The organism is Shimia abyssi (genome assembly GCF_003014475.1).
Classification (GTDB): domain Bacteria; phylum Pseudomonadota; class Alphaproteobacteria; order Rhodobacterales; family Rhodobacteraceae; genus Shimia; species Shimia abyssi.
Genome location: NZ_PYGJ01000002.1, coordinates 461,374 through 517,428 on the forward strand (window position 1 = coordinate 461,374; position 56,055 = coordinate 517,428).

The window sequence follows — 56,055 nt, forward strand, 5'->3', positions numbered from 1 at the left end:
CGATAAGGAACACCGCAATCTCCTGCACTCGCAGCTCTACTCGGTAACTGTTCGGGTCAAGCAACAGCGCCATATCCGGCTGATCCGGAAAGGCACCGATCATGCCCTCGCTCAAACCCGGCAATGGCTCGACCAACCAAAGCGACAGCATTAACGCCCCAAGCCACAGCCCCGCCGTCCATGTACCAATGGCAATCACCGTGCGCCATGAATAGGCCAACGTGCCCCCCGCCAGCAGAACAAAGAAATAGATGAAGTTCTCAAATCGGTACTGCATTGCGTGTGGCCAAGTCTGCTCACTAAGCGGATTTGGCCCGACCATGCCCAACGTCATCAGGAACAGATCGAAAAAGATCAAACCAAGCTCAAGCTTGGACTGCCCCACCTTGCCCACCCGGCGCATCAACCAACCATTTAGGCACAACAGTCCCAGAATGGCCTCGTAATACAGGACCTCGGGAAACGGCACCAGAAACAGCAGCAGCACCGCAATGACACCCATCGCAAACCACCGCACCCGCACCGCGAGCTCCAGCCCCTCGGCCTTGTGCCGTGCCAGAACAGCTTCGGTATATTGATACTCCGGGCTGTCTGTCTGCGGAAAATCTTCCTGTCGGCGTTGCTGAAACAAAGACCTGATCGGATGCGCACGCGCCATCGCTGAAAACCTTATGAGTAAACTCTTCGGTTTAGATAGTGCCACAAGGCTAATTTAAAAGGCAAAAAAACCCCGCCGATGGTCGGCGGGGCAAGTCGTGGTGCCTGTATTACAAGTCAGGCCACAGGCACCGGCGGTATTCTTATCTATTCCAAGCGTCGTATCAGTTAGGTCGCTCTGCCATTTCGGCCCGAATCTGCTGGCGCAACACGTCGATTGGCACTTTCTTGCCATCCTGCTTGTAGCTCCAATAGGTCCAGCCATTGCAGCTTGGTGCGCCTTCGAGATGTGCGCCGACCTGGTGGATCGATCCCTTGACGTCATCGCCGATCAGCGTGCCATCAGCGCGCACCTTGACCTTGTGACGTCCGTTGATGGAATAGAGGTTCTCTCCGGGGCGCAACATGCCGCGCTCGACCAGTTGGCCAAAGGGCACGCGTGGCTCCGCGCGTTTGCTGGCAGATACTTGCAGGGCTTCGCGGTCAAATTTGCGGGTATTTGCCAAACGTTTTTCAGCAACTTTGCGATAGGCGGCCTCTCGCTCGATCCCAATGAAATCGCGCCCCAGCATCTTGGCCACAGCTCCCGTCGTGCCCGTGCCAAAGAATGGATCAAGCACAACATCACCCGGATTGGTCGATCCGACCAATACACGATGCAACAGGCTCTCTGGTTTCTGCGTAGGATGCGCCTTGTCGCCGTTCTCGTCCTTCAGACGCTCGTGGCCTGTACAAATCGGCAGGACCCAATCGCTGCGCATCTGCACACCTTCGTTCAACGCCTTTAGAGCCTCGTAATTAAAGGTGTATTTTGCGCCTTCGGATTTGGAGGCCCAAATCATGGTTTCATGCGCGTTGGTAAACCGTTTGCCGCGGAAATTTGGCATCGGATTGGACTTGCGCCATACCACATCATTCAGGATCCAGTACCCTTGGTTCTGTAGCTCCGCGCCCATGCGGAACACGTTATGGTAGCTGCCGATCACCCAGATCGCACCGTTTGGCTTCAACAGACGCCGCGCCGCCGTCAGCCATTCGCGCGTGAATTTGTCATAGGCGGCGAAGCTGGAGAATTGGTCCCACTCATCGTCGACCGCATCCACTTTAGAATTGTCGGGGCGATGCAAATCGCCCTTCAACTGAAGGTTATATGGCGGATCTGCAAAGATCAGATCTATCGAATTCTCAGGCAGACTGTTCATCGCATCGATGCAGTCCCCGCTTAGAATCGTGTTTAATGGGAGCGCAGTTGCGCCCTTGCTTTTGGTCATCGTTTTCATTCTCTGCCTCATTAACGGCGCTGTTTTTTGTGCGCTCGCTTATTGAGACTAAGGATGAGTCAAACACGATTCGGCGTCAATTTCTTTTTTGAATCAACAGGTTAGTTTTTAGCCTTGATACAAGATATTGTGTACCGGTTTGAACGAACGCCTATGATGTGGTGTTACCCCCAGATTTTGGAGCGCCGCTTTGTGGCTTTTTGACGGATAACCGGCATTCGTCTCCCAACCATAGCCCGGATATTGATTTGCAAGGTCCCTCATTATGCGATCCCGTGTGATTTTTGCCACAATCGACGCCGCCGCAATCGAAACGGATCGCGCATCACCTTTCACAATCGCCGCTGACGGGATCTCCAAACCACGCGGGATCATGTTGCCATCGATCAGCAAATAATCCGGAACAGATTGCAGCCCCTGCACCGCCCGCTCGATCGCCAGATGGCTGGCCCGCAGGATATTGATCTCGTCTATCTCCTCGACACTGGCATGCGCTACTGACACATCCGCCTGCGCCACAATCAGCTCGTACAAAACATCCCGCCGCTTGGCCGACAACTTTTTTGAATCATTCAGACCGTCTGGTATCTTATCAGGATCCAGCACCACCGCCGCCGCTGTCACCGGCCCCGCCAGCGGGCCACGGCCCACCTCGTCCACACCGGCAACACGGCTCGCGCCATGTCCGTATGCGCTCAGTTCAAGGGAAAAATCAGGATAGTCCATAGTCTCTCCCAACCATGCCAGATCACACCATGCAACAAAAAATCGGACGACCAAAACGGCCGCCCGATCTTTGCCGCTCTAACGTCGGCACTCTGCTCGGCGATTTACCGCCCGCCTACATTGTATCCGCTGCGGCGCAAGCAACCTACTTTGTAGACCGTACCAACACCGCGGCGCGTGTTCACCTTGCGGCGGCAATCCTGCGGTAGGTGACGGATCGAATAGCGTTCACGCTCAAGACAGCGCGTTCCAAAGCCCCGAATTTGCTTGCCGCGTGCGGTCACAAAGTCTCTCTTACAGTTGCGCGGCAAAACTTGCTGGCGGCGATGCGGGTTGGGCTTTTTCACTGGAATGGTCGGGCGGGCAACATAATCGTCCTTATTATTGTGATCATCGATGGCCTTGCCCACGATAAACAACGCCGTCGCTCCGATCAGGATTTTGGCGATGTCGTCCTCGCTCAGCGCATGCGCACTTGAGGCCGAAAAACCGGTGATCGCCATCGCGGTGGACAGAATTGCGGCAATAAAGGTACGTGTCTGCATGGGAATAACCTCTTGAACTGAGTTGTAGTGTTGGTCCGGGCCGACTTGACCCGTCTGGATGCACCCACCATCATCCAACTCAAAAAAGTTTCACAATATCAGCCTCTTGTTATCTAATATCAGCAACCCAAACGTGCTTCGTTATTGAATAACACGCGCATTCACGGCACAGTTTCCCCATGAAACATGCCCTTCAACATATCTCCCTCCTTACTGCTCTCCTTGTGGCGCTGACCTTGCCAGTCACTGCAAACGCTGCCGATTGTTTTGCCGACTACAAGGCAAAAAAGGACAATCCCCTGCGCCTGCACTATGGTGTTGTTCAACTTCAAAATGGTTGCTCTGCGGCCTCTGCAAAATCCGAAGTCGCTGAGCGGATCAAGCGCGACGGCTGGACGTTGCTGAACGTTCTGTCCATCTTTGACGCCTCCGAACTATCGGGAAAGGACTCCAGTGCAGGACAATTCTACCTCCGTTACTGACGTGCGCCGCCATGGCGGGCGCGTCGTTGCAATCGGAATAAGTGCTATCGTCGCAATCCTCATGATCGCGACGATTGTGTTGTTGCTGACCCTGCCCGATGCCAACGCGTTCAACGAGCGGGTTGAACAGCTCTTTCTGGAAAACGATACGCTGACTGGACAGGCTGAAATCAAGCTGCTCGAAATTCTCGCGCAATCCGGCACGGCTTTTGCCGACACATTGGCCAGCTATCGCATGGTCATTCTGGTGTTGCTTGTATTTGCCACAGGTATGATGATCGCCGCCCTGGTATTTCTGATCATGCTGGTGGCTCTCAACCGGCGAATGGCTCAAATTGAACGGTCAGGTATTCAGGTCAACTCTCTCCTGATCAGCCGCGACGAAAAAACCGTCTACCTCAATAATATGGGGTTCAAGCTGACCGACGCAGCCATGGAAACCCTCTCGGTGCTGGCCGAGGCGCGCCTTGACGACGAGATGCTGTCAGGTGTCGAAATCGAATCCGTTATCTCCGGAAAATCCGCCATCGATTGCGAAGAAGCCGCAGGCGCCACTCGGATCAAACGCCTCAGAGATTCGCTTGGCAACCAGATGGTCAGTGAGCTTTTGGTTAAGAATATCGCACGCAAGGGATATATGCTGGCAATCGATAAGGATGTAATCAAGGTGCTTTGATCACGGCACCCACCCGTCATAAAAAAGTTACTAAGGTTTCAGCAAAACGGTTGGAATATACGGTGGCGACGCCATATGCTGGTCTACCTCTTGGATAGATCAGAAAGGCCACCCACGATGGAAGGCAGCCGTTTCGGCCCAAATGCAGGCTACGGACTCCGCATCGAACCTCTAGACACCACCGTGCGTATATTACGCGACGGTCTGGTGCTGGCCGAAAGCAATCGCGCCAAGGTGATGTACGAGACCCGGCTTGACCCGCAGATCTATGTCCCACTGGAGGACGTAAAGGTGCGCCTGTCTGATCCGGTCGATCTACAGACATTTTGCCCCTTCAAGGGCACAGCAGAGTATCGTGACATTCATATCGACGAAACCGTGCTGGAAAATGCCGTCTGGTCCTACAATGACGCCCTTCCTGAGAGCCGCCAGATCAATGGCTTTGTCGGATTCATGCGTGGAACCTACACAGACATCGATCTTGGCGAGGCAGAGCTGCTTCCTGACGAGTCTGGCAATATCACCGGGCCCCTCGTTGACTGGCTGATGCGCGGCGCCGCATTTATTGAGACACCAGAGAAATTCACACAGGCGCTCGCTAACAAGATGCTAGAATGCGGCATAGCCGTCTCTCGGATGAGCCTGATGATTTGGTCGCTGCATCCTATGATCGCCGGCAAACACTATATCTGGCAAAAGGGCGAGGAAGAGATCACAACTTACACGCCCAACTATGATGTGTATGACCACCCGGCCTACATCAACAGCCCGCTTAGCCACGTTGCAGCGGGCCAGGGCGGCATTCGCCAACGCCTGAACCTACCGGTCGACTCGATGAAGTTCCCGATTATGAAAGATCTCAAAGAAGAGGGTCACACCGACTATGTCGCCATGCCGCTGATCTTCTCAAACGGGCAAATCAACGTACTAACATTGACAAGCGACCATCCTAATGGTTTCACAACGGCCAATCTCGGCTTGATTTTCGAGATCTCGTCTGTAATCAGCCGGTTTTACGAGGTTTTCACTCAGAAAGAGAACGCTCAGTCTTTATTGGAAACGTATGTCGGACGTCGCACAGGTGCACGTGTTTTGGGTGGCGATATCCGACGCGGTGAAGGTGACGAGATCGACGCCGCCATCATGTTCTGTGACCTGCGCGGCTCCACCCGTCTCGAAGAAGAAATGCCACGCGACGACTATATCGCACTGCTCAACCAATTCTTCGACACGGTCTCTGACGTGGTTAACGACCATGGTGGTGAAGTGCTGAAATTCATCGGCGATGCTGTGCTTGCAGTCTTTCCCAAGGGGCAGGTCGAAGGCGAAGCGCGCACCAGTTCGCTTGCAGCCTCAAAAGAAATCGTGCTCAACCTCGCAGAAGTGGCAGAAGAAAAGCAGCTCGACTGCCAATGCTCCATTGGTATCGCTTATGGCAGTGTGACCTACGGCAATGTTGGTTCCAAAGAACGGCTCGACTTTACTGTAATTGGCCAACCCGCGAATATCGCCGCCCGCCTTGGCGACTATGGCAAGACCATAGGCCACCGGATTGTCGTTACTGAAGATGTCGCGCGCCACGGTACTGGTACTAGATCACTGGGCTCAGTTGAATTGCGCAATGTATCAGTGCCGGTCGAGGCATTTACAGTATCGGCCAAGGACTAGGTGCAAAGCGTTAGATCTTGGCTTCAAACGCCGCCACAACCTGTTCATAAACGGCACGTTTGAACGGCACGATATTATCGACCAGCTCCTTCACTGGTAACCAGCGCCATTCCGAAAACTCGGGGTGGTCGCCATCAATGCGAACCTGCGTATCGTCGCCGTGAAACCGCAGCAAAAACCACTTCTGCTCCTGCCCTTTGTATCGGCCCTTCCAGATGCGCGGCACGATGTCGTGAGGCAAATCATAGGCAATCCAACCTTCGCTCTCACCTTCCACCGTCACCAATTCGCGCGATACTCCGGTTTCTTCTTCCAGCTCACGCAGCGCTGCTTCTCGGGCACTTTCACCTTTGTCAATTCCGCCCTGAGGCATCTGCCAAGCGGCGACTTCGCTGTCCAGCCGTTGCCCAACAAAAGCATGCCCATCGCCATTGACCAGCATCACGCCCACATTGCGACGATAGGGTAGCTTCGTGATCTCTTCCGGTGTCATGTCAGTACTCCTCTGCACGCTATCTGTTCCTACCGACGCCCCTTGCTGCACGCAACACTTCGCTGCCGTCAATGTTTCAGACCTGCTCGGAGGGGCTAAGGGGGTGACCTCGGCGTTCGCAAAAAAACGCCCACCGGGCGCAACCCATTGAAATGAATGATGCAGGTAAAAACCGTTAAAGCTCGAAGCGCAATGGCCGCTTTGAGCCCAAAGGGACAAGCGAGGTGATAGGCACGAACAGGAGGACAGGGCGAAAAGCGGGACACATGATCTGTGACAACGCACAAGACTTGCATGGTAGTAAAATGCAGATGTGACGCCACAGCAACGTCACCGTCCTAAGTGGACATTTTAGTGACCTGTGCACATATCTTTCTTTGAAAGTACAAAGGAACAATCCGATGCCTAAAAAACTTTCCCAGTCCGCGCGGGGTGTTACAGCTTTTTGCGTCGCTGCCTTGGTCTCAGGTGGCGCGATGGCAGAATCTACAAGCGCCACGCTTGACGCCCTTGTCGACAGCCAGGAAATCCCGGTTACGGTCGATAACTTTACCCGTGCCGCGACGGATGCAGAGCTGGACAAATACGTCTCATTGGCTGGTGGGGTGAACAAATTCTTCCATTTCCGCACACCGACCCCGGTAGAAAACCAGCCGACGATCCGCATGAACCGAGACACGCTCTACAGCACAGCTGTTGTCGACATCAGCAAAGGTGCGACCCTGACGCTGCCCGAGGTGGGCGAGCGCTATATGACCGCGATGATTGTGAACCAGGATCACTATATCAACGAAGTCATTTTCGGCGGCGGCACCTATACGCTGGACACGAAGACATTCGACACCCCTTATGTCATCGTGTTCATGCGCATTCTGGTGGACGCGTCTGATCCGGACGACGTCGCCGCCGTGAATGCAATTCAGGATGCGATGTCGATCGAGGCGGCGTCGTCCAACCCCTTCATCGCTCCGGATTACAATGAAAGGGATCTGGAGGACTTGATCTCAGAGACCCTGAGATTGGGTCGATTTGCACCTGATGCAACACGCGCCTTTGGTGCCAAGTCTGCGGTTGATCCCGTGCGCCATTTCATCGGCACGGCGGCCGGCTGGGGTGGCTTGCCGGAAACCGAGGCCTTCTATGTAAGTGTCGAACCAAACCTGCCCGTCGGATCCTTCAAGATCGACGTCCCGGCAGACGTGCCGGTTGGGGCATTCTGGTCTGTCAGTCTCTATAATGCGGCTGGTTTCTTTGAGGAGAACGCGAGCGATGCTTACAGCGTCAACTCGATCACCGGAACACCCAACGATGACGGCAGCATGACGGTACATCTGGGCGGGTGCGACACGGGTGCGGTCAACTGTCTGCCGATCATGGACGGGTGGAACTATACCGTGCGGCTTTATCGTCCGGGCCCCGAAGTCCTGGATGGCAGCTGGACGTTTCCTGCTGCCCAACAAGTGAATTAACCAAAAAGGGAACATGCAATGAAAACACTGCTGGCGGTCGCCTTGTGTGCGCCGACGTTGATTTTGGCCGAAAACGTCACTGTCGATAACTTTGTACGCGCCGAGTCGAATTTCAATATCCTGAGCAACATGAAGACCTTTGGCTTTAGCGTGGGCGAGCTTCATCACCTGCGCGAACCAACGACCACCGAAGACCAGCCAACCATCCGGATGAACCAGGATACCCTGTATTCCGGGCTTGTGGCGGACCTGTCAAAGCCTGTGGAGATCACGCTGCCTGACCTCGGTGGGCGGTATCAGTCCCTGCATTTGGTCAATCAGGATCACTATATGTTCGCTGAGGCCCAACCTGGAACCTACAGGCTGACCGAAGAGGAGGTCGGCACCCGCTTTGCTCTCGTGGCCTTCCGCACATTCGTTGACGTCACCAACCCTGACGACATCGCAAAGGCCCATGCTGCACAGGACGCCATCATGACACGCGGCGGCGGCACAGGACCATACGAGTCGCCGGATTGGAATCTGGATAACCTAGGTGTGGCGCGCAAGGCGCTGAGTGATGTCGCGGTACTTGGCTTTGATTCAAGATATGCGTTTGGCACCAAAGACGAGACACGGCCCATTGACCACCTTGTCGGCGCTGCTGCGGGTTGGGGCGGTCTGCCGTTCACTGCAGCGTCTTATGTCATTGACAGCGTTTCCGATAATGATGGCGAAACCCCGCATTCTGTGACCGTCAAGGAAGTGCCGGTGGAAGCGTTCTGGTCCATCACCATCTACAATGCCGACGGCTATCTGGAACCCAATGATATGGGTGTGAACAGTTACAACAACTTCACTGCGACACCAGACGATGATGGGGCTTACCCGATCCATTTTGGTGGCTGTGACGTTGGCCGCGTCAACTGCATCCCGGTCTCGCCCGGCTGGAACTACACAGTCCGCCTGTACGAACCCCGTGCCGAAATTCTGGATGGGAGTTGGACCTTCCCAGTTTTTGAGGCCGTGAATTGACTTAAGCTGATTTGCAAATTGTCTCCCAAAGCCGGTTTTCGCGTGGCTCTTTACCAAGGTCGGCTCTGGGCCGTGACCGCCAGCCAGACTGGAAGGAATGACGGTCCGTTCCGTCGGCATAGCCGCCAATCTTCACAGACAATGCGATCGGCCCGGTGCTGCATCATTTATCGCAAATGGCAGGCCACCGGGCACCCCTAATTCTTTCATGCGATCCTCATTGGATCACTCATTAGGACCCAACGCCGAAAGGCCTTTCAGAATATCAATGGCATAGGCCAGTTGATAATCCTCTTCCCGTAGCTTCGCAGCTTCCTCTGCCTTGGCACGATCTTCCTCTATCTGACGTACCTCGTCTTCGCTCAGGCTATCATTGTTCAGGCTACCACGCAGGTCTGCTTCACCCCGAATGTGGCGGTTGGCATCTTCCTCCTCCTCATTCGCTGGTGTCCGGCGTGGTTGCTCCACCACGATGTCCGGGCTCACACCCAGCGCCTGGATCGAACGGCCTGATGGTGTATAGTACCGCGCCGTGGTCAGGCGCATCGCACCATCCCCGCGCAGCGGCATAACCGTTTGAACTGACCCTTTACCAAAGCTCTTTGTACCAACAACAATTGCACGCCGGTGATCTTGCAAAGCCCCCGCCACAATTTCCGAGGCCGAGGCCGACCCGCCGTTGATCAACACAACCACGGGTTTGCCCATGGCAAGATCACCCGGCGTCGCGTTGTAACGCTCGCCATCCTGTGGATTGCGCCCACGGGTCGAGACAATCTCGCCTTTTTCAAGGAAGCTGTCAGAAACCGAAATCGCTTGGGTCAAAAGACCACCGGGATTATTGCGCAAATCCAACACAATCCCGTTCACGTTCTCCATACCACCCAGTTCTTCAACCTGCTTCAGGAACCCAGCCTCAAGATTCGGTGTCGTCTGATTGTTGAAAGTGGTCACACGCAAAACAACCGTATCTCCAACATTGCGTGTCCGAACGGCTGTCAATTTGATCGTGTCCCGAATGATGGTAACATCAAACGGCTCCGGCTCACCTTCGCGTACCACCGTAATGATAATCTCGGACCCAACCGGTCCGCGCATCATTTCAACCGCCTCGTCCAGATTGAGACCCAGAACACTCTCGTCATTCACATGAGTGATAAAGTCTCCGGCTTCAATTCCAGCTTCATCCGCAGGGGTACCGTCGATCGGCGATACTACCTTCACAAACCCTTCTTCCTGCGTCACCTCGATGCCCAAACCACCAAACTCACCGCGAGTTTGCACGCGCATATCTTCGGCATCCTGTGGCGAAAGATAGCTTGAATGCGGATCAAGCGATGTCAGCATCCCGTTGATGGCCGCTTCGATCAGGTCAGCTTCGTCGACCTCCTCCACGTATTGTGCCCGGATGCGCTCAAAGATGTCTCCGAACAGGTCCAACTGTTCGTAGACATTACTTTTGCGTGACGTCTCTTGGGCAAGCAGTGGGCCGGCCACCTGTGTCGTGACCAGCAACCCGGCCAACACACCTCCCGCGGCGGCAGCAAAGAATTTCTTCATAGGTTATCCATCCTTGTTCGTTCGGAACCACGTTTCCGGGTCCACGGGCGACTTGCCCTCTCTGACTTCTATATAGAGCGTTTCTGTGCGGTCATGACCAGAGCCATCACTCGACTGTGAGAGAATGGCACCGATTTCAGGGTCATTTCCTCCCATCAATCCAATAGGCGACCCCTCTGGTACCACCTGGCCTGCGTCGCCATAGACTCTTTCCATGCCTGCAAAAACAAATAGTAGCCCGGGCTGCGGCTCTAAGATCATGACGTTGCCGTAATCCAGCAACGGCCCCCGATACCGGATCGTTGCTGCCACGGGTGAAACAACCAGCGCATTTGGCCTAGTGGCTAGCACCAATCCCGGCCTGCGAATACCCGCCGCATCGGCCTCTCCCGACCGGCGCAACACTTCGGCCTCAACTGGCATAACCAATATGCCCTTGAATGCCGTGGCATCCGGCAGGTCAATCTCTTCCAGCCCATCAACTTGCAAATCCACCAACGCGCTTGCAAACCCCTCGAGCGTTTCCGTCGAAGCAATCAACAACGCCGTCTGAACCGGGTCTTCCGAATAGCGGCGTGGCAAATCCGTGCGATCCGCAATCGCCTTGCTCAGTTCTGTGCGCGCCGCCTGCACGCCCGCCAACCCATCCTGCAAGGTCTCTGCAGCCCCTTCCTGAAGACTGCGCAGGATCACAACTTCTTCGAGATCGGCGCGCAGCTTGGCAACCTCGCCTTCCAACCCCGGCGTTACGTCGGCCAGAATCATCCCGGCCCTTGCGGTACCTTCTGGCCCCTCCGGATGCAGCAACATCACCGGCGGTGGCCCCGATCCAATGGATTGCAGCGCACCCAGTAACCGCGCAATCTCACCTTCCTGAGCCTTCAACTGCCGCCCCAACTGAGCCTCTCGGATAGAGGCCCGGCGCAATCCTGCGCGCAACGCCGTCAGCCCCGCCTCATATGCATGCACAACTTCGGTCAACGCCTTAACGCGATCGCGCGCACTATTTGCCTGCGCCAACGCAACCGATGCCGCCTCCAGTTCGTCCGATGCAATCCGCGCCGCATCTGCCGGATCGGTTTCAGCGCGCGCCAATCCCGCGATCAGTACCAATGGCAGGAGCAGCGCGAAACATCTCATCGGATTATCAGGCTCTCTCCGGTCATTTCCTCGGGCTGGTCTAGCCCCATCAGATCCAGCAGCGAAGGTGCAAGATCCGCTAAACGTCCTGACTTAATCGTTGCGCCTTCTGGCCCATTGACCAAAATCACCGGCACCGGGTTTGTCGTATGTGCCGTATGCGGCCCACCGGTGGCAGGATCATACATCATCTCGCAATTGCCGTGGTCAGCGGCCACAATCATAGCGCCGCCCGCCTCCTGCAACGCCGCGTGCACTGCCGTCAGCCCCTCATCTACCGCCACACATGCTTTCATCGCTGCTTCAAGGCTTCCTGTATGACCTACCATGTCCGGGTTGGCATAATTCGTCACGATCAGGTCATAGCCTTCGCGGATCGCCCCCACAAAATGCTCCGTCACCTCGGCTGCTGACATCTCAGGTTGCAAATCATAGGTCGCCACTTTGGGCGACGCCGCCATATAGCGGTCCTCTCCCGCCTCGGGCGCTTCCTTGCCGCCATTCAGAAAAAAGGTCACATGCGGGTATTTTTCGGTCTCGGCCAGATGGAATTGACGCAAACCCTTCTTGGCCACCCACTCGCCCAATGTATTGACGATCTCCTGCTTGGGATAGGCAGTGGTCATATAGGCGTTATGCGCATCCGAATAATTCACCATCCCCAACAAGCCCGCAAGTTTGGGTCGGGCACCTACGTCAAAGGCATCAAAATCTGGTTGGCCAATGGCTGCCAAAATCTCTCTCGCCCTGTCCGCCCTGAAATTTAGACAGAAAAAACCATCGCCGTCTTTGGCTCCCGCATAGTCACCGATCACGCTGGCCGCGACAAATTCGTCGGTTTCAGATCGTGCATAGGCCTTGGACACCGCCTCATGCGCATCGCTCGCGGCAAGTCCCTCGCCGAACACCCACGCCTGATAGGCTTCTGCGACCCGTTCCCAGCGGTTGTCCCGGTCCATGGCGAAATACCGCCCCGTCACGGTTGCGACACGCACACCCTCCGGCAATTCCGCCTTCAGCGTTTCCAAATAGCTCAGTGCTGATTTCGGCGCCACATCGCGCCCATCCGTGATGGCGTGCAGCACTACTGGCACCCCAGCATTGGCCACCGCATTAGCCGCAGCCAGAACATGGTTCAAATGCCCATGCACACCGCCGTCCGAAATCACGCCCATCAAATGCGCCGTTCCACCAGTTGACTTCAGAGTAGCAATAAAATCAATCAATGCGCCATTCTCAAAGAATGAACCGTCCTCAATCGCCAGATCAATCTGCCCCAGATCCATCGCCACCACACGGCCGGCGCCAATATTGGTGTGACCCACCTCTGAGTTTCCCATCTGCCCGCTTGGCAAACCCACATCCGGCCCATGCGTAACCAGCGTCGCATTTGGGCTCCCTGCAATCATCGCGTCGTAGGTCGGAGTGTTGGCAAGGAAAGGCGCGTTATCGTCGGTGCGGTCCGAAAGACCCCATCCATCGAGAATACACAGAACGACAGGCTTGGGCGCGGTCATGGAAATCTCCCGTGTGAAATCACGCGCGTTCTACCCCGCCCCGCCACAGGTGGGAACCGGTTTTTGTCTCCGTCGGAAAAGAATGCCCGCGAAGGCTTGAAGGGTTGCCCCTGAAACGTGCACTCACCGCCGCCCCTCACGCAGCCATCCTGTCACGATCATCAAACCAGTCAGCAACAATACCGCCCAGGCCGGTAACAATGGCGTACGCGCGATATCCAGCGTTTCATATGCCTCTCTTGGTGTCAGACCGATCCACCCGCGTCCCGCTGCCGGTCGCCCTTCGCGCACGTTGCGTACACTCGGCAATCCATCTTCCAACGCAAAAGACCCACCATCTCGTGCCTCAATCAACCCAGCTAAAACCGCGTCACTCGCAATCGTCTCGACAAATTCCCTCGGTGCCGCAGGCCCAAGCCCAATCACCGCCTCTTCCTCACCATTTCGCAACCGATAAAGCCCGATTTCCGGCCCGTCATAAAACGCCTCAAACCGACCCGGCGAAACTTCGGCCATCGGCACTTCGGCAATGTCTCCCGATGGTGTCGTGATCGTCACCGCACCCACATCTTCACTCAACGAGCGGCGAATGATGCGCATCGATTGCCCCGTCGCTTCCGCCCACAGCGCCTCTTCTTCAAGCTCTGGCTCACCCATCAACCAATGCGCCAACCGTCGCAGCAATTCTAGCTGCGGCCCACCGCCCTGATAACCGCGCGCCCACAGCCATGCATGATCCGACGCCAAAAGCGCCACGCGCCCCTGATCCACACGGTTCAGCACCAACAACGGGCGCTCTTCGAAACCGGTCATCAAAACTGTGCCCGCATCCGGGTTCACATCGACCTGCCGCAACCAAGGCCCCCAGTGGTCCTGATCCGGCAATCCCGCCGTGACCGGATGTCGCTGTCCGGCCTCCGATACCTTCGGCACATAGGTTTCATCCAAAACCCGCGCCGTTGGGCTGGCGGGTAACACCATCGACAATGGTGAGCGATAGAGGCTATCTGCCGTCGCATAATCCGGTCCCGCCGCAACCAAAACCGCACCGCCGTCTCGCACATAGCGCGCTACGTTTTCGAGATAGATCGACGGCAAGATCCCGCGCCGCTGATACCGGTCGAATACGATCAGATCAAAGTCCTCGATCTTCTCCAGAAACAGCTCCCGCGTTGGGAATGCGATCAGCGACAGCTCCGAAACGGGCACACCATCCTGTTTTTCTGGCGGTCGCAAAATTGTGAAATGCACCAGATCAACCGACGCGTCTGATTTCAGCAAGTTGCGCCATGTCCGCCCCCCCGGATGCGGCTCTCCCGACACCAACAACACTCGCAATCGATCCCGCACGCCATTGATCTGCACCAACGCCGCATTGTTGCGGTCAGTCAGTTCGCCCGACGCTTCTGGCACCACAAACTGGATCACATTGCGCCCGCCGTGAGGTAGCGTCACAGGCAATTCTATATCGCGCCCAACCGGCACCATATAGCTGTCTGGCTCCCCGCCATCGACGGAAATCTCCAACGGCGCACGCCCGTCTTCAGCTACGGGTGCAGAGCCGGTATCGTCGATCCGCAAGGTCAGCGTTACCGGCTCACCCAAAATGGCAAAGGCAGGCGCGTTGGTCACGCTCAACCGCCGATCCCAGTCACTCTCTTTACCTGTATGCAATAAATGAAAGGGCGCGGGCACGTCCGGCACGCGTTCCATATCATGCGCAATCCCGTCGCTCAGCGCGATCACACCGGCAATCCGCCCACGGGGTTCCTGTGCCATCGCCTCCGCCAGTGCCGCCATCATTTCGGTGCCCGTATCTCCCGGCCCGTCCGGCACATTGATCCGACGCAGCTCAGTATTCTCGCGCCCTGCAATACTCGCCGCCAACGTCTCCGCTGCCGCTTCCGTGCGCTCGGCACGATCTGCCAATTTCTGGCTCGCGCTCTGATCCACCAGCATCAGCACAATGTCACTCAACGCCGCGCGGTCCTCGCTCTGCAATACCGGCCCGGCCAATGCCGCCAAAATCACCAGCCCCGCAAGACCGCGATACGCCCAGCCCGACAGCCCCCGCCACAACGCCACTGACACACCCAGCGCGCACAAAACCGCCAGCGCAATCAGCACCCAAACCGGCACCAGCGGGTCAAACATGATCTGTCCGGTCATTGGCCCAACCTGTCCAGCAACGCAGGCACATGCACCTGATCGCTTTTGTAATTCCCGGTCAGCACATGCATCACGATATTAACCCCAAATCGATAGGCCAACTCGCGCTGCCGCTCTCCGGCGCGTCCGCGCCCAACAGGCAACAACGTGTTGCCCCGTGCATCCACCGCCCAGGCCGCCGCCCAGTCGTTGCCGCCTATTATCACTGGCGTCACCCCATCATTCAGGTTGCGAAACGGCATACCTTCGATCAACTCCGCATCCGGTGGAGCGGCCTCAACCCAAACGTCATGGCTGTCATAACGCCCAGGAAAATCTTGTAAGAGATAAAAGGTGCGCGTCAGTACATGATCCGCAGGCAGTGGATCCAGCGGTGGAATATCCAGCCCAGCGGCAAGGCTCTGCAACTTGCGCCCGTTCGGGCTCGATGCCCCAAACCGGGCCACATCCGCATCGCGCGTATCAAACACGATCATCCCGCCCGAGCGTAAGTAATCATTCAATTTGCCATAAGCCTCCCGGCTCGGCGTCGGCTGCTCCTGCGTGATCGGCCAATAAAGGATCGGGTAAAACGCCAACTCATCGCGCTCCAGATCAACTGACGCAGGCTCTCCCGGCTCTACCGAGGTGCGAAAAAACAGAGTCTCGCTTAATCCCCGCATCCCCGCCAATGCCGTATCATCAATTGTCCGGTTGCCCGTCAGCACATGCGCCAACGCCACATCGCGCGCATGGGCATCTGCTCCTTGCGCGCGCGCCTCATGCACCGGGGCAACCAGCACCAGTGCCATCAAAGCACCCGCAACACGCGCACCCCAAAGCCGCCCCGATACTGCCAACGACGCCAGCACATCCGCTGCCAGCAATATCAATGCTGCCGCCAACAGATAGCCTGACAAATCCCTGCTCACCGCCCCGCGCAGCCCTTCTACCGGCACATCCGCAGGCCATCGCATTGCCACCAGCTCAGCGTCGTTTTGCACCACGTTCAGCGCCATCAATCGATCCCCTTCGCGGTACAAACCGGGCCGCACATCCGCGTTCAACGCGCCTTCCAGCAACGCTTCGCCCGGCACTCCGGGCAAGGTCTGGCCATCTTCCAGCCGTCCGAACCCGTCCAAAACCTTGAGCGGCTGCCAACTGGTTCCCGCCATCTGCTCGGCCATATCCGCACTGTTGCTGCTCACCACGGCCAACCGATCCAGCATCTGCACGAACAACCCAGACAGCGGTAATCCCGACCACTCGGCATTTGCAGTCACATGCACAAGCACGACCTGCCCCTGCCCGATCTCCTTGCGCGTCACCAGCGGTGTACCATCGCTCAGGCTTGCGATCACCCGTTCCGCCAAAGTTGGGTCGGGTTGTGCCATCACCTGCGCCGTCACCGTCACTTCTTCGGGAACAGACAGTCCAAAAAACGGGCTGTCCTCGCTGAACGGCGCCAGCGATTTTGGCTCGCCCCAGCTCATCGCGCCGCCAACACTGCGCCCTCCGGCGCGCAATCGTACCGGCAACAACGGATCCTCATCGGTCCGGCTAATCTCGCTTGCGGCCAATCGCGGTCCGGCAAAGCGCAACAGCAACCCACCCTGATCCAGCCACTCCAGCAACGCCGCCTCTTCACCCGCAGACAATACCGCCACATCCGCCAGCACGACGACATCAGGGTTGGCCGGCAAAACATCGCCCAGCGCACCCTCCAGAATGTCCGCCGTCGGTACGAGAGCCTGACGCAAGAAATGCAGCGGCGACAACAGTTGCAGCCCCTCACGATCCTCGCGCCCTGCAATCAAAGCAACCTCGCGGCGGCGCAAACTATCATCCGTCAAGCTGATCGCACCGGCCGAGCGTAGCCCCTGAACCTCGAACCGAGTCACACGCGCCCGTAGCTCCGCTGGCAACACCAATGCATTCTCCGCCACATCCTCGCCAGCTTCAAAATCCATTGGCAAAGTCGCCAAAATCCGCTCTGACCCACCCGGATCAGTGCCCACTGCCTGCACGCTCACCCCGCGCTCCAACGCGCTTTCTGACCGGCGTGCCGTTAACAAAACCTTGCCATCCTCAAACGCAGGCGTTTGAAGCCCGATCACGCCGCGTCCGGTTTCCACAACGCGCACGGACCCGGCCTCCTGCAACGCCTTCAAAACATCATCCCGGCCGTCGCGCGCCAATCCATCGGACAACCAAACCGTATCAAAATCCTGCCCCGCCAGTTCCTCGGCCCACGCAGCAACCGCCGCGGCTTCGGGCTCCCACGGCATCGGCGTCACGCCCGCCAATCGTGACAACCACGCATCCGCTGGCTGAAACCGCACCTCTTGCGGCGCGGTCAACCGCTGCAAAGACGCTGATCGCCCTTCGCGCGCGGCCTCGTCCAGCAACGCCTCAACCATCGTGCGCCGTGCCTCCCAATCCGCCGCCGACGCCCAGCTTGCATCCATCACGATCAACAACGGGCCGTTGCCATCGCTTGGCTCGTCCGGGTTCAAAACCGGTCCGGCTAGCCCGACGATCACTGCCGCAAGAGCCAGCATCCGCAAGAGCAACAACCACCACGGCGTGCGATCCGTGACTGTGTCGTCATCCTTCAGGCCAAGCAGCAAGACGACCCCCGGGAACATCCGCCGCACCGGCGCCGGTGGGATCGCCCGCAGGATCAGCCACAAAACTGGCAGCACGACCAGCGCCGCCAGCACCCAAGGCGCAGCGAATCCAATGGGAAGGCCAAAAATCATGTGCGCCGCTCCAATGCCCGATGCAGCCACAACAATGCCGATTGTGCAGACTCCCCGGTGTGATGTGTTCCATAGTGCCAGCCGGTCAATCGGCACAAGCCGCGCAAGCGTTCCTTGCGCTCGGCCAGCCGCTCCAGATAGCGCGCTTTCAAATCATCCGCCTTTTTCGTCTCATGGCTCAGCGTCTGCCCCATACTCTCAAAGATCGCCCGCCCCTTGAAAGGAAAACTCTCCTCGGCCGGGTCAAGTACTTGCAGGCAAACCCCCAACACACCACGATCCGCCGCTTTCGTCAGCGCCGCCTCAAAACTGTCAAAATCCCCCATGAAATCAGACACGAACAGCGCACGTGCATGGGGTAGCATTGCGCGCGCCTCGGGCGAGCCGTAATCACCACCCTCGTCGCGCAGCATCATTTCGGTCAAGCGCAAGATCTGCCCCTCACCCCGACGTGGCGGCAACAGCGTACCAGTCAGCCCCACACGCTCGCCACCTCGGATCAACAGGATCGCCAGCGCCAGCGTCAACAGGCGCGCACGGTCTCCCTTGCTAGGCAGGGCTTTGTCGCTGGAAAAACCCATCGACGCCGCCTGATCTACCCACAACATCACGGATTGCGCCACCTGCCATTCTCGTTGCCGCACAAATTGCGATCCGGTCTTGGCTGAGCGCCGCCAGTCAATCATCCGCGTACTGTCGCCAGGCTGAACCGGGCGATATTGCCAGAAATCGTCGCCCATACCGGCGCGACGGCGGCCATGCTCTCCCAACAACACAGTGCCAGCCAAGTGTTCCGCCTGCGCCAAAAGTGGCGGCAACCGTGCCGCCTGCTCCTCCGCGCTGCCGCGCAGCTGGGCGAAAGAAATCACGCAGCGGCCCCCATCGGGTCAAGCGTGCGCACTGTTTCCTCGATCAACCCGGCCAAGGATTCGCCACGCGCCCGCGCCGCAAAGGTCAGCGCCATTCGATGGCTCAGAACCGGCTGCGCCATATCGATCACATCCTGCGCACTTGGTGCCAACCTTCCATGCAGCAACGCCTGTGCGCGCACTGTCAGCATCAGCGCCTGCGCCGCCCTTGGCCCCGGCCCCCACGAAACATGCTCCCTAATGGCTTCATTCGACGTTTCATCGTCCGGGCGGCACGCTCGCACCAGATCAAGGATCAGCTCCATCACGCTGTCCCCCACTGGCATCCGCCGCAGCAACATCTGGGCTGCGATCAATTCGTCAGCCGTGAACACCTGATGTGCTTCATCTTCTTCAACACCTGTTGTCGCCAGCAGAATTTCCCTCTCGGTATCCCGGTCGGGATATGGTACATTGATTTGCACCAGAAATCGGTCCAACTGCGCCTCTGGCAACGGATAGGTACCCTCTTGCTCAATCGGGTTCTGTGTCGCCAAAACATGGAAAGGCGCATCGAGCGGTCGATCCTCACCTGCGACGGTTACAGTTTTTTCCTGCATTGCCTGCAAAAGCGCCGATTGTGTCCTTGGACTGGCCCGGTTGATCTCATCCGCCATCAAAAGCTGACAGAAAATCGGCCCCGGCACGAATCGGAACGACCGCCCACCACCCTTTGCCTTCTCCAATACCTCTGATCCAAGGATATCCGCAGGCATCAAATCCGGCGTGAATTGCACCCGGTTCCCATGCAACCCCATTACCGTCGAAAGCGTATCCACAAGCCGTGTTTTGCCCAGCCCGGGCAACCCGATCAACAGCGCGTGACCCCCACAAAGCAAGGAGGAAAGCGTCAAATCGACCACACGCTCCTGTCCGATAAACCGCCGCGTGATCGCAGCTCTGGCTTGCGCCAGTTTTTCGCCCAGTGCTTCAATATCTGCAACCAAATCGACGTCTTCGGCCATGGCAAAACTCCCTGCTCTTCCTTATCTATACGAAACTTAACGTGCATGGATGAAATGGCAAAAGCTATGAGCGGACAAATTCCTGTGAAACCAGACGCAGAAGGGCTCGCGGCCTCGGCCCTTGCCGCACAAAAAGGCAAAGGACCAGCGCCTGTGCATCTATGGAATCCACCGTTCAACGGTGACATCGACATGCGCATCGCCCGCGATGGCACCTGGTTCTATCAAAACAGCCCCATTAATCGCGAAGCACTCGTACGCCTGTTTGCCTCCATTCTGCGCAAGGATGAAGACAGATATGTTCTCGTCACTCCGGTCGAAATGGTTGGCATCACCGTCGAAGACGCTCCTTTCGTGGCGATCAACTTTGAAATTAAAAACGCAGGTCTCAATCAGGAACTGGAATTTGAAACCAATGTTGGCGATTTTGCCACCGCCGGGCCTGAAAACCCCATCCGCGTCGCGCTCGATCCCCAAACCGGTGAACCTTCCCCCTACGTGATGATCCGCGCCGGTCTTGAAGCGCGCATTGACCGCAAAAGTTTCTACCGCTTGATTGAACTTGGTGAAACGCAACCCCTCGACGGAACCGATTGGTTCGGCATTCATTCGGGCGGAGTTTTCTTTCCCATAATCTCAAGTCAATCGCTCGAAATTTAAGCTCCTTAACAGCTTTGATAACCTGTTAAAAATTGTCTCTTTTTTGAAGAAAGCGGCTAGGTTATCGTCGCCTCAAAGGGACACTTAAATGCCAAAATTTGCCGCCAATCTCACAATGCTCTTTAACGAACTCCCGTTTGAAGAACGCTTTGATGCAGCGCGTGAGGCAGGATTTGATGCTGTAGAAATTTTGTTCCCTTACGACTGCCCAGCGCGCGAAACACTCGCCGCTCTAAGGCGGAATGGGCTTGACCTTGTCCTGATCAACACACCTCCGCCCAACTACACAGGCGGCCCGCGCGGCTTTGCTGCCATTCCCGGTGGCAGGGACCGTTTCCAACACGATTTTCGACGCTCTTTGCGATACGCAGACACTTTGGGCGCCGGGCTTTTGCATATAATGGCAGGCGCCGCGGCGGGTTCCGACGCCAAAGCGACCTTTATCGAAAACCTGAAATGGGCGACCGAATTTGCCCCCAAACAACGCCTAACAATCGAACCGATCAATTCAGATGATATGCCAGGCTATTTCCTGAGCTGTTTTGACTTGGCAGCCGAAGTGCTTGACGAGGTGTCCGCCCCCAACCTCGCCCTGCAATTTGACACCTACCATGCCTTCAAAATCACAGGCGATGTGTCCTCATGTTGGGAGACGCACAATCATCGCGTCGGCCACATCCAGATCGGCGGCATACCTGATCGACACGAACCATCGGGCGGCCCATTCGATTATCCCGCTTTCTTCAGGCAGCTGGATGCATCCGGATACGCAGGCCACGTCAGCGCCGAATATCACCCCGCCAGGAACACGATCAAAGGTCTAGGTTGGCTCAAACCTCAGCCGATTTAGGGTCGAACACGTTGGTCATATACAGCGCGTCGCTGTACTTTATCGCGAGCGAAAAATAGCATCGCTGACACAGACACTCTTTGATCGCGCGCTCAATATCCTCTCGCAATGCTTCCGAAAACGCCGCATCCCGATGTGGCTTTGTCAGCAATGACAACTCAACCAATATATGCGTGTGATGATAGACGTTGCTGGGATACGCGCGCCCCTTGCACTCACCCGCTGCTGGATCGTGCACATTTATCCGCTCTTCGATCAATTGCAGCACCTTTTCTGCATCAATCTCCAGATCAGCTGAATACTTTAGCTCCGCATGTGGCATTAGTGCGCCTCAGCCCAGTTTTGGCCGCGACCGGCATCCACGATCAACGGTACATCCAGCTTTACTGCTGGCTCCGCCGCTCCTTGCATGACGTCACGCGCCGCCCCAATCGCATCTTCAATAGCGTCATCTTCGACTTCGAAAATGAGTTCGTCATGCACCTGCAACAGCATCTTCATGGGCAAGCCCTTGATGGCAGCAGGCATTCGGATCATGGCTCGTCGGATGATATCCGCCGCAGTGCCCTGAATGGGTGCGTTGATCGCCGCGCGATAGGCAAAACTCGCACGTGGCCCCTTGGCATTGATCTCCGGTGTGTGGATCTTGCGCCCAAACAACGTCTGAACATACCCATGTTCCTTAGCAAACTCCTTGGTGCTATCCATATAGGTGCGAATACCCGGAAACCGCTCAAAATAGCGGTTGATAAAGTCCTGCGCCTCGCCTCGCGGAATGCGCAGGTTGCGCGCCAGACCAAATCCTGAAATGCCATAAATCACGCCAAAGTTGATCGCTTTTGCCCGTCGCCGGATTTCACCTGTCATCTCGTCCATCGGCACACCAAACACCTCAGAAGCCGTCATAGCGTGAATGTCCTGCCCATCCCGGAACGCTTCCTTCAGGGCATCAATCTCGGCAATATGTGCCAAGATGCGCAGCTCGATCTGGCTATAGTCCAGACTGATCAACGTCTTGCCCTGCTCACTCACAAACGCCTCGCGAATGCGCCGACCTTCCTCGGTGCGCACCGGAATGTTCTGCAGATTCGGATCGCTCGACGCCATGCGCCCTGTATTCGCGCCGGTCTGCACATAGGACGTGTGCACACGCCCGGTATCCTTGTTTATATGCTCCTGAAGTGCATCAGTGTATGTGCTTTTGAGCTTCTGCAACTGGCGGTAATCCAAAACCCGCGCGGCAAAATCATGGGTCGCGGCAAGGTCTTCCAGCACATCAGCCGGAGTCGACCATTGACCGGTCTTGGTCTTCTTGCCGCCCTCCAACGCCATTTCTTCAAACAAGATCGCGCCCACCTGCGCCGGGCTTTGAACGTTGAATTCGTGCCCGGCCAACTCATAAAGCTCCGCTTCCAAGCCCGCCATCTTCTGGGCAAAGGCGTTCGACATCCGGCTTAGAGTGTCGCGATCCACCTTGATGCCATGCATCTCCATTTCGGCCAAAACAGGCACCAACGGGCGCTCCAGCGTTTCATAGACAGTCGTAACCTTTTTACTGTGCAACCGCTGCTTAAAGATTTTCCACAGACGAAGCGTAACGTCCGCATCTTCTGCGGCGTATTTTACCGCATCCTCGATTGGTACCTTGTCAAAAGTAATGGCCGACTTACCTGTGCCCAGCAGCGTCTTGATCGGGATCGGCGTGTGTTCGAGATACCGCTCGCTCAACGCATCCATACCGTGGTTATGCTCGCCCGCGTGCATCGCATAGCTCAGCAGCATCGTGTCATCGATTGGCGCAACATCAATACCGTATCGCTTGAAAATCTTGCAATCATATTTGGCGTTCTGGAAAATCTTGAGCACGGATGGGTCTTCCAGCATCGGCTTCAACAGCGCCAGCGCATCGTTCAACCCCATCTGACCGGGCTGCAATTCCTCGCCGCCAAACAGGTCATCATTCGCGCCCTTTTTGTGCCCCACCGGCACATAACAGGCACTGCCTGTCTCAACGCTCAGACAAATTCCGGCCAGTTCAGCAACCATCTCGTTCAGCGAGTTGGTTTCCGTATCCACCGCCACATAGCCGCGCGCATAGGATTGCGCGATCCAACTCTCAAGCGCGGATGCATCCCGCACGCATTCATATGCGTCCGGATCAATCGGGGCCAACTCCTCAGAGGAACCGGCGCCCTCGGCGGCGGACGGCTCCGCAATCGCTGGTGCCTCGACCCCAAGCTGGTCCGCAACCCGCTTTAGCAAAGTGCGGAATTCCATCTCGCCCAGAAACCCCAGCAAAGTGTCCGCTTCGGGCTCTTGCACCTCAAGATCTTCAAGCGAGAAATCCAGCTCCATCTCGCAATCCAGTTGCGCCAGACGTTTGCTCAATTCGATCTGATCACGCTTTTCAATCAGCGTCTGGCGGCGCTTGGGTTGTTTGATTTCCTCAGCCCGATCCAGAAGGCTCTCCAGATCGCCGAACTCGTTGATCAACAATGCCGCCGTTTTGATACCAATACCCGGCGCACCAGGCACGTTGTCGACGCTATCCCCAGCCAACGCCTGAACATCGACGACCCGCTCTGGTCCAACACCGAACTTCTCGCGCACACCATCGACATCGATGCGCTTGTTCTTCATCGCGTCCAACATCTCGACGCCGCCACCGACCAGCTGCATCAAATCCTTGTCGGATGAGATAATCGTACACCGCCCGCCAGCATCGCGCGCCTGATGTGCAAGGGTTGCAATGATATCGTCCGCCTCAAAACCCTCGACCTCTTTGCACGCGATATTAAACGCTCGTGTCGCATCACGAGTGAGCGGAAACTGTGGCACCAGATCTTCGGGCGCCGGAGGGCGATTGGCCTTATAAAGATCGTACATCTCGTTGCGAAACGATTTGCCCGAATAGTCAAAAATCACGGCAACATGGGTTGGCGCATCCGGGCCGGTATTACCTTCGACATAGCGGTGCAACATGTTGCAAAACCCTGCCACGGCACCAATAGGCAGTCCGTCAGACTTACGTGTCAACGGTGGCAACGCGTGATACGCGCGGAAAATAAAGGCCGACCCGTCGATCAGGTGCAGGTGACACCCTTTGCCAAAACTCATCTCGCACGCTCCTATTCTGGTTCGGTCTCTGTTGTGCCATGCTGGGCAGGGCGGCGCCAGATGCAAAGGACGATAAAACCAGAGCCAGCCCAGTGCCACAGGCGACTTTCCGGAGTGTTTCGAAATCACTGAAAATGCCGGGAAATCACGGGGAATACCTAGTCAGGGACTTGACGAACAGCCCCAAGAGCGCTTGTGTCACCCGTCTAAAAAGGATTGAGCATGACACATCTCTGGGTCCGGGCCGAGCAACGGCCCAACGAGGAACGCGTTGGCCTGACACCTGACGGAGCCAAGGCCCTAATGGCAGCCGGCATTCGCGTCACTATTGAAGAAAGCTCAGTGCGCGCGATCCCAATTGACGGATATATCGCCGCAGGATGCGAGATTGCACCCGAAAACAGCTGGCCATCTGCCCCATCTGACGCCGTTATTTTTGGCCTCAAAGAATTGCCCGAAGATGGCACACCGCTGCCGCACCGCCACATCATGTTTGGCCACGCTTACAAGGGCCAACACTCGGGTAAGGCTTTGCTCAAACGATTCAAGGCCGGTGGCGGTACGCTTTACGATCTTGAGTACCTTGTTGACGATTCTGGCCGCCGTGTCGCGGCATTTGGCTATTGGGCCGGTTATGCCGGTGCTGCTGTCACTCTCAAATGCTGGGCGGCACAGCAACGTGGAGAAATTTGCGGCCCCGTTGGCGTTTACTCGAGCAAAGACGCATTGCTTACCGATCTCTTGGGCGAACTCGACGCGATTGGTTCAATCCGCCCTTCCGCAATCGTCATTGGCGCCATGGGCCGTGTGGGCACTGGCGCCGCCGACCTGCTGACCGCCATGGGCTGTTCCGTAACAAAATGGGACATGGCCGAAACAGCAGGAGGTGGCCCGTTCCCCGAAATCCTCGCGCACGACTTGTTCTTGAACTGCATTTTTGCTCGCCACGGAACACCTGTATTTGTTCCACAATCCGCCCTCACCGCTTCGCGTGCGCTGACCGCGATCGGCGACGTCGCGTGTGATCCCGACAGCGATTATAACCCCGTTCCCGTCTATGATCGCGCCACGACTTGGGGCGCCCCGGCGTTGCGCGTCTCTCAGAATCCGCCTCTCGACGTGATGGCCATCGACAACTTGCCATCCATGTTGCCGGTCGAATCCTCTTACGACTACGCCGTGCAACTGCTCGAAACTTTGCGCGACGTCTCTGATCTGTCTGCAGCCGTCTGGACCCGCGCCGAAGCCGATTTCATCACGCATTCCAAAGACCTCTGAAAAGGAGCCTGACATGACCATCCACTGGTGTGGCACTGGCCTTTCCGCTATCCCCGGCTTGCGCCGTCTCATCTTAGCAGGTCACGATGTGGCCGTTTGGAACCGTACCATAGATAAGGCGCAGGACGCGGTTGGTGATCTGACCGACGTAATCCGCGCATTCGACATTGAAACACTCTCGGCTGATCTCAAATCCGGCGATGTTGTTGTTTCCATGCTACCAGGTGACTGGCATGTGCCGTTGGCTGAACTCTGCATCGCAAAAGGCGCGAACTTTGTCAGCTCCTCCTACATCGCACCGGAAATGAAGGCCCTCAACAGCAGGGCAGCAGCGGCAGGTATTGCCTGCGTCAACGAAGTCGGCCTCGATCCCGGTATCGACCACCTCATGGCGCACGCCCTCGTCGCTGACTACCGCACCTCGGACGCGTTCGATCCGACCAACGACATCAGCTTCATCTCATATTGCGGTGGCATCCCAAAGATACCAAACCCTTTCCGCTACAAGTTTAGCTGGTCGCCGCTAGGCGTGCTCAAGGCCCTGCGATCCCCATCGCGCTCAATTCGCGATCACGCGCCGCTCGACGTCGCCCGCCCATGGGACGCGATCAGCACATACAAAGCACCTCTGCCAACTCCAGAAAGTTTTGAAGTCTACCCAAACCGCGACTCGATCCCCTTTATGGAGGATTATAAGTTTGATCAGAACTGGAACGTAAAAGAATTCGTGCGTGGTACGTTGCGCCTGAACGGTTGGTCCTCAGCATGGCGCGATGTTTTTGCCGAGATCGAAACCCTCTCCGGACCCAAAGGCGACACACGCCTCAAGGAAATGTCAGATCAGTTCTGGGCTGAAAACGCATATGACCATGGCGAACCAGACCGCGTTGTTTTGTGTGTTGGTCTCAAAGCCGAAAGCAATGGCGCAGAAGTTTGGCACAAAACCTATGTCATGGACGCTTGGGGGGACGAGACCGGCACAGCGATGGCACGACTGGTTTCCATTCCGGTCTCGCTAGCAGTCGAAGCGGTGCTGGCCGGTCAAATTGCACCCGGCGTTCATGCCGCCCCCAGCGATCCGGCGCTGTTTAACGCGTGGCTCGCTCAGGTTGACGAACTGGCGCAGCACTTAGCCATTGTCGACCATCTCGACGCCTGAAAAATGGGGCGCGGTCCATTATCAGCCGCGCCCAAACACTCTTCAAGCTGCCGCCGCACCGATCCGCGCGACAGTGCGCGACCATTTCTTAACCACGCCGTCTTTGGGATGGCTGGCGCCACTAAACTGACTGATCCGCAGCGGTTTGATCCCGACAAACCCTAGGATTTGCCCCCGCATCTGCACCATCAACGCATTGCGGTATAAAAGCCGGAATAACCAGCCCGGCGTATCAGACATCATCAAAATGCGGCCCGTGCGCCCGCCCAGTAATGGCGCTGGCAGGCCCATGCGTGTGGTCTTTCGCGTATCAAATGCAAAACCCGGCAAAAGCGCCCGGTCAAACAAACCCTTAAGCTTGGCCGGAACACCTCCCCACCAAACGGGTGTCGCAACGACCACGTGCTCTGACCATTCGATATCTGCCATCACCTGTTCAAGGGCCGGTTCCAGCGGTTTCTTGTTCACGTACCCACCAAAACCATAGTCCGGATCAAATTGCAGATCGTGCAGGTTCACCAATCTTACGTCATGCCCGGCCCGTGCCGCAGCGTCTGCATAAACCTTTGCCATGTTCCCGGTAAGCGATTCCGCTGCCGGATGCCCATTCAAGACAAAAACGCGTTTCCTAATCATTGATCTCTCCATGAATCTCTAAAATTGACCGCGGTCAGTTTATGGAGCAAAAAATGACCGTGGTCAATAAAAAATTTGACCACGGTCACAAATCAAATTAGAATCCCCTCATGACCAAAGCAAAACAGCAACGCACCTTAGAAACCCGCGCCCGTCTGGTGGCCGCTGCCCAAGCAGTGATCGAGGATGTTGGATACGAAGGGCTACGCGTGGACCAGGTCGTAAAAGGTGCAGGTGTGGCCAAGGGTACTTTCTTTGCCCATTTCCGCGACAAAGATGCGCTGATGGACCAACTGATCGGTGCGCGCATTGACGCACATCTCGACCAGCTCGAAGCCCTGCCAGAGCCGCAAACCGTCGTCGAAATCGTCGAGGCACTTTTGCCGATGATGCGGTATATGACCTGCGAACGATATGTCTTTGACGTCATCCTTCGCTATTCGGGCGCTGCCGCAGTTGCAGAAATTGGACCGATCGCCAATACATTTGGACGCCATGCGCAAGTAATTGAACCCTGGTTTGTTCATGGTAATTTTCGCACCGACATAAAGCCCGATCTGATTTCAGAGGGCGTCATGGCCTTTGCGATCCAAGCCATGTCGCTCATGTTCTGCGCGCTACACAATGAAACCGACTTGCGCGCGCGCCTGACACTCTACCTTGACGCATGGCTCCAACCGCGCACCGTCTCGTAAGTCGGACAAAGTTGTCCGACCTACCGATCCCTCACCATACATCTGCAAAACGAACACCGCGGTTCATCTTCCTTTCTGGCGCAAAATGTTAACTCATCCCCGTAAGGTTTTCGTTGCAGAGCGCACCTCAAAGCGAAATAACGTGTGGCAGCACCTTTGGGGCACGCCCCAACCAATCTACGGAGAACGAAAGACATGACCCATATCGTTGTGGTCGGAGGCGGCCAAGCCAGTGAGAGCCTAGTTGCAAATTTACGGAAACACGGCTTTGACGGCCAGATCACACTCTTGTCGGACGAACCCACCCCACCATACCAGCGCCCTCCACTTTCCAAGGCCTATCTGCTTGGCGACATGACAAAAGAGCGCCTGCAATTACGCCCTGACAGCTTTTACGAAGACCAGAATATCACCCTGCGCCTGTCGACCCGTGTGACCGCGATCAATGCCCAGGCCAAAACCATTCGTACCGCCAATGATGTCATATCCTATGACCAGCTTGTGCTCACCACAGGCGCGACACCGCGCCGCCTGCCCGCCGCGATAGGCGGCGAACTAGCGGGCGTTCACGTGGTGCGCAACCTCGCCGACGTGGATGGCATGGCGCCTTCGTTCAAACAAGGTGCCCGTGCCTTGATCGTCGGGGGCGGCTATATCGGACTCGAAGCGGCCGCCGTCGCCACCAAGCTTGGTGTTTCTGTCACCCTGGTCGAAATGTCCGATCGTATTCTGCAACGTGTCGCTGCTCCAGAAACCAGCGCCTACTTCCGCGACTTACACACCAGTCACGGTGTCGAAATTCGCGAAGGCATCGGTCTCGACCGGCTGGAAGGCGACGACAAAGTAACAAGCGCCAAGCTCAGCGACGGCACCGACATTCCGGTAGATTTCGTCATTGTGGGTGTTGGCGTGACACCGGGCACCGAACTGGCCGAGGCCGCCGGGCTCGACATCCAAAATGGCATCAAGACCGATGCCCAAGGCCGCACTTCAGATCCCTCCATCTGGGCGGCTGGCGATTGCGCCAGCTTCCCATGGAAGGGCGGCCGCATTCGTCTTGAGAGCGTCCCAAACGCAATTGACCAAGCCGCTGTCATCGCGCAAAACATCATGGGTGCCGAAAAGGATTACGTTGCGACGCCTTGGTTCTGGTCCGATCAATACGACGTCAAACTTCAGATTGCAGGCCTGAATGCCGGTTACGATGCAATTGTCACCCGCCAAGGCGAGGGCAAAACCGCGTCCTTCTGGTACTATCATGGCGACACGCTCCTCGCCGTGGACGCCATGAACGACCCACGCGCCTATATGGTAGCCAAACGTCTGATCGAGGCGGGCAAATCTCCCGATCCCGCAAATGTCCGCAACCCGGATTTCCCGGCCAAAGACTTACTGAAAGCCTGAAACAGCCTAACGATTTGCATTCGGATCAATTCCAAGACGTCCACCCTCGGGGCAGCGGCATGCCCTGAGGCCGCTGGTCACTGCCTCAAACGCGCACATTTGCACGCGGACAGCAAAACCAGTGCAAGACATACTGCTCCGGCGGATCATTCTCCGATCTCTCGGACTGGCCTATGTATCTGATAGACTGCTCCAACTCGTGCGAAAGTGCATATTTGGGCCGTTGGGACGAAATCCACTCGACCACACTCCGCGCCAACGTGTTATAATCTGAATCGATGATCCTGCCGTACTTGGTCCTTTGCACAATTACCGCCGCTGCGAACAAGAAAACGCTCACGCGCTCTGCATCATCGCGCCCAGCCAACATCAGCTTAGGGTCCGCCAATAGCTCCAAAAAGTACCTTTAACGGATGTCCAAGACGCCTTCTGCCGATCGTAATCACGACACAAATGGGCGGGCACTGACAGCGTAGCAAGAAAGTCCAGAGCATCCGGTGCCGTGGCAAGAAAACTGTGAAGATCTGGACGATGCAGCCCAAGTATTTCAGCGGACTCGGACCAATCCTGATAGGCTTTGGCAAACTCTCATGCCGCAGGTCCAGCTTCTAGGCATATCGAAAACCTGCTTCAAAACTCTGGAAAATGGCGTCCTGCTGCTTTGGCTGAACAAGCAGGCCTCGCAATATATCTGGCTCATCTGGCAATTCAGCTGTCCCCAAAGTCGGATTGAAATCTTCTTCGGCTTTGCTTTGCGCCAACAGCCGGGCAAACACGGTTTCGATTGGATCTCCTACAACATGCGTCTCTCCGAGCGCAACAAGCCCGGACAGCCAATTATAGGGTAGATGCTGTTTCAGGTAATGCGCGCGCCCAGATCCGTTGATCGCTCATAAAACACACCATCTCATTCAACCCGCTAGTCCGCAACCGCGCATCCCGCGCCGTCATAACCAGTCGTTTTGAAACAGTGACCCTCAGCAATTCCCTGCGCTCCGTCAACGCGGACTCCTCCGACGTCCCGGCAAGCTCATCCAGCATTTTGAGGCATTTGAGCGCACTGTAAGCTGTTTCCCTTTGCACCTTCCTCTTGTCATTGAATGCCTGCTTAGCACATACCCGGCCCGCCTCATTCGCTGCACGAAACCCATGCTCTGACCTGTACCAATCGTGGGTAGCAGCGCGCACTTTCAAGCTCTCAAGTCGTTCAATCAAATTTATCGTCGCAAAAGATCGGGACAATCGTTTGGCCGTGTCCAACACCGAAATCGCGCGCGGATAGGCGTCAAGCTTTGCATTGGCCCACCCCATGGATTCGCATCACTCAGCATTGTCATGCCACGCAGGTTTGGCCGCGTCGTAGATCGCATTTATTTCAGAAACGAGACCATCCCGCGTCTGAAGCACACTTCCCACGTCGCGCTCGATATTGATGGCCGCTTTGCGGGCATGAGCGGCGGAATAATAATGCGCACGCTGACGGAACTCGCTTTGTTCCCGAACCGCGCAAACACTGCCATACGCATGTGATGAACTGCATCACCAAATCGATTTCCGTTCAACATGCTGTCGTAGAACTCCTTGGCAAACAGCAACGCAGCCCATCATCCACGACCCAACCCGCCGCAATGACCGCGCGCGCACCTTTCCCGATCAGCGTCTGCGACAGGTTCGCCGCGATCGGAGAGGCGTTCTCTTCCAAGCAGCCTAGATGGCAACAATTGAGAAACACAAACTTGGGAACAAACCGCATATTGCGCAATTCCGCAGAGGTCAGGCCGATCCCGCCCGATAGGACCAGCCCTGCCCGTTGTCCAATAGCAGACTCCTGCAATATTCTGTGTGCTGCAATGTGCATGATCTTGAACGGGTGCGGCATCACCCGTTCATACCCCATAAAAGCACCAACCAGACCGGCCTGAGCAGCAAGTTCACAAAGAAACTTTTAGGGCGTTCGTTTTGGGGGATCAGCTGCTAACAGCTATGACCGTTAACAACCTGTTGCAACAGGGGCCAACCGAACGGGGCATAGGTTGGCCCTGATTTCCTAGGTTGCGACGTGGCTCACATCTTCGTCTGGGCTATAAATGTCGAGGATATTCCAGTGGCCGGTTGTAGGCGTCGGGTTATTGATCATCGCGACATCCAGAACTGTTGGCCTTCCGCTGGCAATTGCGGCCTCAAGCGCGGGTTTAAGCTGTTCTGCGCTCTCAATCTTCACGCCATCGGCTCCATACGCGCGTGCAATCACAGCATAGTCGGGACCGAATTCAGGTGCACCGGCTTCGCCGGGATGCAATGTTCCATAGGTCAGGCCGTAGTGAGCCTTTTGTAGGCCAGCAATGGTACCAAAGGCATTGTTGTTCATCACCAACCAGATGATACCCAAGCCCTGTTCAACTGCTGTTGCCAGCATAGCCGGGTTCTGGCCAAAACCGCCGTCTCCAACAAGGCTCAGCACCACGCGTTCTGGTGCTGCGGTCTTAGCGCCAATTGCACTGGGAGGACCAAATCCCATGGTGGCAAAACCGCCGGGTGTCAGGATCGATCCTGGGGTCAAGATGTCAAACTGCTGGCCAACGCCGTTTTTGTTCCAGCCCACATCAGTGGTAATAATCGCGTCATCCGGCAACGCAGCGCGCGTGTCGGCCAAAATGCGTTCAGGCATCATCGGGAACGCATCAGACGTCTGGTTAGCCACATTCGAGGCCTTAAACGCTGAGCGGAAATTGGCGATCTTCTGCGCCAGACCGGGGCGCCGAAATCCGTCGGGATACATTTCCCTTGCCACTCGCGCCAGAACGCGCAGAGCGTTTTTGGCATCGGCCACAGCCCCGATTTCGGTGGGGTAGTTGCGACCGATTTCCGACGGTTCAATGTCGATATGGATAACTTTGGTCTTGTCGTCCTTACCACCAATGTTGAACGTGTAACCGGGATACCAACTGGAACAGTCGGCCTCTTTGAATCGGGTGCCAATAGCTAGGATATAGTCGGCATTCAAACACGTCTGATTTACCAGTTCCGTGCCCCAGAAACCCGTCATACCCATGACCAGCGGATGGTCATCGCGCAAGGCACCTTTGCCCATCAAAGAATGCGCAACAGGCAGCCCCATATGGTCCACAAGCTCGCGCAATTCTTCCGAGGCTTTCGCCAACAGGATACCGCCACCAACATAGGCTACAGGGTTTTCCGCTTTAGCCAGCCGCGAAATAATTTTGCGCGCGGTTTCGTCATCCAGAGAAGGTTTCAGCAACGCCCGCGTGTTTTGCGTCACGCGATCAAAGGTCGACCCATCGATAACTTCCGAGAAGATATCCATCGGCACATTGACCAGAACCGGACCGGGTTGACCACTTTCGGCAAGATGGAAAGCTTTTTCCAGAATTTCGGCCATCAAGTCGGCGCGGTCCACGCGCCATGCGCGTTTCACGAACGGGCGATAGATTTCGTACTGAGCTGCATCGGCATGCAAGTTCACCTCTTGGTGGGGGTGCTTGCCATAATAGTGAGTGGGAATGTCCCCGGCGATGACAACCATGGGAATACAGTCAAGCGCTGCATTCGCGACTCCGGTGGCACAGTTGGTCAGTCCCGGCGAGAGGTGAGAGAGCACCACCGAGGCCCTTCCGGTCACACGCGCGTATCCATCTGCGGCATGGCTGGCAATCTGCTCGTGACGCACGTTAACAAATTCGATCGGGCTTTCAGCAAGCGCCGCCAACACCGCGATATTTGTGTGACCGCAGAGGCCAAAGATATGCTTGATATCGCGCTGTTCCAAATAGTCAACAAGGTGTTCAGCGACCGTTTTAGTGTTTACGTGTGAACCGTCCATTACGCGACCTCCTGACCAAAGAACTCACCGAACAGCTCTTCCTCAGAAGGGCGATCTTCGGGGATCGGGCGGCTAACCCAAGTGTAGTTCATCATGTGTTTCATAGTGACGTTTTCGTTGGTGATGTTGCCACCCCAGATGCCGCAACCCAGCGAAGAGGTCATCGGCATACCATTGGTCCAGGCGCCAGCGTTGGCTTTGGATTGCGGCTGGCGCACCATCATGCGGCTAACGGGCGCGCAACGGGCAAGTGCGTCGATATTATCATCATCGTGGCTGTAGATTCCGCAGGAATGGCCTTTACCGCCGATGGCATAAATCTGGCTGACCGTGTCCAACGCGTCATCAAAGGTCTCAAAATGATAAAGCGCCATCAGCGTAGTCAGCTTTTCTTTTGAAAACTTGTGCTCAGCTCCGATCTGTCCCTGATTTTCCACCATCAAGAATTTTCGATCCTCGGGGATCGAGAACCCAGCGAAATCAGCTGTTTGCTGTGGTTTGCAAGCGATGGTCGGAAAAGTGCGGTTGCCTTTGTCATCCCACATGGCGCGTTCCAACAGGGCCTTTTCTTCTGCGTTGCACAGGTAACCGCCTTCAGCCTCAAGAGCGGCAACCATGTCGCCATAGACCGATTTCTGGATGATGATATTTCCGTCAGCCGAGCAGCCCGATCCAAAGTCAGAGGTCTTCGAAATGCGAGTGTTCATCGCGGCGATGTCCAGATCAGCGGTTTCGTCAATCACGATAGATGAATTGCCAGCGCCGACACCATACGCCGGACGCCCTGAGGAATACGCCGCCTTGACCATCGGTTTCCCGCCCGTGGCGAGCGTCAAGTCACATTCCTCCATAAGGTGTTGCGTCATCGGGATCGAAGGCTGTCGGATGGATTGGAACAGATCTTTTGGCGCGCCCACCGCTTCACAGGCCGCGCGCATGGCTTCGACCATCTCGAACGTCGTCTGAGCGGTGCGCGGGTGGGGCGAAAAGATCACCGCATTGCGCGCATTGGCCGAGGACACGCCTGTGACAGGAGGCGTCATCGCCGGATTGGTCATCGGCACCAGCGAGGCAATCACCCCTGCAGGTTTGGCATATTTGACCAATCCTTTGGCCTCATCCACTTCTACAACGCCGGTCGAGGGCGTGCGCAGCACATCACGCAAAACCATATGGATTTTGAAACGTTTCCCGGGGCGACCTTCGCGGTCACCTATGGCGCTTTCATCTACGCCCTGCTGTGCAAGTCGGGTGAAGGTCTTTTCGTTTCCGGCGTACCAAGCAATTGCCTGACTCAAGCGGTTCAGATCTTCTTGGCTCCAGTTTTCGATTTCAGCCATGGCGTTGCGGGCGCGCGCAATCATATCCGCGACTTCAACGCGTTCTTGTTCTGTCAATTCTCGTGCCATGAGGCATCCTCTGTTTTCTGAATAGGGTCAGGCCGCCAGTCGATTGACTTCGCGGCGTTTTGAGCGGGCAGACCCAAAGGTCTGTTTTGCATGGGTCAGGCAGCGCCGCGCGTGCTCTTCATAGCCAAGCTCAGCCACACGGCTCTGGTTAGGGAGTTCGATGGAGTAATTCATAGGCGGACATCGCTCAATGACACCGGAAAAGTCGATCCAACCTTCTCCGGGATACAGCCGTGCATCACGCGCCAACTGGATCATGCCTTCGCGAGTGTCCGCGATACCGGGTAGGCAGTCCGAAATGTGCAGGAAATGAAGCCACTCGGGCGGCACATGCAGCAACTCACCAAGATCTACGCGCGACAAATGCAGATAAAGGGTATCGACAAGGATGCCACCATTGGGTCGATCCGCTGCCCGCACGATGTCGAGCACTTCGTCCAATGTTCTCAGGCGCGAAAATGACGGAAACTCAAGATCAATGGTCAGTCCAAAGGGCGCGGCTAGGTCACATGTTTCTGCATACACATCCAGCAAGAAATTGCGGTCGTCACGCCGGGTGGTCCAAGCTGACATAATCATGTGCCCTGCGCCCAGCTCCCCCCCCAGTTCAAGTGCGGGCTCAAATGATCGGGGATCGCAATCCTCGGTGATGCGCGCTAACTCGATATCCAGCACCTTAAGTCCAGTTGTGCTCAGAGCGGTCTTGGTCGCTTGCACCTGCGCTTTTTCCAAGGGCGAATGAGAAAACTCGCCGGGAACATTCATTGGGATGAACCGCGGGCTGATCGCGTCGTATCCAGCCCGCGCCGCGACATAGACCAGCTCTGCGGGGGTGCAATTGATCAGTGTTAGATGTGCCAACGAATAAAGCGGGTCGTTTAGGTGCAGCATTTCGGGGTCCAATAATCAGGCTTATATCAACCTACGTTTTAAAAAATATCAGACATTTTATAAAACATCAATATTTTTCTGCCTGGCTATTTGGACTCATCGAATTGTTCGAATAACCTCCCAGAAACAACTCACCCTGCTCCGGATTTTATCATCCTTTACAGAAACTTAGCGAACAGCATTACCCAACCGATGTCCGTACAAGGATGGCATTTGGCCTAAACTCGAAATCCGCCTGCTCTCATCTCAGGTTTTGTCTTCGTACAGCGGTAGAAAACGGGGCGGCATAGGGCCTTTGTTTCGCCCGCCCTGCTGCATCTGTTCCCAACCATGCGACAGCACACCAACTGACCGCGACAGACAAAACAATCCGCGTGACAGCGGTGGAGGAAAGCCAAGCTCACAAAAGATCACGGCCGTGGCGCCATCGATGTTCATGGCAATCTCGATGCCGCGCTGACGGCCGATCTCGGCCTGTACCGCCTCGCCGATATCTGCAAACATACCATCTACTGTACCAGTGCTGGCAGCCTCGCGAACCATAGCCATCAAGCGAGGCGCACGAGGATCAACCGGCTTGTGAAATCGGTGACCAAAGCCCGAGACGATCTTGCCATATGTTTCGCGCCAATGGGCGATGCCATCTCGCGTTGCGTCATTTAGATTGACACCAGCGTCCATCCGTTCGGCAATGTCGAGATAAAGCTCGGCGCATTGTTCCCCTGCACCACCATGCACGTCGCCCAGCATATTGACACCGGTGGCCATAACGTTGTTAAGGCCAACCCCACAAGTGGCTGCCATCCGGGCCGCAGCGATAGAGGGCGCTTGGGGGCCGTGGTCCACACCAGCGACAAGCGCGCATTCAAAAAGATCCGCCTCTGCTTTACTTGGCAGATCACCACGCGTCATCAACCAGATCATTTGCGCAAACCCGACATTGCCAATCAAATCCTGAATGGGATGGCCGCGAAACTCGATTTGACCGGGTTTCATGTCGATAATCGAGGTGCGCCACCAATGGCGGATCGCGTGCTCCTCTGTATTTTCAAGGCTCATGGGTCTGCTGTCCTTAGGTCAAGTTGGTTTCAAGAAGCGTGTTCAGATGTCGCGCCATGCGGTCATGATTTGGCGCATGACCGGTAATAAGGGCAAAGGCCTCCACCGCCTGCCATAGCGCCATAGCGGTACCGTTCATGACAGGCCGGCCCTGACGACGTGCTGTTTTGAGGAGTGTAGTCTCCGGTGGGAAATAAACAATATCAGCGATCCAGGCGTCTGGTGGCAACAAGCTTGGGTCAATTGCCATACCGGGATGACTGGCCATGCCCAGCGGTGTGCAGTTCACAAAGCCGGAAATGGTGTTCATCGATATAGCGTCAAGGATGCTACTGGCGTACCAGTGGGTCTTCGGTCTCAAAGACGACAGGCGTGATGTGACCTCTTTAGCCTTGCCAGGTTTTGGATCGAAAATGCAAACACGCGCGGCCCCGCAATCCGCAAGGGCCAATGCCACGGCGCGTCCTGCACCGCCTGCCCCCGAAAGCAGGATATTTTGCCCCTCTACCCTACCTATCCCACCCAACAGCGCTCCTCGAAACCCACAATAATCCGTGTTATGGCCAATCCATCGCCCGTCACGGAAAAGCACAGTGTTGATCACCTCAAGATCACGCGCTGGCCCTTCAAGATGGTCTACTAATGTCGCTGCAAGCTCCTTGTACGGGTGAGTGATGTTGAGACCGCAATATTTGTTGGCTTGCGCTTCTGTCAGCAACGCACGTAATGCTGGCCCATCCAATTGGGTTCCGCCTGTATCGATCCGCTCATAGTGATACCCAAGCCCAAGCGCCGCACCCTCAGCTTCGTGCAAGGCTGGAGTTAGCGATGGGCCAATGTGATCTCCGATAAGTGCGGCTTTCACTTCTAGCCCACCTTTTGAGCCTGCTGATACCGCATCTGGGCTGCAAGCCGGATCGGTGCATTACGTGCACCGTACCCTTGATAACCGCGCCGCCGCTCAACGATCTCAAAGAAAAACCCGTCAAAAATCGGGGTGCTGTAAATCTGAAAATATTCTCCGTCCCCGTCACGATCGTATAGAATGTTGCCCTCGCGCAGTTTGTCGACGAATGCGCCCTCCAGGCCAAATCGCGATTTAAGGTCGATATAATAGTTTTCCGCAATTTCCAGTCGGCTGAACCCGGCCTCTGCCAGATGTCCCGAGGTCTCAAAAATGCAGTCGCTGAGAAATGCGATGTGCTGAACACCCGCACCAAAGCGATCCGCCAGAAAGGCCCCGGCAAAGGTACGGCGCTGTCCCGCGCCATTTAGATTCAAACGCACTTCACCTTCGGGGCTGGAGATTGCCTGAGATAAAACAATTCCCGAGGGGTCGACCACGTCCACCACGGCGGTCTTGTCCATCTCGAAAGTAGTTGTGTAATAGGTCAGCCAACTCTGCATTTCCTGATATCGCATGGTTTGGGCTACATGGTCGATGCGGCGCAAGCCGGCGGGTGGGATGGCCTCAGTGCGTGGAACCGGGTCGAATTCAATATCCCAAACCCGATGAAGGTCAGACTTCTCGTCAATAAAATGCACTACACTGCCGCCTACACCTTTGATCGCCGGAATATCCAACTCTCCAACGCCCACAGGTTGCGAGAACTCAGGTGTGCCCAAAGCGGTTGCACGGGTTACGGTCTGGTCCGCATCCCGTACGCGCAAACCCATGTCGCAAACCGTCGGTCCATGCTGAACAAAGCTCTCGGCGGCAAACCCCTTGGGATCAGAGTTGATCACCAGATTGGCAGCGCCCTGCCGCCACAACGCGACATCTTTTGAGACATGCTGACGCTCTTTTCGGAAGCACAACGCAGCCAGCATTTCGGCCAATTCCCGCTCTGCGTCTTTATCCGCCGCGAACTCGACAAACTCAAAACCTGTGGGATAGACGCGCTGAGGTAAATCGCTCAGCGGTGCTCGCATCGCAGGCTCAGTACGTGCCACCTCGTCCAAAAGCGAAACCAGCGCCCGAAACCCATCTCGTGCAAAGCTGTCGCGACTGCTTTGCGTGGTATCGCTGACGCGGGCCAGCGACCATGGCCCGTCATAGTTTAGCCGTGCAATGACCCGCACGAAGCCAGCAAGGTTCAGGCCGCCCTGCCCCGGAAGCAGCCCGAAATGACTTTTCAGATGGCGAATGTCGAAATCCATCGCTGGGGCATCGGACAATTGCACATGGAAAAGCTTGTCGCCGGGAATATCACGCAGCCGGGCAGGTTGAGAGCCGTCCGCAAGAGAAAAGAACGAGTTCAGGGCGAGCCCAAAGGCAGGATGATTGACGGCATTGACCATATCCAAAGCCTGCGCATCGGCTTGCACACACTTGCCCCATGGCAGAGCAAGCAGCGCAGCCCGCACGCCACGCTCCGCGCAACGGTTCGCCAGTTCTGTAAAGTCGCCGCAGAGCGCGTCTTCATCCGAAATTGTCGCCGGGTCAGTAGCACTGCCCACCAAAAGGGTGCGTGCCCCCAAGCCCTGCATAAGGTCCAGCTTGTGATCCAACCGAGCAAAGGCGCCGGTGCGCGCTTTGCCGGTCTGACCCTCAAAGTCATGAAACGGCTGCAACACGTCGACACTCAACCCAAGCGCACGAGTGTGAGCACCTACCTTTTCTGGCGTTCCGGCAAATCCAGTCAAGTCGGGTTCGTAAAGCTCTACGCCTGTGAACCCGGCATCTGCGATGGTTTCCAGCTTCTCCAGAAGATCGCCGGGGATGGACGTCGTGGCGACCGAGAGTTTCATTAGCCTTGGTACCCAAACATGCGCGGCAGCCACAACACCAGATCAGGTACCAAAAGCATAATCAGAAGCGCGACGATGAGAACGGCAAGGAAAGCCCAGATTTCAGAGATTATCTCGCGCAAAGGAATGTCTGTCACCGCATTGATGACGAACAACAAGATGCCATAGGGAGGTGTGATCAAACCGATCATCGAATTCACAACAACGAGGACGCCAAAGTGGACCAAATCAATACCAAGCGCTTCGCAGGTTGGGATGAACAACGGCACAATCACCAGAATGATGGTAGTGGCATCCAGCACGCATCCCAAGGCCAGGATCAAAAGGTTTACTAAGATAAGGAAGACAATCGGGCTCATTTCGGACCCGGCCAACATAGCCGAGATCGACTGAGGAATTTGCTCTGAGATCACAATGAAGTTCAGGATAAAGGCCCCGCCGATCACGATCCCAACCGATGCAGACGAACGCGCCGAGTCGACAAAGACATGGTAAAGTCCCTTGAACGAGATTGCGCGGTAAAACAGCGCTGCCAGCAATAGGGCATAAAACGCAGCCACGGCAGCGGCTTCGGTTGGCGTAGTGACGCCTCCGTAGATACCGTAAAGTAGGATTGCGGGCATTAGCAGCGCCGGGAAGGCGTTGGCTGTTTTGGCCGGGAGCTCTTTCAGCGGAACCGGATCTTCGAGCGCAAAACCACGCTTTCCGGCGAGGTAATAGTTCATCGCCATTAAGACAACACCCATAATCAACCCCGGCAGAATGCCAGCAAGGAACAGGGATCCAATCGAAGCTTTGGAGACCAAAGCATAGAGAACCATCGGAATCGACGGCGGAATTATCGGTCCAATCGTGGCCGATGCGGCGGTGATTGCAGCTGCATAACCTCGGCTATAACGGCCGTCTCTTGTCATCATTGAGATAATGATCTTGCCGATACCCGCAGCATCCGCCACCGCAGAGCCGGACATACCGGAAAAGATCAGCGAAGCCACGACGTTCACGTGGCCCAGCCCACCCTTAAAGCGTCCAACAGCAGCCACACAGAAATTCAAAAGTCGGTCAGTTATCGACCCGGCATTCATAATGTTGGCGGCGACAATAAACAGCGGCACAGCCAGCAGGATGGTGCTTTTGTAGAACCCCTGAAGGATTTTTTCGCCCGCCAGTGCTACGTCCAATCCGGCAACGCCCAGATAGACAACAGACGCCAGCAGGATCGAATAGCCGATTGGCGTGCCTACACCGGCAAGGACGAACAATGTGACAAGACAGGTTGCGAGTTCAAAACTCATGACTCGTCCCCTTTTTCGGCGGTTTGGGCGTCTTCTTCGTGCGAAGCTTCAACCACAAGTTCAATTTCGGTTTTGGGCGGGCCGTTGCGCAACACATGAAAGAACGACCAGGCATAGCGTGCAGCCACGGCCAGCATGAATACCGCATAAACCGAGAACACATCCCGCATTGGAATCTTGTTTCCTGTAAACGGGTTACGTACCGTCGATGTTTTACGGATCTTCATCCACTCGATGTAATCCCAAGTCGGCAGGAAGGTATAAAGCATGCCGATGACGATGGCGGCGGCGGCGATCATGGCAAAGATCTGACGGACCCGGCGTGGCATCGACAGATAGATAATGTCGAACTTCACCTGGTCACGCTCGCGCACAACAAAGGCGCAGCTGAAGAAGATCACCCAGACCCAGAGAATACCAATCAGTTCAAGCGTCCATCCGGCAGGCGTGAACAAATAGCGCAGTGCGATCTGTAAAAGAAAGATCAGAAAGATTGCCGCCAGCATACCGCCGGCAATCGCTTCGGTCAGTCGGGAGAACCCCCTGATGAAAGTCTTCATGGCTGTTCTCCCTCTCTATTCTACAGATTAGTTGCCCAAAGCGTTGATCTGCTCCAGAACACCCTCCGGCCAAGTTTCTGCAAACTCACTCTCAAGATACATCGACTGCACCTGAGCCCGAAAGGCCGCTACATCAGGCTCATAGATCTCTAGACCTTGCTCCTTGAGGAAGCTCACCAGCTCTGCCTCCAGACCAAGCTGCTTTTGACGTCCCGCTTCTGCTGCGGCGTCAGCTGCTTTTTGAACTGTCGCCTGCTGTTCGGCCGACATGTCGTCCCAGACGCCCTTACCGATAGCGATATAGTTCAGATCAACAAGATGAGACGTGAGAACGATCTGCTTGGTCACCTCATAGAATTTTTTGTCGACCACTGTAGGCAGCGGATTGTCCTGCCCATCAACCGAACCAGTCGACAGGCCCGTATATACTTCAGAGAACGACATTGGCGTTGGTGCGGCGCCCAGAGCTTTGCCCAGGAACTGCCACGCGTCTGTGCCAGGCATGCGCAAGTTCACCCCTGCAAGATCAGCTGGCTTCATTACTGTCAGCTCATCCTTGGGCTGACGCAGGTTCACCTGACGACGACCCAGATACATGACCGACAGAAGCTTCACTCCCAGTTCGTCTTCTGCCTTTGTTTTGAAGGCATCCATAAGCGGGTCATTAAAGACCGCCACCTGATGAGCGGCATCCTGGTGCACGTAGCCGGCGGTAAAGATCGAGAACTCGGGGAAGAACTGAGCCAGCTCCTGCGCCGAAGTGATCGACATTTCAAGGTTGCCGCGGCTGATCGCGTCCAGTTCGGTACCTTGCGCAAAAATCGTGCCGTTATAGCTTGGCTGATAATCGGCAAAGTCCGCAACCATCGGGGCAAAGACTTCGGCCAGAGCAACCGAGCGCTGGTCGGTTTCAGAGCCGGATGTTGCCAAACGTAGTTGAACCTTGTCCGCAGCGAAGGCCGGCACGGCCATGGCGGCTGACAGGCTGAGGGCCGTCAGGGATGCAATGGCGGTGCGGCGTGTAAACTTTGTGATCATGGTGTCCTCCCTTTGATCATCTCGAATGATTTGTGGTTGCGTCATTTATTGCGGATTTTTTCTAAATTGCAATATATTATTAAAAACATCATATATTTTTTAGGTGCTCCTCTTTAACAGGTGGAGTCGTCCCAGCGGACATGTTGCACAATGTCACCGTTGCCCCGGACGCGGCGGCCCGAGTGACGGCTTCAACAACCTCAAGGGATTTCAACCCTTCAAGACCAGAGACAAGAGGGAGCGCCTCACCGCGAATTACGTCTGCAAAGTGAGAGACTTGCACCATCAGAGGGTCCCCGGATTCAGCCAAAAGAGAGGTCGCGCCAATTGGTGTCCACCAATCCTGCGTGTTTTGGTGTTTCCAGACGCGCAAATCTGGAAGAGACATCGCGCCTTCAGAGCCACCCAGCATATAGCAGCTCTGGTTTGTGGCCGGATACGCAGGGTTTTCGCGCGCTGTCAGCTCCCAACTCCACGGGGAAACGATGCTGTCAGAGACGGAAATCGAAGCAATCAAGCCAGATTCGAAAGTCAGGATTGCGGTGGCCAGATCTTCGTTTTCAAACCCGCGTCTGGACGGAGCTGCGACGGCCTGCACGTGCTTTACCTCGCCGCAAAAGTGCCTAAGCAGGTCAATGTCATGCACCAGGTTCACCGAAATGGGGCCTGCGCCCTTGCGGGTGCGCCAGGGGGCGGCCTCAAAATAATAGTCAGGCTTGTAGAACCAGCATGTGGCCTGCACCGAACGTATGTCCCCGATGGCCCCATCCATGATTGCCTGCTTAGCTGCACGCACCATACCATTGTGGCGGCGATGGTGCCCAACAAGCAGCGGAACCGTTGCCGCTTCGGCGGCATCGGTCAGGGAACGGGCCTCATCCGCGGAGACGGCAATGGGCTTTTCGATCAGAACCGGACAACCATGCGCAATGCAGGTCAGACCTTGCTCAACATGCAGCGGCGTCGGCGTCGCCAGGATCACGCCATCCGGGCCACATTTGTCAAACAACTCCTCCAAGGTCGCAAAAACAGGCACGCCCATGGCCCTTGCGGCTGCGCCGTTACTCTTATCCGGTTCAACGATGCCGGCTATTGCGACTCCAGCGGTCTGTTGTAGAGATTGGGCATGCCGCTTGCCAATAAGGCCAAAGCCGACAACTGCGATACGGGTGATGTTCGCCATCAAGTCATTCCTTTTGCAACGCGCCACTGCGTCTGGAACCATCTCTAACAGGGCATTGCTGATAATTTCAAGAACATCTGATATTTTTTCATATAACATAAATTATAATGCATTGCGGACATGCTTCGGTTTGCCTAAATTGAATGACACACTGAAAACTGTCAGACGGAATTTATGGCTCAATCTCGTAACATCGTTGGCGCGACCACCTATCAGCGCATTAAGCATGACATTATTTTTGGGGAACTGGCGCCGGGTGCCAAGCTGAAACTCGAGGCCCTGCGGCAGCGTTACGAAGCCAGCATGTCAACCTTACGTGAAACTCTTAATCGGCTGGCAAGCGAAGGCTTTGTGAATGCTCTTGACCAGCGCGGCTTCTTTGTGACGCCTGTATCCCAAGAAGATTTGCGCGAGATTGCTAATCTGCGGATTCTTCTGGAATGCCACGCATTACGCCTATCTATCGAGAATGGCGACACAGACTGGGAAGGCCGCCTTGTGGCGGCCCATCACAAGCTGCACCTGATGGAATCGAAGATGCTTGAGGGGGATCTCAGCGGCAAAGAAGATTGGAAGCGGTATGACTGGGAGTTCCATCAGGCCCTGATTTCAGCCTGCGGATCAAAGAACCTGCTGTCTCTGCACGCGATTCTGTTCGACAAGTACCTGCGCTATCAAATGTTGGTTTTAACCAACCGCGGTCAAGAAGCGGTCGAAGAGCACATTGAAATGTTTCAGGCTGCACTGCAACGCGATGTGGAACGCGCTAGCGCAACGCTGCAACGACATGTTGAGCGAGGCTTGGAGCACACGCTCACCGTGCTTTAGGCAGGTTGCGACACTCTGTGGCGCCCCACATGCTCGTCCGCGTTCTGACGGCACATCTCTGAAAACCTGAATTCGCACCAGTTTTGGTGCGTTCTATCGGGCACCCAAAATTCGCGATACCTCAAACGATTAGGTCATCGAGGCTAAGGGCCAGATAATCTTACACATCTCGCAACAGTCAAACGACTGGGACGGGCAAAGATCAACAGAATTAAAAAATACTGTGCCGAAATAGCGAGGCATAGCCGGGCAGTTTCATGAACTCGGCGCTCCGCATCGTGTGGCACACACACCCAACTCCTACGCAAATACTTTTGAGAGTTATGGCGGAGACAAAGGCAGCCTTATTACCTCATTAAGTCATTGTTAAAATACAACTAATTCAATAAATGTGAAACAAATACAACGTTTTATACCACGTCAAGGCCGTTGTTCGAGTGTTTACGCTTCACTTTCAAGCTCCTAACTTTCCCCATACGAGTCGTGCATACATCGCCCAAAAGATAGAAGCTTGTGAAAGTAGTACACGACTGATGTATCTCCGCTTACTTGTTGCGTCCAACCACAACCTGCAAAGATGGGCGGGAAGCAGATGTTTGCCGCGAATTACACCAATGTCGGCTTCTACAGTTCCGGCTGGTTGCATATTTGAGTTCAAAAGCTTTTCCAGAAACGATCGTGGTACCGGTGAATGCGAATATGCCATTCGAATGCATCACCTCTGGGAGTACAATAGGCCACGAAGAGCCTTACACAGGCAGTCAAAGACCATACAATAGACGCCATCTTCTTATGCCAACGCTGCGAAAACCCGCTCGACAGTCCAGTAGCTCCCCACCAAGGCGATGGCGAAGCTCACGGGTAACACAATGCGCGATCTGTACCACAGTTCTTTACGCCAAAACCCGACAGCCAGAAAAGCTGCTGCGATGACAACTAACTGGCCAATCTCCACGCCGACATTGAAGCCAATCAACCGCGTCAGCCACTGGCCCTCTGAGGAGCTGATCTCGCCCAAAACCGACGCGAAACCGAATCCATGGAGCAGCCCGAAGAAGAATATGAGCGTGAAGCGGGCTCCGGCAGGTTTGTTGCGCAATATGTTTTCTACAGCGGCATATACAATGGACAAGGCAATCAGGGGTTCAAAGAACACGGTTGGCAGATCAACCCAGCCTAGCCAGCCGAGTGTCAGCGTCACTGAATGCGCCACGGTAAAAGCCGTGATTTGCCAGATCAGATCGCGGATCGTTTGCGCAAACAGGAACAGGCAAAGCACGAACAGGATGTGATCCAGCCCGTATGGGACGATGTGAATAATCCCCTGCCATGTGAAATACAAGAACTCGGCCACTGCAGTGCTCAGTGTTGTCTCTTGTGTCCCCTGAAGGCTCAGTGTCTGGCTGGTTCTTCCAGCCTGTAGCAGCGTCGTACTTGGGACTGTCACCTCCAGCCGCATATCCCCCAGCAAAGGCGACAGTTGTACACTCACTGCGCTGGCTCCTAGGGGAACGTCACCATAACCGACAAAAACCAAACGGTACTCGGTGTTTTCCGGCGGCCTGTCGAGAACAGCCCGGATATCGCGCGGAGATGGAAAGGAAAGTGCTTGCAGGTCTGCCGGATCACCGTCGAACCGGATGAGCGTCTGTTCGGAGATTTCCGCGCGTATTTCTGACAGCGCGCTTTCGATAACGCCGAAGTCCAGCCCACGCACCTGCTCGACAAGAAATCTGTCAGAACCGTTTAAGCCCAGGAGGCGCTCGAACGCTTCGATCAAGTCCGCACTTATGGCGATCCGATAGCTGTCGCCTTCGACGGACAACTGCGCATCGCCTAACTCGAACTTGTGTGCGATAGCGGACTGCGCAAAAAGCACCAGCAAAAGCGCGAGGGCCAGCCGGGTGATAAAGAACCCGGCCGGCCTTATCAAACGAGGGGGGATCATTTCCCGCTTTGCCTATCTACTATCCCCAAACCTGCTCGAAGATGCGCGAGAAGTTGCCTCCCATCACCTTCTTGACGTCCTCATCGGAATATCCGCGCAACCACATTTCATCGATGATGGCCGCATAGATTTTCGCGGCTTCTCCAATACCAGTTGTTGCCAATTTGTTTACAGCCGCACTAAGCCCGCCATCGTCGAATTGTTCCGGATTTGATTTGCCAAACTCATAAATCTTGGACCAGTCAAAGCCGTCGTCGGAACTTAGTCCAACGTTATCGATGCTGGTCAAATCTCTCATGTAGTCAATCCGATCGACAACGTCTTGAGGGCGGGTGAGTTCTGTCTGGGGGCTGATCATGATGAAGGGCAACATACAAAGGCTGACCACACCGCCGGTATCGGCGACCGCTTGAATCCGTTCATCGGAACTTGTCCGTAGGCGGATTTCTCCTTCGGGATAGCCGGAGTAGAGCGCGTGCGCGGAAGAGTGCGTTTCGATAACGGGCAAGTCGGGTCGCATTTTCTTTGCGTATTCTATGGTACTCAGCGCGGTGGGTTCGCTGGCATGGGACGTGTCAACGAGCACGCCATGCCTTTGCATGGCATCGACGACGGTCTTGCCATAGGCCGAGATCGGCCCTGGACTCAGGACAAAATTCCCGTCCCCTGCGCGCTGACGTTCATTGTAGGCCAAGCCCATTGTGCCAAGGCCCATGGATTTGGCCACAGGCATATAGATGTCCGGCTGGTTGTTAAGAATTTCCGCTGACTGCGAATTCCAGAAGAAGCCATACTTTCCTTCTTCATGAGCCCGTCGGATGTCGCCTGCCGCACGCACCACCATAAAGCGATCATCCGCAGCGATTTTACGCAGGTTGTAGCTTGTTTCACGGGCGAAAGTGTCAAAGTCGTTGATGCCTTGCGCAGTCGTGACACCTGTCGCCGTGATGCCAGCTTCGAGGGCTCTGGTGTAATATTCATCCCACATCTCGGGCCGTGTAGCGGTTTGTTCGAAATTCGCGTTCAACGAGTCGATGGCAACAATTTCCTTCAGGAACTGGGCTGCCTTGTCACTGGACTCCCACACCGGACTATATTCGCTGGCCCATGTCATTTTCCCGCAGGTCGCTGACAGGGCGGCTGCTGCGCCAGCCGTTTTAAGAAATGCGCGTCTGTTTTGCATGGTAAAGTTCTCCCAGTTTCGTTCGTTTCGTTTTGTCAGGTTTTCCCTGTGGCAAGCTGCATTCACCTGCGCGACACTCGATCCAGTGTCGCTTTGTGGATCACGTCGGATGCTATTCTGCTGGTGTCGTAAACTCTGGCACCCGCTTCAGCGCCTCGACCATGTCGGCGCTCGTCATCAGTTCGATGAAGGTGTAGTTCTTAAGAACACCTTGGCTGAGGCGGGCCGCATACATTGCTTGCACCATAGTAGGATCGTCCGGCACCCGCACGGTCACGTAGTTCTTGCCGTCGGCCATGCCCCAAAAATAGCTGATCATCTCGCCGCCCATCGCGGCCATCGCGTCACCCATGCCTTTTCCCCGGTCGGTGGGATTTTCGATCATGATCTGCCAAGCTTCCGGAGACGGCTCTCCGATCCCCAGGTAGTATCGGCTACGAACTTCTTCGGCGCGCACGCCGGTCGCGAAAATCACGGCACCTGCAAGTGCTGACAATAATAGTCGTGTCATTGACTTATCCTTTTCGTTGAGAAGCCGGAGAAGAGAGCGCCCTTCCCCGGCCCAAAAATCATTCCAGCGTGTTCTTGTAGATCACACCGTCTTTCATGATCAGATCGAAGTTGTTCTCGTAGTCGGTCATGACCATCGCGTCCTCGACCGGGTTTCCATCGACCAGCAAGATGTCTGCATAGGCGCCCTCGACAATCACACCGAGCGGGCCTTCGGGATATGGATTGAGTTTGCCTGAAAGAGCCAACAACTCACCGGCCTTCGACGTTGCCTGCATGAGAACTTCGTAGGACGACCATTGTTCGAGACGGTACTTGAACTCATCGTTCTGTTTGGTCAGGGCCACGGGGTCGCCAATAATGTCGGTCGAAAAGGCAACCTTCTCAATCCCGAATTCTTTCAGCAACCGCATTTGGTTTCGCGCCCCGCCCTGAACCTCGAGGAACTTGGGCGCTGCCAACGGACCAAGTGCTTTGGTGACTGTTTCGGCATCCAGCCCAAGCAGCGAGAAAAAGGGCACAACCCAGACATCCGCATCCTTTATTGCCTGAGCTGACACCTCGGTCATCAATTGCGCATGATCGATGCTCTGCACTCCTGCCTCGATGGACCGCAGAATGCTTTCGTCATTGTAGACGTGCACCAAAACGTAGGTATCCCAGTCTGCAGCCGCCTTGACGGCCGCTTCCAGCTCTTCCGGTAAGAATTGAACAGTGTGCAATGGGTCTACGCTGGAAGACACACCACCGCCGGCCATGACCTTGATTTGGGATGCGCCCAGACGCAATGCTTCGCGCGTCGCACGCAGAACTTCTGGGACGCCGTCAGCAAGAAACTCTACGTGCTGGTTGAAAAACGAGGGCGAGGCCCCTTCGAAGTTGGGGTGCGGTTCCGTATAGTGCCTATGCTCGCCATGCCCCGACGTCTGCGAGATCACGGGCCCGGACGGATAGATACGGGGGCCCACGGCCTTGCCGCGGTCGATAGCTTTTTGAAGCCCGATAGCTGGTCCCCCCGCGTCACGGACGGAGGTAAAGCCGCGCAACAGCATTTTTTCCGCTTCGATTGTGGATACGGCGCCCCAGTACATCCAATCAAAATTGTCCCTGAGGTCCGCAACCGGCTCCGTGATCGCCATGTGCACATGGGCGTCAATCAGCCCCGGCATCAGGGTGCGACCTCCACCGTCGATGATCTGGGCGTTGGCAATGGCCAAAGGCTCGATTGAAACCTCCGCGATCAGATTGTCCACAACCAGAACATTGGCGTTTTCAATTAGTGCTTCGTTTACTCCGTCAAAAACATTCACGTTGGTGAACAGTGTTTGGACCGCGGCATCCTGCGCTAAGGAAGTTGACGTCGAGAAGGCAAACACGCTCGCGGCGGCAAGCAAGTATTTTGATACATTCATCTTTCCCTCCCTAAAGGTAAGTTATCCAGTGCGCGGGATGCCGAGGTAAGGTTCACCCCGCGCGACACTCAATCGAGTGTATTCTTGTAGATCACGCCGTCTTTCATGATCAGATCGATGTTGTTCACGTAATCGACAAGGATCGCCGCATCCTCGACCGGGTTGCCTTCGACCAGAAGCAGGTCTGCATATGCACCGCTTTCGATCAGGCCAAGTGGCCCGTCCTTGTAAGGATTTCGAGGGCCTGACATCGCCACCAGTTTCGCAGTGTTTGACGTGGCCTGGACCAAGATCTCATGCGACGTAAACCACTGCTTTCTAAGCTCCAGCTCTTCGTTCTGCCGGGCCAACGCCTCGGACGAGCCAAAGACGTCCGTGCCAAAAGTTATCGTCACACCGCTTTCTCTTGCCAGGCGCATGGATCTGTCTAACCCCTCGACGACGGGGCGTGATTTCTCAACTGTTTCGGGCGGCAGCGCGGCCTGACTCTCGGGTGTGGGCGTGAAAGCCACCGCTTGGGGATTGTAGATCACACCCGCGTCCCGCATCGCGATCATGGTATCGAGTTCCGAGATCAACGTCCCATGGTCGATGCTCCGGACACCGGCCTCCACAGCGCGCAGGACAGAGCGATCCGTATAGGCATGAGCCAAGACATAGGTGTTCCAGTTATCGGCCGCATCGACGGCCGCCCGGATTTCATCGGCGGTGAATTGCGCCGTGTCCAAGGGGTCAAAGGCGGAAGCGACCCCGCCCCCTACGCTAATCTTGATTTGCGTCGCCCCCCGCCGCAATGTTTCGCGGGTATAGGCGAGAACCTCGCTCCGGCCGTCCGCCATGAAGCCCCACCCCGTCTCAAAGGCATTGCGGCTACTTCTGTCGCGCGTATGGCTTTCATTGAACGATCGGAAATCCGTATGGCCGGATGTTTGACTGATAAAGTGACCGCTGGGATAAATCCGCGGCCCGGGAAGAACGCCTTCGTCAATTGCTTTGGCGAGGCCGTAGGCCGGTCCCCCCGTATCTCGCAGCGTTGTGAAACCGCGTAGGAGCATTTTCTCCGCCTCGCGGCCCGCAACAGCACTGAGATACCCCCAGTGCCAGTCGTTCACTGCCTGATAGGGGGCGGTTGGCATCATGATGTGATTGTGTCCGTCGATCAGCCCCGGCATCAGCGTTCGGCCACCGCCATCGATGATCCGGGCATTGGCGACAACCAGCGGTTCGGTCGAGACTTCGGCGATCAGATTGTTGACCACCAGCACGTTGGCGTTTTCGATCCGCGCCTCGTTTACACCATCAAAGACATGCACGTTGGTGAAAAGAATTGGAAAGCCTTCTTCCTGTGCTGCAATTGGCATCGCAGTAAGTCCTGAGATGGCAACTGCCAAAGCGACCGCAATCAATCTAAGCGGCTTGGGTGTGTAGAACTGCAAATCCATAAGCTAATTCCTTTGCTTCCTAAATTTGACTCGTAGATGTATATTAGCAGGGGCCGTAGAATTCTTGCGTTGTCATTTCTGGACAATTTCATTTTTCTCAGTCCAGAAAGGATAACTCGTTGAGCAAGCCGCAGACCGACCAGCTGACACTTCCGGTGATGCAGTCAAAGTTCTTGTCCGAGGTGATAGAACGAGCCTGCAAATCGGGGGCGGATCGCAATAGTGTATTGAAAGGGTGTTTGTTGCGCCCCAGCTTATTCGACGGGACAAGCCAACCCATTCCCAGCGCCTGCGTTTATCTGGCCTCGACAAAAGCTGCGGAGCAGTCGGGAAACCCTTATCTTTGTGCTGAGATTGCGCGCGAATATGATTGGAGCACTGGTTTCGTAGCCCCCGCCACCTTGAGCGATATGCCCAGTTTGGGTGATCTTCTGGTCGCTTGGTTGCAATTTGTGGATGCGGTTCAGGTCTCGATGCACTATCAACTGATCGTTGAAGCCGAACGCGCCTATCTTGTCGGCAGGCGTTTTCTCAAAGCGCCTCAACCACCCGGCCAAGCTGACGCTTGGGACGTTGTTTCATGGTCTGAAATGCTGAAGGCGAGATTAGGCGCAGTGTGGGACCAAAACCATGTTGGAATTAGTGTGTTTGATCCTCAAGCAATCCCAAACGACTTGGTGCCTTCATCTAATGTTGAACAAGGCGATGCTTGGGGGCTGAGCATGTCGTTCCCTTCTGCTTGGCTTATGCAACAATCCCCGTTCCCCAGAAACAGCGCGCCGGACAATGCAGCTGCGCTGCAAGAACCACTGGATTTGGTCGCGTTATTTCGCGTTTTTGATTACTTGGGTTGGCCGGGTTTGGACGGGTTGGCTACCTTTGTGGGCGTTCATCCAAAGGCGCTACAGAGATACCTTGCCAAACAAGGCACGAACGGCGCGGAACTGATTGATCGCGCAAAGATGCATCTCGCAGAACTTTGGCTCCGGGAAGATACTCGCTCCATCACGGAAATCGGACGCGCCCTGGGTTACAAGAATGCCAGCGCATTCACCCGTGCTTGCCATCGTTGGTTTAAATCTTCTCCAGTAAGATTGAGGTGGCGGTACACTTGCGACTAGGGTGAGTACTTCCGAACGCTTCTAAGTGACCAAATTAGAGCTCAAAGAGGCCATTCCTAACATTGTAAACCAAAGTCAGGTATGGGCCGAATCTTCCTCTGTTTCAGGCACTCACCTTACTCGATAAACTTATCCAGATCCCGCCGTGCACGGATCAGATCATTGACCGCATTGCGGGTTTCTGCGGCTTCCCGAGAACGTCCTCCATGTTTCCAGGAAGGATGGGATGAACCCGACATGTGGCCGCCACGGGCGCCATGCATCCTGCAGACACGCCAGCCTCGAACTGCAGGCGCCCTGCAACGCCGCCCTGTGGACTTGGCTTTTGCAACGCATCTCCGTCTTTGTATGGAGCGCATAGCGCCACCAAGGAAGGACTCTCCGGTCTCGTTCGCCCTCCCACCCATGAAATCCGCCAGAGACTCTGTGGAGGCCGCACAAGCGGTCCTAAGGGCAGTTTCTGAGGCTGAAGTGACGCCGCTTGAAGGCGCTGCCGTTATGAATCTCGTAGAGTGTTATGCGCTGACTGGCATGACCAGCGAGCACAAGATGCTGTTTCTCTATGGCACCGGTCGCAACGGAAAGTCAGTGTTCCTCAACACGCTCTTCGATCTCTTTGGAGATTATGCCCGTCGCGCCCCGGCGTCGATTTTCCTTAACTCTAGGTTTGAGCAGCACTCCACTGGTATCGCGGGACTACAAGGCGCGCGTCTCGTCGTCGGCTCTGAGCTGCCAAAGGGCAAAAGCTGGGATGAAGCAACGATCAAGGATCTGACCGGTGGCGATAAACTGACTGCACGCCTGATGAAGCAGGATTATCTCGACTTCGATCCGCAGCTGACGCTCTTCATCGCCGGAAACAACATGCCGTCTTTTGCTGGCATCGACGAAGCAATTCGAGCACGTGTCGTGCTGGTGCCGTTCACTGTGACGATCCCACCCGAGAAACGCGACAAGACGCTGCCGGATAAACTGCGCTCTGAAGCGCCAGCCATTCTGCGGTGGGCGATCGACGGAGCGCTACAATGGCACCAGCGCGGGCTCGATGTGCCGGATAGTATCACCGCAGCGTCCAACGCATATTTCCACGACGAGGATATTCTCGGCCAGTTCCTCGAAGACGAGACCGACGTCGACACCGGCAGCTTCGTCACGAACAGCGCGTTGCATCAGCGCTTCGGGCAATGATGTGAGCAGCAAGGCCTGCAGCCCTGGACACAGCGCACGCTGCAAAAGGAGATGAAGAGCCGTCAATTTGTGAGCACGCGGCGCAACACGGGTCGCGGGTTGCTGCACCTCAAATTGAAATTCGGGTGACGACAGTGACGGAAGTGACGCTTTTCCCTTTATGCGACGTACGCGCGAGACTTCGAAAGAATCTCAGATACGTCCCACATATGCAGAAGCGTCACTTCCGTCACTTTTCCCAAACCAAGGAGAAATGACGATGAGCAAAATTGCGAAAGACAAGCCTCCGAAACATGACCTGTTCACCTTCAGCCAAGACGAAGACGGTGTGTTGCAAGTCAAGCAGCACGGCGAGGATGCCCTAAACAAGATCTTCGGCAGCGAAAGCCCCGCGGTGAATGAAAGCCTCTTCCTTCAAGGCTACATGACGCTCAAACCTTGCGAAGTCGAGGACGGCACCAAAGACATGCGAGGCTTCTTGCCCGCGATCGTCAGAGAGATTGCGCCGCGCGACGGCGTCGAGCGCATGCTGGCGGTGCAGATGGCGACAACCCACGTCGCGCTGATCCGGCAAGGTGGCCGCATGGCGAATGCCGAGCAACTCCCGCAGTTCGAGGCGCACGAACGGGCATACAACAAGCTTGCTCGAACCTACACGTCTCAGGTCGAGGCGCTCCGCAAATACCGAAATGGCGGAAAGCAGACAGTTACCGTGCAGCACGTCAACGTCGAAGATGGCGGGCAAGCCATTGTCGGAAACGTCGACACCCGGGGGAGGGTCGCACATGAAAAGTGACGACAGCCCCATGAGCAAGGCGCATGCAGCGCCAAGATGCACAGCGAAGTCAAAACGAACTGGAGAGCGGTGCAAAGGCCCGGCCGTGAAAGGTTGGACGGTTTGCAGGTTCCACGGTGCCCGCGGCGGTCATGGCCCCGGTAAAGCCAACCCGGCTTACAGGCACGGCATGCGGACGCGGGAATGGCAAGAAATGCGCAAGGCGATCAACGATCTGGTGCGGATGGAGAAGGAGATCGAGGATTTGATCTCCGATTGATTGCGATCTCTCAATGGCGGCTTAGCGTTCCAAACCAGTCATCTGACAAAATGACTCAGGTGACTGCTTCGAGCCCAAAGCTGACTTTTATGGTTGAGACCGAAGTTTACAAATAGTCACTCTCCCAGTCGGATTCGGCGAACTAAACCAAATCTGCTATCCTTGGTTAGAAATTAGGGGAGAAACAAAATGGCGAACGCATTTTCATATGCTTGTAGAGATTGCGATGGCATGGAGGCGTGTCCCGCAAGTGTTGTCGCCCAAACTAAGAACGAAGTTTGGAAACTCATGGAACTTCATGCGCAAGTTGCGCATGACGAAAACCCCGCAGAATGGGATGGTGAAACAAGGGAGTATCTGGCGACATTGATCAGACCCGTGAATGTTTGAAAACTTGTTCTGACCTAGCCGACAGGAGTTCGACATGACACGCACGTTTGCTCAGATGGAAGAAGAGGAGATTTCGGCCGGAGAAGGCATGTCCGCGGAGGCTGCACTCACAATTTTGAAGAGTGACAAAAATGCACTCTTGATCGACGTGAGGGATACCGCGGAAATGGACTCCACCGGCCTCTATCCAAATTCCATTGCTGCACCTGGCCGCGCAATTGCTTGGATGGCAGACCTGGAGAGCGAGTATCGGAGCCCAAAATTGCAGGATCGAACCAAGACCATCTTTACAACTTGCGGAGGGGCTCCAAGCTATCGAGGCGCCGCTGCAGCGAACGTTTTAGCTGCAATGGGATTTAAAAACGCCCGTTTTGTCGATGGTGCAATGGCCGCGCTGATCAAAGCCAGGTCGCCTACACAACAGCCTTGAGTGCCCGCTTTCGCACACTGCGGTCATCAGTAACTCTTGCAGCGAACACCAGTTCTAAGCCCAAATCGGACAGCGTTGTTGCTTACCGAAGCCTTCCGTGCGCATTCTGCTCTACCCACCTCGTGGCCTGAGGAGAACTTCAACCGCTGGAGAGGATACACAATGCCGCAACAAGAGGCCGTGCTGGCAACGCTTGAAGAATACGCAGCAGCTTACTGTGCCAAAGACCTAGATCGGCTTATGGCAATATTCGTGGACGGCCAAGGTATCTCGCTTATTGGAACTGGAGCCGATGAGTTATGCTCTGGGAGAGAGGCTGTCGCTGCTGTCTTCGAAAGAAATTTCAGAGACGCTACAGCCACGCGCTTCGAATGGGACTGGAAGGACGTTGCCATATACAGAGGTGCTGCCACGGTTGCAGTCACCTTGAACATTCACTTGGAAATTGAGGGGGAACCACTTGTAGTCCCTGTCCGTTGGACCGTTTCTCTTGTTGAGGTTTCTAACGAATGGAAATGGGTCCACCGTCATGCCTCGTCGGCGGCAAGCTCACAAGATGAAGGCACAGCATATCCAGCGGGGAGTTGAACTAACCTGCTCTATGTCGGCATTGTCCGGAGGCTGTGTGGAAACTCGGCTGATTGCGATGCCCGTCTGTCTTTACCTGCGTTTTTGCCCGTTTTGGCGTGAGATCGGCATTTCAGCCGACAGA

General features: G+C 55.7%; 53 protein-coding genes (1 of these 53 only partly in view). 20 read left to right on the forward strand and 33 right to left on the reverse strand.

The features are described 5' to 3' along the window. The 4 genes from CLV88_RS06260 to CLV88_RS06275 form a co-directional block, all read right to left on the reverse strand. On the reverse strand, positions 1–658 hold the beginning of the coding sequence (locus CLV88_RS06260; RefSeq protein ID WP_106607515.1) for an adenylate/guanylate cyclase domain-containing protein. The gene continues 749 nt to the left of window position 1, outside the view; the window shows 658 of its 1,407 coding nt (coding positions 1–658); the start codon lies at positions 656–658; its stop codon lies beyond the left edge, outside the window. Positions 659–821: 163 nt separating this feature from the next. Beyond that, complete coding sequence (locus CLV88_RS06265) at positions 822–1,937, reverse strand: site-specific DNA-methyltransferase (protein ID WP_106607516.1); 1,116 nt, start codon at positions 1,935–1,937, stop codon at positions 822–824. A 108-nt stretch (positions 1,938–2,045) separates the two neighbouring features. Continuing rightward, on the reverse strand, positions 2,046–2,663 hold the full coding sequence (locus CLV88_RS06270; protein WP_106607517.1) for a ribonuclease HII: 618 nt from the start codon (positions 2,661–2,663) through the stop codon (positions 2,046–2,048). Positions 2,664–2,767: 104 nt separating this feature from the next. Beyond that, the gene (locus CLV88_RS06275; protein WP_133169916.1) at positions 2,768–3,208 is read right to left on the reverse strand and encodes a hypothetical protein; all 441 of its coding nucleotides are present in this window, start codon (positions 3,206–3,208) and stop codon (positions 2,768–2,770) included. Positions 3,209–3,387: 179 nt separating this feature from the next. On the opposite strand from CLV88_RS06275, the gene CLV88_RS06280 reads away from it, so the two are divergent. From CLV88_RS06280 to CLV88_RS06290, 3 genes are all read left to right on the forward strand, one after another. Next, positions 3,388–3,690, forward strand: coding sequence for a hypothetical protein (locus CLV88_RS06280; protein WP_106607519.1), 303 nt, complete (start codon positions 3,388–3,390; stop codon positions 3,688–3,690). Beyond that, complete coding sequence (locus CLV88_RS06285) at positions 3,662–4,366, forward strand: winged helix-turn-helix domain-containing protein (protein WP_106607520.1); 705 nt, start codon at positions 3,662–3,664, stop codon at positions 4,364–4,366. The genes CLV88_RS06280 and CLV88_RS06285 overlap by 29 nt, the downstream gene beginning before the upstream one ends. A 117-nt stretch (positions 4,367–4,483) precedes the next feature. Then, positions 4,484–6,034 carry a DUF427 domain-containing protein gene (locus tag CLV88_RS06290; RefSeq protein WP_106607521.1) on the forward strand — a complete coding sequence of 517 codons (1,551 nt, stop codon included), beginning with the start codon at positions 4,484–4,486 and terminating at the stop codon, positions 6,032–6,034. A gap of 10 nt (positions 6,035–6,044) precedes the next feature. Here CLV88_RS06290 and CLV88_RS06295 read toward each other — a convergent pair whose 3' ends face one another. Then, complete coding sequence (locus tag CLV88_RS06295; protein ID WP_106607522.1) at positions 6,045–6,527, reverse strand: RNA pyrophosphohydrolase; 483 nt, start codon at positions 6,525–6,527, stop codon at positions 6,045–6,047. Between the two features lie 476 nt (positions 6,528–7,003). Between CLV88_RS06295 and CLV88_RS06300 the strand changes: the two genes are divergently transcribed. Further along, positions 7,004–7,996 (forward strand): DUF1214 domain-containing protein, encoded by a 993-nt coding sequence (locus CLV88_RS06300; protein ID WP_106607601.1) that lies wholly within the window; start codon positions 7,004–7,006, stop codon positions 7,994–7,996. 18 nt (positions 7,997–8,014) lie between these two features. Next, entirely contained in the window at positions 8,015–9,010 is a 996-nt protein-coding gene (locus tag CLV88_RS06305; protein ID WP_106607523.1) for a DUF1254 domain-containing protein, read from the forward strand. A gap of 225 nt (positions 9,011–9,235) precedes the next feature. Here CLV88_RS06305 and CLV88_RS06310 read toward each other — a convergent pair whose 3' ends face one another. The 7 genes from CLV88_RS06310 to CLV88_RS06340 all read right to left on the reverse strand — a co-directional run bounded on the left by CLV88_RS06310 (position 9,236) and on the right by CLV88_RS06340 (position 20,010). Beyond that, entirely contained in the window at positions 9,236–10,570 is a 1,335-nt protein-coding gene (locus CLV88_RS06310; RefSeq protein ID WP_106607524.1) for a S41 family peptidase, read from the reverse strand. A 3-nt stretch (positions 10,571–10,573) separates the two neighbouring features. After that, positions 10,574–11,710, reverse strand: coding sequence for a murein hydrolase activator EnvC family protein (locus tag CLV88_RS06315; protein ID WP_106607525.1), 1,137 nt, complete (start codon positions 11,708–11,710; stop codon positions 10,574–10,576). Then, positions 11,707–13,227: a 2,3-bisphosphoglycerate-independent phosphoglycerate mutase gene (gpmI, locus tag CLV88_RS06320; RefSeq protein WP_106607526.1), complete on the reverse strand. Its 1,521-nt coding sequence runs from the start codon at positions 13,225–13,227 to the stop codon at positions 11,707–11,709. Before gpmI ends, CLV88_RS06315 begins: the two co-directional genes overlap by 4 nt. Positions 13,228–13,350: 123 nt before the next feature. Beyond that, entirely contained in the window at positions 13,351–15,396 is a 2,046-nt protein-coding gene (locus CLV88_RS06325) for a hypothetical protein (RefSeq protein WP_106607527.1), read from the reverse strand. Further along, positions 15,393–18,137, reverse strand: coding sequence for a DUF4159 domain-containing protein (locus CLV88_RS06330; RefSeq protein WP_106607528.1), 2,745 nt, complete (start codon positions 18,135–18,137; stop codon positions 15,393–15,395). The genes CLV88_RS06325 and CLV88_RS06330 overlap by 4 nt, the downstream gene beginning before the upstream one ends. Beyond that, positions 18,134–19,006, reverse strand: a complete 873-nt coding sequence (locus CLV88_RS06335) for a DUF58 domain-containing protein (protein ID WP_106607529.1) — start codon at positions 19,004–19,006, stop codon at positions 18,134–18,136. Before CLV88_RS06335 ends, CLV88_RS06330 begins: the two co-directional genes overlap by 4 nt. Then, a complete protein-coding gene (locus CLV88_RS06340; protein WP_106607530.1) occupies positions 19,003–20,010 on the reverse strand; it encodes an AAA family ATPase in 1,008 nt (335 codons plus the stop codon). Before CLV88_RS06340 ends, CLV88_RS06335 begins: the two co-directional genes overlap by 4 nt. Positions 20,011–20,076: 66 nt before the next feature. Here CLV88_RS06340 and CLV88_RS06345 point away from each other — a divergent pair, with 66 nt between their 5' ends. Both CLV88_RS06345 and CLV88_RS06350 read left to right on the forward strand, forming a co-directional pair. Further along, the gene (locus CLV88_RS06345) at positions 20,077–20,670 is read left to right on the forward strand and encodes a DUF1285 domain-containing protein (RefSeq protein ID WP_106607531.1); all 594 of its coding nucleotides are present in this window, start codon (positions 20,077–20,079) and stop codon (positions 20,668–20,670) included. Positions 20,671–20,758: 88 nt separating this feature from the next. After that, positions 20,759–21,520: a hydroxypyruvate isomerase family protein gene (locus tag CLV88_RS06350; RefSeq protein WP_106607532.1), complete on the forward strand. Its 762-nt coding sequence runs from the start codon at positions 20,759–20,761 to the stop codon at positions 21,518–21,520. On the opposite strand, the gene CLV88_RS06355 is transcribed toward CLV88_RS06350, so the two are convergent. Both CLV88_RS06355 and polA read right to left on the reverse strand, forming a co-directional pair. Beyond that, positions 21,501–21,842 (reverse strand): hypothetical protein, encoded by a 342-nt coding sequence (locus CLV88_RS06355; RefSeq protein ID WP_106607533.1) that lies wholly within the window; start codon positions 21,840–21,842, stop codon positions 21,501–21,503. The genes CLV88_RS06350 and CLV88_RS06355 overlap by 20 nt on opposite strands. Then, the gene (gene polA / locus CLV88_RS06360) at positions 21,842–24,637 is read right to left on the reverse strand and encodes a DNA polymerase I (protein WP_106607534.1); all 2,796 of its coding nucleotides are present in this window, start codon (positions 24,635–24,637) and stop codon (positions 21,842–21,844) included. Before polA ends, CLV88_RS06355 begins: the two co-directional genes overlap by 1 nt. Positions 24,638–24,859: 222 nt before the next feature. Here polA and CLV88_RS06365 point away from each other — a divergent pair, with 222 nt between their 5' ends. Both CLV88_RS06365 and CLV88_RS06370 read left to right on the forward strand, forming a co-directional pair. Beyond that, positions 24,860–25,915: a saccharopine dehydrogenase gene (locus tag CLV88_RS06365; protein ID WP_106607535.1), complete on the forward strand. Its 1,056-nt coding sequence runs from the start codon at positions 24,860–24,862 to the stop codon at positions 25,913–25,915. Positions 25,916–25,928: 13 nt separating this feature from the next. Next, complete coding sequence (locus tag CLV88_RS06370) at positions 25,929–27,074, forward strand: saccharopine dehydrogenase family protein (protein WP_106607536.1); 1,146 nt, start codon at positions 25,929–25,931, stop codon at positions 27,072–27,074. 42 nt (positions 27,075–27,116) lie between these two features. Here the strand turns inward: CLV88_RS06370 and CLV88_RS06375 are convergent, their stop codons facing one another. Then, the gene (locus CLV88_RS06375; protein WP_106607537.1) at positions 27,117–27,710 is read right to left on the reverse strand and encodes an NAD(P)H-dependent oxidoreductase; all 594 of its coding nucleotides are present in this window, start codon (positions 27,708–27,710) and stop codon (positions 27,117–27,119) included. Positions 27,711–27,820: 110 nt separating this feature from the next. Here CLV88_RS06375 and CLV88_RS06380 point away from each other — a divergent pair, with 110 nt between their 5' ends. The 3 genes from CLV88_RS06380 to CLV88_RS06395 all read left to right on the forward strand — a co-directional run bounded on the left by CLV88_RS06380 (position 27,821) and on the right by CLV88_RS06395 (position 30,657). Further along, complete coding sequence (locus CLV88_RS06380) at positions 27,821–28,405, forward strand: TetR/AcrR family transcriptional regulator (RefSeq protein ID WP_106607538.1); 585 nt, start codon at positions 27,821–27,823, stop codon at positions 28,403–28,405. 195 nt (positions 28,406–28,600) lie between these two features. Beyond that, the gene (locus CLV88_RS06385; protein WP_106607539.1) at positions 28,601–29,809 is read left to right on the forward strand and encodes an NAD(P)/FAD-dependent oxidoreductase; all 1,209 of its coding nucleotides are present in this window, start codon (positions 28,601–28,603) and stop codon (positions 29,807–29,809) included. 497 nt (positions 29,810–30,306) lie between these two features. Further along, complete coding sequence (locus CLV88_RS06395) at positions 30,307–30,657, forward strand: hypothetical protein (protein ID WP_165798820.1); 351 nt, start codon at positions 30,307–30,309, stop codon at positions 30,655–30,657. Here the strand turns inward: CLV88_RS06395 and CLV88_RS06400 are convergent. The 12 genes from CLV88_RS06400 to CLV88_RS06460 form a co-directional block, all read right to left on the reverse strand. After that, complete coding sequence (locus tag CLV88_RS06400; protein ID WP_106607542.1) at positions 30,647–31,120, reverse strand: hypothetical protein; 474 nt, start codon at positions 31,118–31,120, stop codon at positions 30,647–30,649. The genes CLV88_RS06395 and CLV88_RS06400 overlap by 11 nt on opposite strands. Positions 31,121–31,367: 247 nt before the next feature. Beyond that, positions 31,368–31,706, reverse strand: coding sequence for a CHAT domain-containing protein (locus CLV88_RS06410; RefSeq protein ID WP_106607544.1), 339 nt, complete (start codon positions 31,704–31,706; stop codon positions 31,368–31,370). A 150-nt stretch (positions 31,707–31,856) separates the two neighbouring features. Beyond that, positions 31,857–33,650, reverse strand: coding sequence for a thiamine pyrophosphate-binding protein (locus tag CLV88_RS06415; RefSeq protein ID WP_106607545.1), 1,794 nt, complete (start codon positions 33,648–33,650; stop codon positions 31,857–31,859). Further along, a complete protein-coding gene (locus CLV88_RS06420) occupies positions 33,650–35,059 on the reverse strand; it encodes an aldehyde dehydrogenase family protein (protein ID WP_106607546.1) in 1,410 nt (469 codons plus the stop codon). The genes CLV88_RS06415 and CLV88_RS06420 overlap by 1 nt, the downstream gene beginning before the upstream one ends. A 27-nt stretch (positions 35,060–35,086) precedes the next feature. Then, the gene (locus CLV88_RS06425; protein ID WP_106607547.1) at positions 35,087–35,950 is read right to left on the reverse strand and encodes a sugar phosphate isomerase/epimerase family protein; all 864 of its coding nucleotides are present in this window, start codon (positions 35,948–35,950) and stop codon (positions 35,087–35,089) included. 246 nt (positions 35,951–36,196) lie between these two features. Continuing rightward, positions 36,197–37,009, reverse strand: a complete 813-nt coding sequence (locus CLV88_RS06430) for a citryl-CoA lyase (RefSeq protein WP_106607548.1) — start codon at positions 37,007–37,009, stop codon at positions 36,197–36,199. Positions 37,010–37,022: 13 nt separating this feature from the next. After that, positions 37,023–37,874 (reverse strand): shikimate dehydrogenase, encoded by an 852-nt coding sequence (locus CLV88_RS06435; RefSeq protein WP_106607549.1) that lies wholly within the window; start codon positions 37,872–37,874, stop codon positions 37,023–37,025. Between the two features lie 2 nt (positions 37,875–37,876). Then, on the reverse strand, positions 37,877–39,760 hold the full coding sequence (locus CLV88_RS06440; RefSeq protein WP_106607550.1) for a bifunctional sugar phosphate isomerase/epimerase/4-hydroxyphenylpyruvate dioxygenase family protein: 1,884 nt from the start codon (positions 39,758–39,760) through the stop codon (positions 37,877–37,879). Further along, positions 39,760–41,055, reverse strand: coding sequence for a TRAP transporter large permease (locus CLV88_RS06445; RefSeq protein ID WP_106607551.1), 1,296 nt, complete (start codon positions 41,053–41,055; stop codon positions 39,760–39,762). Before CLV88_RS06445 ends, CLV88_RS06440 begins: the two co-directional genes overlap by 1 nt. Further along, positions 41,052–41,615 (reverse strand): TRAP transporter small permease, encoded by a 564-nt coding sequence (locus tag CLV88_RS06450; protein WP_106607552.1) that lies wholly within the window; start codon positions 41,613–41,615, stop codon positions 41,052–41,054. The genes CLV88_RS06445 and CLV88_RS06450 overlap by 4 nt, the downstream gene beginning before the upstream one ends. Before the next feature lie 27 nt (positions 41,616–41,642). Then, positions 41,643–42,653: a TRAP transporter substrate-binding protein DctP gene (gene dctP, locus CLV88_RS06455; RefSeq protein WP_106607553.1), complete on the reverse strand. Its 1,011-nt coding sequence runs from the start codon at positions 42,651–42,653 to the stop codon at positions 41,643–41,645. Positions 42,654–42,741: 88 nt separating this feature from the next. Continuing rightward, positions 42,742–43,836, reverse strand: a complete 1,095-nt coding sequence (locus tag CLV88_RS06460) for a Gfo/Idh/MocA family protein (RefSeq protein ID WP_106607602.1) — start codon at positions 43,834–43,836, stop codon at positions 42,742–42,744. Positions 43,837–44,010: 174 nt separating this feature from the next. Between CLV88_RS06460 and CLV88_RS06465 the strand changes: the two genes are divergently transcribed. Next, entirely contained in the window at positions 44,011–44,664 is a 654-nt protein-coding gene (locus tag CLV88_RS06465) for a GntR family transcriptional regulator (protein ID WP_106607554.1), read from the forward strand. Between the two features lie 790 nt (positions 44,665–45,454). Here the strand turns inward: CLV88_RS06465 and CLV88_RS23285 are convergent. From CLV88_RS23285 to CLV88_RS23290, 6 genes are all read right to left on the reverse strand, one after another. Continuing rightward, positions 45,455–46,612, reverse strand: coding sequence for a HupE/UreJ family protein (locus tag CLV88_RS23285; RefSeq protein WP_243403581.1), 1,158 nt, complete (start codon positions 46,610–46,612; stop codon positions 45,455–45,457). 19 nt (positions 46,613–46,631) lie between these two features. Continuing rightward, a complete protein-coding gene (locus CLV88_RS06475) occupies positions 46,632–47,795 on the reverse strand; it encodes a dipeptidase (RefSeq protein WP_106607555.1) in 1,164 nt (387 codons plus the stop codon). A gap of 112 nt (positions 47,796–47,907) precedes the next feature. Next, entirely contained in the window at positions 47,908–48,306 is a 399-nt protein-coding gene (locus CLV88_RS06480; protein ID WP_106607556.1) for a GYD domain-containing protein, read from the reverse strand. 58 nt (positions 48,307–48,364) lie between these two features. Next, positions 48,365–49,717, reverse strand: coding sequence for a metal-dependent hydrolase family protein (locus CLV88_RS06485; RefSeq protein WP_106607557.1), 1,353 nt, complete (start codon positions 49,715–49,717; stop codon positions 48,365–48,367). Positions 49,718–49,785: 68 nt separating this feature from the next. Beyond that, positions 49,786–51,159 carry a metal-dependent hydrolase family protein gene (locus CLV88_RS06490; protein ID WP_106607558.1) on the reverse strand — a complete coding sequence of 458 codons (1,374 nt, stop codon included), beginning with the start codon at positions 51,157–51,159 and terminating at the stop codon, positions 49,786–49,788. A 97-nt stretch (positions 51,160–51,256) separates the two neighbouring features. Then, positions 51,257–51,439: a hypothetical protein gene (locus tag CLV88_RS23290; RefSeq protein ID WP_243403586.1), complete on the reverse strand. Its 183-nt coding sequence runs from the start codon at positions 51,437–51,439 to the stop codon at positions 51,257–51,259. Between CLV88_RS23290 and CLV88_RS06495 the strand changes: the two genes are divergently transcribed. From CLV88_RS06495 to CLV88_RS23740, 7 genes are all read left to right on the forward strand, one after another. Then, positions 51,402–52,280 carry a helix-turn-helix domain-containing protein gene (locus CLV88_RS06495; RefSeq protein WP_243403585.1) on the forward strand — a complete coding sequence of 293 codons (879 nt, stop codon included), beginning with the start codon at positions 51,402–51,404 and terminating at the stop codon, positions 52,278–52,280. The genes CLV88_RS23290 and CLV88_RS06495 overlap by 38 nt on opposite strands. A gap of 498 nt (positions 52,281–52,778) precedes the next feature. Then, positions 52,779–53,468 carry a phage/plasmid primase, P4 family gene (locus CLV88_RS06500; RefSeq protein ID WP_165798821.1) on the forward strand — a complete coding sequence of 230 codons (690 nt, stop codon included), beginning with the start codon at positions 52,779–52,781 and terminating at the stop codon, positions 53,466–53,468. Between the two features lie 259 nt (positions 53,469–53,727). Beyond that, positions 53,728–54,264: a hypothetical protein gene (locus CLV88_RS06505; RefSeq protein WP_106607561.1), complete on the forward strand. Its 537-nt coding sequence runs from the start codon at positions 53,728–53,730 to the stop codon at positions 54,262–54,264. Next, the gene (locus CLV88_RS06510; protein WP_106607562.1) at positions 54,254–54,523 is read left to right on the forward strand and encodes a hypothetical protein; all 270 of its coding nucleotides are present in this window, start codon (positions 54,254–54,256) and stop codon (positions 54,521–54,523) included. The genes CLV88_RS06505 and CLV88_RS06510 overlap by 11 nt, the downstream gene beginning before the upstream one ends. A 189-nt stretch (positions 54,524–54,712) precedes the next feature. Then, entirely contained in the window at positions 54,713–54,913 is a 201-nt protein-coding gene (locus CLV88_RS06515; RefSeq protein WP_106607563.1) for a DUF1059 domain-containing protein, read from the forward strand. Positions 54,914–54,947: 34 nt separating this feature from the next. Further along, complete coding sequence (locus CLV88_RS06520; protein WP_106607564.1) at positions 54,948–55,343, forward strand: rhodanese-like domain-containing protein; 396 nt, start codon at positions 54,948–54,950, stop codon at positions 55,341–55,343. Between the two features lie 162 nt (positions 55,344–55,505). Then, positions 55,506–55,931 carry a nuclear transport factor 2 family protein gene (locus tag CLV88_RS23740; RefSeq protein ID WP_106607565.1) on the forward strand — a complete coding sequence of 142 codons (426 nt, stop codon included), beginning with the start codon at positions 55,506–55,508 and terminating at the stop codon, positions 55,929–55,931. The last annotated feature ends 124 nt before the right edge of the window (positions 55,932–56,055 follow it).

Excerpts from the sequence above, each read along its gene's own strand:
- CLV88_RS06265 (WP_106607516.1), bottom strand. The coding sequence starts at position 1,937 with ATGAAAACGATGACCAAAAGCAAGGGCGCAACTGCGCTCCCATTAAAC.
- CLV88_RS06270 (WP_106607517.1), bottom strand. The coding sequence starts at position 2,663 with ATGGACTATCCTGATTTTTCCCTTGAACTGAGCGCATACGGACATGGC.
- CLV88_RS06275 (WP_133169916.1), bottom strand. The coding sequence starts at position 3,208 with ATGCAGACACGTACCTTTATTGCCGCAATTCTGTCCACCGCGATGGCG.
- CLV88_RS06280 (WP_106607519.1), top strand. The coding sequence starts at position 3,388 with ATGAAACATGCCCTTCAACATATCTCCCTCCTTACTGCTCTCCTTGTG.
- CLV88_RS06290 (WP_106607521.1), top strand. The coding sequence starts at position 4,484 with ATGGAAGGCAGCCGTTTCGGCCCAAATGCAGGCTACGGACTCCGCATC.
- CLV88_RS06295 (WP_106607522.1), bottom strand. The coding sequence starts at position 6,527 with ATGACACCGGAAGAGATCACGAAGCTACCCTATCGTCGCAATGTGGGC.
- CLV88_RS06300 (WP_106607601.1), top strand. The coding sequence starts at position 7,004 with ATGGCAGAATCTACAAGCGCCACGCTTGACGCCCTTGTCGACAGCCAG.
- CLV88_RS06305 (WP_106607523.1), top strand. The coding sequence starts at position 8,015 with ATGAAAACACTGCTGGCGGTCGCCTTGTGTGCGCCGACGTTGATTTTG.
- CLV88_RS06310 (WP_106607524.1), bottom strand. The coding sequence starts at position 10,570 with ATGAAGAAATTCTTTGCTGCCGCCGCGGGAGGTGTGTTGGCCGGGTTG.
- CLV88_RS06315 (WP_106607525.1), bottom strand. The coding sequence starts at position 11,710 with ATGAGATGTTTCGCGCTGCTCCTGCCATTGGTACTGATCGCGGGATTG.
- gpmI (WP_106607526.1), bottom strand. The coding sequence starts at position 13,227 with ATGACCGCGCCCAAGCCTGTCGTTCTGTGTATTCTCGATGGATGGGGT.
- CLV88_RS06325 (WP_106607527.1), bottom strand. The coding sequence starts at position 15,396 with ATGACCGGACAGATCATGTTTGACCCGCTGGTGCCGGTTTGGGTGCTG.
- CLV88_RS06330 (WP_106607528.1), bottom strand. The coding sequence starts at position 18,137 with ATGATTTTTGGCCTTCCCATTGGATTCGCTGCGCCTTGGGTGCTGGCG.
- CLV88_RS06340 (WP_106607530.1), bottom strand. The coding sequence starts at position 20,010 with ATGGCCGAAGACGTCGATTTGGTTGCAGATATTGAAGCACTGGGCGAA.
- CLV88_RS06345 (WP_106607531.1), top strand. The coding sequence starts at position 20,077 with ATGAGCGGACAAATTCCTGTGAAACCAGACGCAGAAGGGCTCGCGGCC.
- CLV88_RS06350 (WP_106607532.1), top strand. The coding sequence starts at position 20,759 with ATGCCAAAATTTGCCGCCAATCTCACAATGCTCTTTAACGAACTCCCG.
- CLV88_RS06355 (WP_106607533.1), bottom strand. The coding sequence starts at position 21,842 with ATGCCACATGCGGAGCTAAAGTATTCAGCTGATCTGGAGATTGATGCA.
- polA (WP_106607534.1), bottom strand. The coding sequence starts at position 24,637 with ATGAGTTTTGGCAAAGGGTGTCACCTGCACCTGATCGACGGGTCGGCC.
- CLV88_RS06365 (WP_106607535.1), top strand. The coding sequence starts at position 24,860 with ATGACACATCTCTGGGTCCGGGCCGAGCAACGGCCCAACGAGGAACGC.
- CLV88_RS06370 (WP_106607536.1), top strand. The coding sequence starts at position 25,929 with ATGACCATCCACTGGTGTGGCACTGGCCTTTCCGCTATCCCCGGCTTG.
- CLV88_RS06375 (WP_106607537.1), bottom strand. The coding sequence starts at position 27,710 with ATGATTAGGAAACGCGTTTTTGTCTTGAATGGGCATCCGGCAGCGGAA.
- CLV88_RS06380 (WP_106607538.1), top strand. The coding sequence starts at position 27,821 with ATGACCAAAGCAAAACAGCAACGCACCTTAGAAACCCGCGCCCGTCTG.
- CLV88_RS06385 (WP_106607539.1), top strand. The coding sequence starts at position 28,601 with ATGACCCATATCGTTGTGGTCGGAGGCGGCCAAGCCAGTGAGAGCCTA.
- CLV88_RS06400 (WP_106607542.1), bottom strand. The coding sequence starts at position 31,120 with ATGGGGTGGGCCAATGCAAAGCTTGACGCCTATCCGCGCGCGATTTCG.
- CLV88_RS06410 (WP_106607544.1), bottom strand. The coding sequence starts at position 31,706 with ATGGGGTATGAACGGGTGATGCCGCACCCGTTCAAGATCATGCACATT.
- CLV88_RS06415 (WP_106607545.1), bottom strand. The coding sequence starts at position 33,650 with ATGGACGGTTCACACGTAAACACTAAAACGGTCGCTGAACACCTTGTT.
- CLV88_RS06420 (WP_106607546.1), bottom strand. The coding sequence starts at position 35,059 with ATGGCACGAGAATTGACAGAACAAGAACGCGTTGAAGTCGCGGATATG.
- CLV88_RS06425 (WP_106607547.1), bottom strand. The coding sequence starts at position 35,950 with ATGCTGCACCTAAACGACCCGCTTTATTCGTTGGCACATCTAACACTG.
- CLV88_RS06430 (WP_106607548.1), bottom strand. The coding sequence starts at position 37,009 with ATGAGCCTTGAAAATACAGAGGAGCACGCGATCCGCCATTGGTGGCGC.
- CLV88_RS06440 (WP_106607550.1), bottom strand. The coding sequence starts at position 39,760 with ATGAAACTCTCGGTCGCCACGACGTCCATCCCCGGCGATCTTCTGGAG.
- CLV88_RS06445 (WP_106607551.1), bottom strand. The coding sequence starts at position 41,055 with ATGAGTTTTGAACTCGCAACCTGTCTTGTCACATTGTTCGTCCTTGCC.
- CLV88_RS06450 (WP_106607552.1), bottom strand. The coding sequence starts at position 41,615 with ATGAAGACTTTCATCAGGGGGTTCTCCCGACTGACCGAAGCGATTGCC.
- dctP (WP_106607553.1), bottom strand. The coding sequence starts at position 42,653 with ATGATCACAAAGTTTACACGCCGCACCGCCATTGCATCCCTGACGGCC.
- CLV88_RS06460 (WP_106607602.1), bottom strand. The coding sequence starts at position 43,836 with ATGGCGAACATCACCCGTATCGCAGTTGTCGGCTTTGGCCTTATTGGC.
- CLV88_RS06465 (WP_106607554.1), top strand. The coding sequence starts at position 44,011 with ATGGCTCAATCTCGTAACATCGTTGGCGCGACCACCTATCAGCGCATT.
- CLV88_RS23285 (WP_243403581.1), bottom strand. The coding sequence starts at position 46,612 with ATGATCCCCCCTCGTTTGATAAGGCCGGCCGGGTTCTTTATCACCCGG.
- CLV88_RS06475 (WP_106607555.1), bottom strand. The coding sequence starts at position 47,795 with ATGCAAAACAGACGCGCATTTCTTAAAACGGCTGGCGCAGCAGCCGCC.
- CLV88_RS06480 (WP_106607556.1), bottom strand. The coding sequence starts at position 48,306 with ATGACACGACTATTATTGTCAGCACTTGCAGGTGCCGTGATTTTCGCG.
- CLV88_RS06485 (WP_106607557.1), bottom strand. The coding sequence starts at position 49,717 with ATGAATGTATCAAAATACTTGCTTGCCGCCGCGAGCGTGTTTGCCTTC.
- CLV88_RS06490 (WP_106607558.1), bottom strand. The coding sequence starts at position 51,159 with ATGGATTTGCAGTTCTACACACCCAAGCCGCTTAGATTGATTGCGGTC.
- CLV88_RS23290 (WP_243403586.1), bottom strand. The coding sequence starts at position 51,439 with ATGGGTTGGCTTGTCCCGTCGAATAAGCTGGGGCGCAACAAACACCCT.
- CLV88_RS06500 (WP_165798821.1), top strand. The coding sequence starts at position 52,779 with ATGAATCTCGTAGAGTGTTATGCGCTGACTGGCATGACCAGCGAGCAC.
- CLV88_RS06505 (WP_106607561.1), top strand. The coding sequence starts at position 53,728 with ATGAGCAAAATTGCGAAAGACAAGCCTCCGAAACATGACCTGTTCACC.
- CLV88_RS06510 (WP_106607562.1), top strand. The coding sequence starts at position 54,254 with ATGAAAAGTGACGACAGCCCCATGAGCAAGGCGCATGCAGCGCCAAGA.
- CLV88_RS06515 (WP_106607563.1), top strand. The coding sequence starts at position 54,713 with ATGGCGAACGCATTTTCATATGCTTGTAGAGATTGCGATGGCATGGAG.
- CLV88_RS06520 (WP_106607564.1), top strand. The coding sequence starts at position 54,948 with ATGACACGCACGTTTGCTCAGATGGAAGAAGAGGAGATTTCGGCCGGA.
- CLV88_RS23740 (WP_106607565.1), top strand. The coding sequence starts at position 55,506 with ATGCCGCAACAAGAGGCCGTGCTGGCAACGCTTGAAGAATACGCAGCA.